Raw genomic sequence first — 54,017 nt, forward strand, 5'->3', positions numbered from 1 at the left:
GTCGTGAGTGGTAATGAGGGTTAGAACGCTCATTACCACTCACGACCCCCGGCAAGGTGCCAGGCTCCTTGGCGACCTACTCCACCACCGACTCGGTCACGCCACCTTTGACTTACACCTCGACCGGCCGAGCCACGCGCGGCTAATCCGCCACGGCGTCCGAGATCCAGGGCGCCACCGGCAGATCCCGGTCCAGGCATTCGGCCGACAGCCGGATCGTCCAGCGCAGCGCCTGCAGCACGAGGCTGTCGACCTCGTCCGGCGCGGCGTTGGCGAGCGCGATCTCGACCTGTTCCTGCGCGGCCTCGCTGTTGCCGTGCACCTCGGCCAGCAGCGTGCGCACGGCCGTCCGCACGGGCGGGTCCGCCTGGTCGATCGAGACCTCTTCGCCGTCTTCGTCGAACACCTGGACCTTGACCGGCGCGCTGCCGCCGTCACCCAGGGTCGACACCATGGCGCTGCATTCACCGAAGAGCATCATCACGAGCTCTTTGGTCTCTTCGGAGCGGGCTTGGGGTTCGACGGCGGTCGGCATGAGCTCGTCGAGCGCCTCGGCGTCCTCCCCGAGGCTGATCGCCACGAGCGCGCGCTGCGCCTTTTCGACGAGCCTCCGCTCGTACTCGCTCCTGTCCGGCTCCACGTTCCTATCAAACACCAGAGGACGGAAAAGTGGGGATAGGCCGAAACCCGGACGTGGTCACTTGGCGGCGTAAAGTGCACCCAGCGCGAGGCGGCAGAGCATTTCGGCCAGTTCGCTGTCACCGAGATGGCGGTTGTACGGCGTCGAGTTGATCAACCCGAAGACCGCGTGCGCCGCCGACCGCGCCTGACGCTCGCCGATCCCGGGGACGGCGTCACTGATCGCGCGCACCCAGACCTCGACGTACTGGCGCTGCAGGGCCCGGACCTGTTTGCGGTCACTGTCGGTGAGATTGGCGAGGTTGCGTTCCTGGACGGTGATCAACGCGGGATGCGCGAGCGCGAAGTCGACGTGGAAGTCCACCAGTGCTTCGAGGACCTCGCCCGGCTCGTCCCGCTGGCTCGCCCTCGCCGTCCCGCCGTCGAGCAGATAGCGGCTGATCGAGTTCAGCATCTCGCCGAGGATGGCGTCCTTGCTGCGGAAATGCCGGTACAGCGCCGGACCCGAGATGCCGACGGCCGCGCCGATGTCGTCGATGCCGACGCCGTGGAAACCGTGGTGGGCGAAGAGCTCGGCGGCGGCGGCCATGATCTGTTCGCGCCTGTTCGCCTTCTCGCCGTTCACGAGTGGGGTGGGGTTCGCCGGCATCTGGCCATATTAAGGCCGCACAGCTCGAGGCACGCTTTTCCGCCGAGAGCTCATCATCACAGTAAGCGAGCGCTAACACGCCACCCTTACTTCCAGCCTGAGCCAAGCGGGTTACCTGGGGAAATGACCCTGTTGCGTGGGGCTACCACCTGGTAATGCTGTCTCTCGTTAACTTGTCACGAAGGAGTGACCATGGCCGTCCCTGCTCGGATCAAAGCTCTTTCCTTCACTCGTTTAGGTGCGGCCCTGGGGGTCGCTGTCCTTGCCACCCTCGGTCTCGCGGGCACCGCCCAAGCGGCGACCAACTACGTGGCGCTCGGTGACTCGTACTCGTCCGGCGTCGGTGCCGGCAGCTACGGGAACTCGGGCGACTGCATGCGCAGTGCCAACGCCTATCCCCAGCTGTGGGCCAACGCCCACGCCGGGACCACCTTCAAGTTCGTCGCGTGCTCGGGGGCGCGCACCGGCGACGTCCTCAACCAGATCGCGAACGTCACCTCCAGCGCCACGCTGGTGACGGTCTCGGTCGGCGGCAACGACGCCGGGTTCGCCGACGTCATGACCACCTGCACCACCGGCAGCGACCAGACCTGCATCAACCGGGTCAACACCGCGAAGACGTACGTGAACAACACGCTTCCGGGGCTGCTGAACAACGTCTACAGCAAGATCAAGGCGAAGGCGCCCGGCGCGAAGCTGGTCGTCCTCGGGTACCCGCGCTTCTACACCGTGCCGGGTTCGTGCTCGGTCGGGCTGAGCGACACGAAGCGCACCGCGATCAACTCGGGTTCCGACGCGCTGGCGTCGGTGCTCTCGGCCCGTGCCGCGGCGAACGGTGCGAAGTTCGTCGACGTGCGGGGCGCGTTCACCGGGCACAACATCTGCTCGTCGGCCGATGACTACCTGCACAGCCTCACCTGGCCGATCGTGAACTCGTATCACCCGACGGCCGCCGGTCAGCGGGGCGGCTACTACAACCCGCTGGTCTCCGCGATCGGCTGATCGTTTCGCGCGTGAAGGCCCCCTTCGCTCGGCTCAGCCGAGGGAAGGAAGGCGGCGAAGGCGTCGGACTGGCCGTCCGCGGTGGGAATGCTCAGCGTGGTTTCCCTACTCTGAAGGTAGGGAAGGAGGCCTTCACTACGCCGCCGACGGTGCTTGGCGAGACTCACGATCGCAGACTGCCCTGAGCAGACCGCCCACCGCACGCGAAACCTTTACCCGCCCCTCGATATCCGTCCTTGAGCGGGCGCGCACTTCTTGGCCTCCGCGGCGGCGTCCACAAGGGACTTCTTCGCCGCGCCGGAGGGGTGGAGGGTTGCCCTCAGCCGCAGCCGCCCATGATGCGGGCCAGTTCCCCGGGCAGCAGCGGGGGCTCCGGCAACGGATTCGCGGCGGGCGCCCGCATCCCGTCGAACAGCAGCGCGAGATGGCGGCGCCAGACCTCCGGCCGGACAGCCGCGGTCGCCTCCACGGTGCGCGCGATCCCCCAGGTCACGAAGGCCATGTCCGCAAGGGTGAAGTCCGCGCGCAGGGCGCCGCTCTCCTTGGCGCGTTCGACGATCCGGGTCATGAGTTCGTAGCCGCGTTCGAGGTCTCCGGTCTGCGGCGGACGCGTCGAAGCGAGTTCGTTGTAGCCGCGATCGGCGGCCTGCAACTCGCAGACCCGTTCGACGAAGGAGGTCAATCCGATCCAGGCGTCGTCGAGGGAAAGCGCGTGCTCGGCCAGCTTCGCGACGGTCTCGGTCCGGTCGGCGAACACGGCGTTCACCAGATCCGCGCGCTGGGGGAAGTGGTTGTACAGCGTGCCGATGCTGACGCCCGCGGTCTTGGCGATCTCTTCGAGCGCGACGTCGAGGCCACGCTCCGCGTAGAGCCCCCTGGCGGCCTCGACCAGCAGGTCGCGGTTGCGCTGGGCGTCCTTCCGCAGGGGTTTGGTCATGACGGCATCGTAGCCAAGTTGAAGGTGGCCTCAAGTTACGGGTATAAGTTGAGGAGACCCTCAACTTAAGTCTCCGGGAGGACATATGACCAAGACGCTCGCGATCTTCGGCGCCGGACCGGTGCTGGGACTTTCGCTCGCGCGTCGCTTCGGCCGCGAGGGCTTCCGCATCGCCCTCGTCGCGCGCACCACCGAGAACCTCGACGCGCTCGTCGCCGAACTCGACGGCGACGGCATCGAAGCGAGCGGGTTCGTCGCCGACGTCTACGAGCCGGCGCGGATCGCGGCCGCCGTCACCGCCATCGGCCGGATCGACGCGGTGGCGTTCAATCCCGGCGGCGGGACCATGGGCGAGGGCATCGTGCCGGTGCTCGACGTGGACCCGGAGAACCTCCGGCTCATCCTGGACCGTTTCCTGGTGTCCGCGGTGGCGCTGGTGCGGGCCGTGCTGCCGGACATGATCGAGCGCGGCGACGGCGCGATCCTGTTCACCGCCGGGCAGTCCGGCCTGCACCCGGCGCCCTTCCTCGGCAATGTCGGCATGGCGCAGGCCGCGCTGCGGAACTATTTCCACAACTTGAACGCCGTGCTCGCGGAGAAGGGGGTCTACGCCGGGGCCGTCAACGTCGGCGCGCTGATCGAGGGCAGCGTGCCGCATCGGGCGCTCACCGCGAGCCCCATGGACTTCGAGCCCGAGGTGATCCACCCGGACGTCCTCGCCGACGCGTTCTGGAAGCTCTACGCGACCCGTGAGGCGCCGGAAGCACTGGTCGGATCCTTCGGGAGGTGACCCTCATCCCCACGGGGTACGGGCGGATGTACCACTGTGGACGCACCGTTCGGGACCGCGGGACCGCGGCTCACCGCGTGGAGCATGGAGGATCCGGACGCCGTCGACAAGGCGGCGGCCAAGGTGATGTTCGAAAACACGGGTGCGTTCGTCATCGGCAGGACGTTGTTCGACGTGGGATCGGGCTGTGGGGCGAGGACGGGACGTGGGGGATGCCGGTGTACGTCGTCCCCCGTCGCCCCGGGCCCGATGTGGTGAAGGGGCCGACCCGGTTCTCGTTCGTCACGGGCGTCGAAGCGGCGCTCCGGCAGGCGAAAGAAACGGCGGCCGGGCGTGACGTCGTGATCGCGGGCGGGGCTTCGGTCGTCCGGCAGGCGCTCGCCGGTGGCTGGGGCGACGAACTGCGGCTGCACGTCGTGCCGGAGATGGTCGGCGGCGGTACCCGCTTGTTCGAGGGTATGAGGCCCGCGTCGCTCACCCAGGTGAGCGCGGCCGCGAGCAGGCACGCGGTCCATGTGACCTACCGCGTCGAGGGGCGCGGCTACTTCTCGACGGCGTAGGCCTCGATCTCTACCTTCATCTTCGGGTCGAGCAACGCCGACACCTCGACCATGGTGGCCGCGGGCAGCACGTCGGCGAAGGCTTCGCGGTGCGCCCGCGCCACTAGATCGGCGTCCTTGATGTCGGTCACGTAGGTGACCGTGCGCACCACGGCGGACAGGCTGGAGCCGGCCTCGCGCAGCGCGGTCTCGATGAGCGACAGCACGGCCGAGGCCTGCTCGTAGGCGTCGCCCGAGCGGGCGGGTTCACGCGCCGTGGTCCCGGAAACGTGGATGTGCTCGCCGACGCGCACCGCCCGGCTGTAGCCGAAGACCGGCTCGTAGTCGCCGCCGGAGGAGATGTTCACCCGTTCAGTCATGACCCGAACGAAAGCACAGGGGGTCCTGTACCGGAACACCGGTACAGATGTCGCCGAGCGCCTGCAGCGCGCTGGCCTCCATGCCGGCACCGACGTTGCTCTCCCGGATGAGCCGCAACGCGCGCGTCCCGTATTCCCACCCGGTCTCCGGGTCTTGGCTGGCCAGCGTGAGGTNGGCCGTGTACGCCGCGACCCGGCACCTCCTCACGGCGCTGGAGGTCTCCCATGTACATAGCCACCAGTAGGGGAGCGGACGCCGCGGCCGATGTCCCGAAGAGCGGCGTGAAACGGGCCGTCACCGGGAACGTCGTCGCGCTCGGCCTGGTCAGCCTGGTCACCGACATCTCGTCGGAGATGGTGACCGCGGTACTCCCGCTCTACCTCGTCCTCGGTCTCGGCCTCAGCCCGCTGCAGTTCGGCGTGCTCGACGGCCTCTACTCCGGTGTCACCGCCGTCGTCCGGCTCATCGGCGGGCATCTCGCGGACCGGTGGCAGCGGCTCAAGGCGGTCGCCTGCTTCGGTTACGGTCTCTCGGCGCTGGGCAAGATCGGCCTGATGCTGGCGGGTTCGTCCACCGTCGCGATCGGTGCCGTGCTCGCGGCCGACCGCACCGGCAAAGGCGTCCGGACCGCGCCGCGGGACGCGCTGATCACCTTGAGCAGCGAGCCGGAACACCTCGGCCGCGCGTTCGGTGTGCACCGCGCGATGGACACGTTCGGCGCGTTCCTCGGCCCGCTGGTCGCGATGGCCGTGCTGTGGCTCAGCCTCGGCAGCTACGACTCGGTGTTCTTCACCAGCTTCTGTATCGCCGCGATCGGCGTGATCATCCTGGTGGTGCTGGTCAAGGACCACCAGCCCAAGCCGCGAGCCGAACGGCCCAAGGTCGCCCTGCGCGAGACCGCGGGCCTGATCCGGCAGGCGTCGTTCCGCCGGATCTGCGTCTGGGCGGCACTGCTGGGCCTGGTCACCCTCAGCGACTCCTTCCTCTACCTCGTGCTGCAGCGCCGCTGGGAACTCGGCGCGGTCTTCTTTCCCTTGCTGCCGCTGGGAACCGCCGGTGTGTACCTGCTGCTCGCCGTCCCGTTCGGCAGGCTTTCGGACCGGATCGGCCGGTGGAAGGTGTTCCTCGGCGGGCACGTCGCGCTGGTCGTCGCGCTGCTGGCGCTGCTCGGGCCGGTGGACGGCGGCATCCTCGCGGTGCTGGCGCTCGTGCTGCACGGTGTCTTCTACGCGGCCACCGACGGTGTCCTGATGGCCGCCGCCGGGCCGCTGCTGCCCGAGCACCAGCGGGCGAGCGGGCTGGCGCTGGTGCAGACCGGGCAGGCGACCACGCGGATGCTCGCGTCCGTCCTTTTCGGACTCGCCTGGACCACGTGGGACCTGCACGCCGCGGTCCTGGTCGCCGCGGGCGCGCTGGCCGTGGTGGTCGTCGCCGCTGCCGTGCTCCGTCCTTTGCGGACACACGCATGAGGACGCGCGATCTCCCTCGGCTCAGCCGAGGGAAGGGGGCCTTCACGCGCTATTCGGTGAAGTCGCCGGTGGCCTTGCGGACCTTCGTGAGCAGGTCGGTCAGCTGCTCGGTCTGCTTGCCGGTGAGCCCGGTCAGCCCGAAGTCGATTTCGGTGACCGCCTTCGTGGCCTCTTCGCGGCGTGCGCGGCCTTCGTCGGTGATCTCGACCAGCGTGGTCCGGCGGTCGGTCGGATGCGGCACGCGCTTGACCAGGCCGTCCTTCTCCAGCCTGTCGACGATGTTGGTCACGCTCGTCGGATGCAGTTGCAGCCGCTCGCCCATCACGCGCATCGGCAGGCGGGACGCGCGGGCGAAGGTCAGCAGGACCAGCGCCTCGTACCGGGCGAAGGTCAGCCCGTGCGGTTTGAGCGCACCGTCCACCGCGGACTGGATGATCTGTTGCACGCGCATGATCCCGGTCACCGCGGCCATGGTCTCGGACGGCCCGATACGGGCCTCCCACAGCTGCGCCGCGCGGGCGATCGGGTCGAACGGCAACGGACGGCTCATGGCGCTCGAAGTTACCAGCGGGTACCCGTGCCACGCCGCACCACCGGGTGTTATGCGTGGGAAAAGCGTCTGAACGAGGAGCAGAACATGATCGTGGCCTTCAGTGTCAGCCCGTCCGCGGCCGAGGAAGACGGCGGGGTCAGCGAAGCGGTCGCCCGTGCGGTGAAAGTGGTCCGCGAGTCCGGCCTGCCCAATTCGACCAACGCCATGTTCACGAACATCGAGGGTTCGTGGGACGAAGTGATGGACGTCGTCAAGCGGGCCGTCGAGGCGGCGGGCGAGGGTTCGTCGCGGGTCGGGCTGGTGCTCAAGGCCGACATCCGGCCGGGTTACGAGGGGCAGCTGACCGCGAAGGTGGAGCGCGTCGAGAAGCACCTGAGCGAATGAGTCAGGGGAGTGGCGGGGTGAACGAGACCAGCCACAGCTTGTCCTTGACCGCGATGGCCACCGGATAGCCGAAGGAACTGCCGTCGCCCAGTTTCCCGCTGACGGTCGCCGAAGTCGGCGCGAGATCGTCCGGGGCGAACTTCACCTTGACGTCGTGGGCGCCACGGTCGGCCAGCGCGTCGATATAGGACTTCGCGAAGTCGCCCGCCGAAGCGGGCGGATAGTCGATGAGTTCGGAGAGGGCCTCGACGTCGTGTTCGTTGAGCGCGGCGGTGAGGCCCTCCCGGAGTTGCCCGGGACTGGCGACACCGGGGTCGGGTTGATGGGCGATCAGGACCGTGATGACGCTCACCCACGTGATGGCGATCGCGATCGCGACTGCCACCGTGGCCGTCCTGCGTGTCGGAATGTCGATCACCCCCTCGTGGCGAGCCTGCCGGAACGTGACCGTCCTGCCAAGCGGGCAGCCGGGGGCATGCGGTGAAACGCTCGGGGATGCGTGCCAGGATGGAACCGTGACACACCCACGCGGATCAGCATCGAAGACGGCGGCCCTCTCCGCCGCGCTTTCCGGCGCGGTCGACCTTTCCGCGCTCAAGGCGCGTGCCGAGGCGCCCCAGAAACAGCCTCCTGCCCCACCTCGTCCGACAGACGGTGCCACCCCCGCCGTGGGTGGCGCCGTGATCGACGTCACCGAGGCGACGTTCCAGGCCGAGGTCGTCGAGCGCTCCCTGCAGCAGCTGGTGGTCGTCGACCTGTGGGCCGAATGGTGCGGCCCGTGCAAACAGCTCAGCCCGGTGCTGGAGCGCCTCGCCGCCGAGTCCGGTGGTGCCTGGGTGCTCGCGAAGGTGGACGTCGACGCCAACCCGCGCATCGCGCAGCTCTTCGGCGCGCAGTCCATCCCGACGGTCATCGCCATCGGCGGCGGCCAGCCGGTCGACGCGTTCTCGGGCGCGCTGCCCGAACCCGAGATCCGCAAGTGGCTCGGCTCGCTGCTCGACGCGCTGCGCGACCGGCTGCCGGGCATCAAGGCCGCCGAGCAGAACGGCGGCGGTGTCGAGGTGCCGGAGGATCCGCGGTTCACCGAGGCCGAAGAGGCCTTCGAACGCGGTGACTTCGCCGCGGCGCAGGCGGCCTACGAGCGCATCCTCGACGTCGAGCCCGCGAACGAGGAAGCCAAGACCGCGCTCGCGCAGGTCAAGTTCACCGCTCGCGCCGAGGCCGCGGGCCCGGACGCGATCGCGAAGGCCGACGCCGACCCGGCCGACCTCGACGCCCAGCTCGCCGCCGCCGACCTCGAAGTCGCGGGGCAACAGCCCGAGGCGGGCTTCGCGCGGCTGATCGCCGTCGTGCGGCGTACCGCGGGCGACGAGCGCAACAAGGTTCGGGAGCACCTGGTGGCGCTGTTCGACCTGTTCGACTCGGCGGACGAGCGCGTCATGAAGGCGCGGCGGGATCTGGCGAGCGCGCTCTACTGAGGTTCTTTCGGTACATGAAGGCCCCCTTCCCGTCGGCGATGTCGTCCAGCGCCTGGTCCAGGTGCGTGGGTTGCGGATCACGGACGTGTTCGAGACCCATATCCACAACGACNCCGGCGGCCAGCAGATCCGCGTACCGGCGCTGGACGCGACGGCCTTCCGCGCCGAGCCGGGTGCCCGCGGCACCGACCACCAGCCGCCGCACCAGGCCGGGATGGTCGGCGGCGAACTGCAACCCGAGGCAACCCTGGCGGCATGCTTTCCGCCAGGGCGTCCCTCCTTGTTTTCACTCTTTCGGCTGTCTCGCTCTGTGGGAGATTCCGGCATAAGGGTGGTGCGGCTACGGCTACCGGGCTACGGCCGGTAACCTTCCGCTGCTGGCGTTTTCTTGCGGATGGGCCATCCGGACTGCCGGTGGCCTGGTCTACGGAGGTGTGTGGATGCGGCTCGCGGTGATCCCAGGAGACGGGATCGGGCCCGAAGTGGTCTCCGAGGCGCTCAAGGTGCTCGGTGAGGTCGTACCGACTGCGGAGATCACGAACTACGACCTCGGCGCCGCCCGGTGGCACTCCACCGGCGAGCTGCTCCCGGAGTCGGTACTCGGTGAACTCCGTCAGCACGACGCGATCCTGCTGGGCGCGGTGGGCGACCCGACGGTGCCGAGCGGCATTCTGGAGCGCGGGCTGTTGCTGCGCCTCCGGTTCGAGCTCGACCACCACGTGAACCTGCGCCCCGCCCGGTTGTACCCGGGGGTGCGCGGACCGCTCGCGGAGGCGGGCGAGATCGACATGGTCGTCGTGCGTGAAGGCACCGAAGGCCCGTACGCGGGCAACGGTGGCTTGCTGCGCAAGGACACCGAGAACGAGATCGCGACGGAGGTCAGCGTCAACACGGCGTTCGGCGTCCGGCGTGTGGTGACCGACGCGTTCAACCGGGCCGAGGCGCGGCCCCGCAAGCACCTGACGCTCCTGCACAAGACGAACGTGCTGGAGTACGCGGGTTCGCTGTGGTCGCGGATCGTCGAAGAGGTCTCGCTGGAGCACCCGGAGGTGACCGTCGCGTACTCCCATGTGGACGCCGCGACCATCCACCTGGTGACCGACCCGTCCCGCTTCGACGTCGTGGTGACGGACAACCTGTTCGGCGACATCATCACCGACCTGGCGGCGGCCGTGACCGGCGGCATCGGGCTGGCGGCGAGCGGGAACCTCGACATCACCCGGCGGAACCCGAGCATGTTCGAGCCGGTGCACGGCAGCGCGCCGGACATCGCGGGCCAGGGTCTCGCCGACCCGACCGCCGCGGTGCTGTCGGTGTCGCTGCTGCTGGACCACTTGGGACAGAAGGAAGCGGCGCGGCGGATCGAGGCCTCGGTGGCCTTCGACCTCGCGACCCGCGACCAGGCGTCGCCCGGTGCGACGCACGCGATCGGTGACCGGCTGGCGGCACTGGTGTCGTCGAACGTGCGCCCGGTCACTCAGTAGTTCTTTTGCTGAAGGGCCCTTCGCCGCATCTCACGCGGTGAAGGGCCCCTTCGTCGCATCCAAGGGCTTTGGTTGCGCGGGTCGTGAGTGGCGATTCGGGTTCTAACCCGAATCGCCTCCCTACCTTGAGAGTAGGGAAGGAGGCCTTCACGGAGCGTCCATGGAGGAGAGAGCTGTGTCAGGAAGCTTCGGCGGCCGTGGTGGGGTCGTCGGCGGTGCCGAGCGCGTTGCGGAGCCACTGCTCCACCCCCGCCACGTGCACGGTCGCCCAGGAACGCGCGAGTTCGGGCTCACGGGCCGCGATGGCCTCGTAGATCGCCGTGTGCTGCTCGCGGGTTTTCGCGACGGCGCCCTCCTGGGTGAGCCCGCGCCAGATGCGGGCCCGCGCGGTGGGGCCGGACAGGCTGTCCAGCAGGGAGCACAGCACCGGATTGCCGGAGCCGTCGGCGATCTTGCGATGGAACTGCAGGTCGTTCGCGACCAGCGCCTCCACCGTCGGCGAGTCGGCCAGTTCGTCGAGCAGGCGGCCTAGTTCCTCGATGTCCTCGTCGCTCATGTGCATCGCGGCCAGCGCCGTCGCCGCCGGTTCGAGGATCCGGCGCACGGCGAGGAAGTCCAGCACGGTGTCGTCGCGGTGGAAGTCCACCACGAACGTCATCGCGTCGAGGAGGAGATTCGGTTCGAGGCTGGTGACGTACGTTCCGTCGCCCTGGCGGACGTCGAGCACGCGGATCAGGCACAACGCCTTCACCGCTTCGCGCAGCGAACTGCGGGACAGACCGAGCCGCTGGGCCAGTTCGGCCTCTTTCGGCAGCCTGTCGCCCGGAGCAAGCTCGCCGGAGATGATCATGTCCTTGATCTTGTCGATCGCGACATCGGTGACCGGCATGTTCCACCGCCCTCCCCGAAGACCTCGGATGTTTGAGTGTTAGTTGACAGAGTGCCATGTTTCGAGTCGAGGAGGCGCGGTGACCCACGGTGTCGCACTACAAAGAGTGGCGCTCCACACCCGGTTGAAGCCGGGCAAGGAGGCCGAATACGAGTCGGTCCACGCCGTGATCCCGCCTGAGCTGGACGAAGCCCTGCGCGGTGCGGGCGTGCGTTCGTGGCGGATCTGGCGGGACGGGCTCGACCTGTTCCACGTCGTGGAGGTCGAGGACTACGCGAAGATGCGCGCGATCCTGCGCGACCACCCGGCCAACATCCCGTGGCAGGCACGGATGTCGGAACTGCTCGACGTCGAGGACGACTACTCGGGCGACGATTCGGGGCTCGGCCTCGTTTGGGAGCTTCCGTGAAGATCCCCCTGTCCCCGCTGGGGCTCGGCTGCGCGCAGCTGGGCAACCTGTACCACGCCATCACCGACGAGACGGCCCAAGCGACCGTCCGGCAGGCGTGGGACGAAGGCATCCGTTACTTCGACACCGCCCCGCACTACGGTCTCGGGCTGTCGGAACGGCGGCTGGGCGCGGCGCTTTCGGCGTATCCCCGCGCGGATTTCGTGGTCTCGACGAAGGTCGGCCGCGTGCTGGAACCCGATCCCGGCGGCGCTTCGCGCACCGACTCGCAGGGTTTCGTCGTTCCCGCCGCGTACAAACGCAGATGGGACTTCAGCCGCGACGGGATCCTCCGGTCGCTTGAGGACAGTCTGGAACGGCTGGGGCTCGACCGCGTCGACGTCGTCTACGTGCACGACCCGGACGAACACTTCGAGGACACCGTCAACGGTGCGTTCCCCGCGCTGCTCGAACTACGGGAGCAGGGTGTCGTCGACGCCATCGGGGCAGGGATGAACCAGGCGCCGATGCTCACGGAGTTCGTCCGCCGGTTCGATCTCGACGTGATCCTGCTGGCCGGCCGGTACACCCTGCTCAACCAGCCCGCGCTCGACGACCTTCTTCCGCTGTGCGCGGAACGCGGCGTGGACGTGGTGGCGGGCGGGGCGTTCAACGCCGGGATCCTCGCCACCGCGTCGCCGGGCACGATGTACGACTACGCCGAGGCCCCCGCCGAACTGGTGGAGCGCGCCCAGCGGATCGCCGACGTCTGCGCGCGGCACGGTGTCGAACTCCCGCAGGCCGCGCTGGCGTTGCCCGCCGCGCATCCATCGGTGGTGTCCGTCGTCGTCGGCGCGCACGATCCCGGCCAGGTCCGGCTCAACGCCGAACGGTTCCGGCGTCCGGTGCCACGCGAGGTGTGGACGGACCTGATCCGTGCGGGACTGTTGCGTGAGGACACCGTGCTGCGACAGGAGGGACGGCCGTGATCGACGCGCACCATCATCTTTGGGATCCCGCGCGGCGGGACTACCCGTGGATGACCGGTACGGCACTGGAACCGATCCGCCGTCCGTACACAGTGGACGGTCTGCGCACGGTGACGAAGGCGGCGGGGGTGAAGGGGACCGTGCTGGTGCAGACGGTCTCGTTGGAAGAGGAGACGCGCGAGTTCCTCGCGGCGGCTCAGGCCGAGCCGCTCATCGTGGGCGTCGTCGGCTGGACCGACCTCACCGCGCCCGGCGTCGCCGAGCGCGTGGCGTCGTTTTCCGGGCCGTTGGTGGGAATCCGGCATCAGGTGGAGGACGAGCCGGACCCGTCGTGGCTGACGCGGCCCGAGGTCATGCGTGGTCTCGCCGCCCTCGGCGAGGCCGGGCTGGCGTACGACCTGCTGGTGAAGCCACCGCAGCTCCCCGCCGCGCTCGCCGCCGCGAAAGCGTTGCCGGACCAGGTTTTCGTGCTCGACCACGCCGCGAAGCCACCGATCGCCACGGGCGAATGGCAGCCGTGGGCCGATGGTCTCGCGGCCTTGGGGGAGCTGGACAACGTGTACTGCAAGCTTTCGGGGCTGGTGACCGAGGCCGACTGGGCGCGGTGGGAGGTCGGGCATCTGACGCGCTGGGCCGAACACGTACTGGAGTCCTTCGGGGCTTCGCGGCTGATGTTCGGCTCGGACTGGCCGGTCTGCGAGCTCGCGGCGGCGTACGAAGTCGTCGTGGACACCGCTTTTTCGCTGACGGGCTCGCTGAGCGACGGTGAGCGGCTGGAGTTCTTCGACGGCACCGCGAAGCGCGCTTACCGGCTTCCCGCCGCGGGTACCCGGCCCTCATGACGACAGCACCGTTCGAACCGAACCCCCACACCGGGGAAGTCCGTATCGCGGCCGCGGACGCCGGACCGGGCGCACCGGAGCCCGCCGAAGGCTTCGGCCCCGTCGACAACGAGGACGACACGTCCGTTCCCCCGGATGACGAGGACCAGTGAGCCGGCTGGATGTGCCGAAACCCACGTGCCGCACCGGTTTGGCCGATGGCGGGGCGGGTATCGAGTGCTCGTGACTTCCTCTATGGAGAAAGAACCCGGCGCGGGTTCGCTGCCGATCGCCGGTGACCACGGATGATCGTCGTGGCTCTGGTGATCAGCGCGGTCGCGCTCGTGGTGGCCCTGGTGGCGGTGCGCGTCGCCTTCGTCGCCCATCGCAGGGCGACGGAGTCGCGCACTCAGGCAAGGCGGGCCACCGCCCGCGCCGACTCGCTCAGCGAGCGAATACGTGACGAGGCATTCCGGGCGGAACCGGATCCATCGGTGATCGCGAAGTTGCTCCGGGCGGTCGGCGTCGCCGAACTGCGGCGGTGAATCGCTCCGAGCGGAAGAAGTGGGCGGCGCGGGGTCCGGGCGCCTGAGAGCCGCCGATCGACGATCTGCGGCAGGGGGACGAAAGATCAGAACTCGTCCTGCTTGACCATCGTCCGCAGGCGGGCCAGTGCGCGGTGCTGCGTCACGCGCACGTTGCCGGCGGAGATCCCGAGCGCCTCGGCCGTTTCGGCGGCGGAAAGGCCGACGGCGATGCGGAGGGCGAGGATCTCCTGCTGCACCCGCGGCAGGGTGGAGAGCAGGCGGCTGAGCCGGGCACCGAGGTCCAGGTGCAGGGCGTGCGTTTCGGGTTCGTTGTCGCCGATGGGCCGTTCCGGCAGTTCCGGGACCGGCTCCGACCGGTCGCGGGAGACCGCGCGGTAGGCGTCCGCGACTTTGTTGGCGGCGATGGCGTGCACGAGGTAGAGGAACGAGCCGCCGCGATCCTGATAGCCGGGCAGCGCCTTCAACACCGCCATGCACACTTCCTGCGCGACGTCGTCCGCCGACAGGTAGGACAGGTCGCGGCCGCCCATTCTGGCGCGGCAGTAGCGGACCACGACGGGGCCGATCATCCGCAGGAGGGACTGGATCGCGGCGGGATTCCCGTCGCCCGCGTCCTTGACGAGGGGGTCGAGGTCCTCCTTCGTCAGCCGTCCGCCCGGTCGAGGCAGGTTCTCCGGAGTCGTGTATCCGGGGACCGCATCGGGGGTGACGGTTCTGGACGCGCTGGAAGTTGCTTGCATGGTCGTCCTCCCCGGCCGACCCTGCGACCGTCGCTGTCGAGGGGTCAACACTCCGTAACGATTGAGGGCGGCAGATGCTCCGTAAGATCAGATTCATCTGCCGCCGTTGCGACGCAGCGTAATCGTAGGCGTCGATCGGACGGCAGTAAAGATTTCAACTAGAGATAGCCCATTCGCCGGAGTCGGCTTAATACAACCGAGACTCTGCGCCGGGAAAACGGGCTCCGAGGTTGCTGGACGTGCGCGCCACTTAGCGCACCGCGATCAGCGCGACCGCTGTCGCTACGACGAGTGCCGATGCCGTGACAGCAACGACTCTGTTAAGAGGTTTCGGGGTTCCCGGGCGGCGCAGTGCTCGTTCACGGATCGCGCCGGTGGCGACCAAGGTGATCACCATGGCGCCCGCGAACGCGACCGGGACGACCGCCGTCCCCCAGCCCCGCCGGGCCGCTGTGTGCAAGAGCAGGAGTGTGCAGGCAGTAGCCGCGAGCGCGGTCCGGCGCCACGCCAGCCCGGTCCGCTCCGCTTGCGCTCCGTGATCGCGCGGGCTCACGAAAAGACCACGAGCGCCGCCGCCGTCAGGGTGATCGCGAGGATCCCGGCGGTCAGCAGGATCAGCATCCCGCTCTTCGGCAGCGGCCGTCCCGCGCGCATCGCGCTCTGCACCTGCCGCCAGCGTGGATACGCGCTCGCCGCGACGACGGCGGCCAGCAGGACGCACAATCCCGCCAGGACGGTGCTCAACGCGCTCGGGTCGGGAACCAGCTGATGGACGGCGACGCCGCCGGCCAGTAGGCCGAGGGCCGTCCGGAGCCAGGCGAGGAAGGTCCGTTCGTTGGCGAGCGTGAATCGGTAATCGGGTTCGGAGCCGCCGTCGTGCGGGCCGTTGATCTCTGCCACTTGAAGGAGACTAGGCGTTCCGGCGCGCGAAGACCCACCAGCGAAGGACCGCGAAGCGCGCGACGCCGCCCACGACGCTGGCCGCGAGCAGGGCGCCTGTCTGTTCCAGTGCGGTCGGCTCGGTGATCACCGCGTCGAGCGACGCGAGCACGATCGAGCCGTACGCGGCGTAGAAGGCGAAGGTCACCAGATCCTGGAAATGCCGTTTGCCCGCGTTGCTCTTCCGGGTGGCGAAGGTGACCCTGCGATGGAATTCGGTGTTCCCGACGGTCGTGACCGCGAGCGCGACCAGATTGGCGAACTGGGGGCCGAGGATCGGCTGCAGGACAAGGAACAACACCGCCTGCAGGCCGGTGGCGGCGACGCCGGCGACGACGTACCAAGCGGCATGGTTGCCGAGTTCGTGATGCCGCTCCGGCGCGCGCCGGATGATCCGGTGCCCTGGCGCCCACCTGGTGGTGGTCATACCGACGACGCTACTCCTAGTTTTACAAACTTGTGAAGGTAATGAACCGCCTGAGAAACTGTGATCCCCGCGACAGCGCCGCCGTTTGGCCTGCGGAGACGCCGGGTAAGCCACAGGGACCGGGTCGAGTACAGCACGCCCCGGCCAACGTCCGACCAGGAGGGAGCGGCCGATGAGCGACCGGGAGACCGCGGAGCCGGAAACGTTGGATCCCAGCGAGGCACTCGACGAGGACGAACTCCGCGTCGACCCGCTCGAAGAAGGCGTAGAACCGCCCGAGCGCTGGAGCGGGGCAGACCGCTTCGGGACAACGCCCGCGGAGATCCGCGAAGGGGAGTCGCACGCCATGCGGCTGGCCGAGGAGGAGCCGGACGTCGGCGAGAAGTGATCTTCACTCAGACGGCGGGCTGTGCCGACAGCCCCTAGCGTGGTCGGTCAAGTGCAAGACCGCGACGAAGGAAGGGCAGAGATGCTGACAGTCACCGAAGCCGCCGCCGAGGCGATCACCGCACTGACCGGCCAGGAGAACGGCCAGGATGGGGGCGGACTGCGGTTCGCGATGCATTCCCAGCAGGGGGACAGTCCCCAGCTCGCGGTTTCCGTCGCCCCCGAACCTGAAAGCGGCGACAAGGTACTCGGCGCCGACGGCGGCCCGAAGGTGTTCTTGGAGCCGGAAGCCGCCGCGTTGCTCGACGACAAGGTGCTCGACGTCCAGCAGGACGAAACCGGCGAAGTCGCCTTCGCCGTACTCCCGCAGGCTCAGCCCCAGCCTGGCAGCTGAGCCAGGCGGGTCTTAAGTCCGGGCCCAGGCGCGGACCAGCTCGCCGGCCCGCTCGCGCAGGAGTTCCGCCGCGTGCGCACGCGCGTGGTCGAGCGAAGGCGCGTGGTCGATCAGGGCGGCGCTGCCCACGACCCCGAGGCCGGCGAGCTGGCTCTGGTCCAGCTGGATCCGTCCGGCCAGCACCATCAGCGGCACCGCGTGCTCCTGCGCGCGGGCCGCGATGCCCGCCGGAGCCTTGCCGTCGAGGCTCTGCTCGTCCAGCGAACCCTCGCCGGTGATGACGAGGTCGGCGCGTTCGATGGCGTCGGCGACCCCGGTGAGCCCGGCGATGAGCCGGAAGCCGGATTCGACGCTCGCGCCGAGTCCCGCGATCGCGCCGGCGGCGACCCCGCCGCCCGCGCCCGCCCCGGGAAGATCGGAGACATCGGGGGCCCCGGCGTTCCGCAACGCCTGCGCCCAGCGGGACAGGGACTCGTCCAGTCGCTCGACCTCGCGCGGGCCCGCGCCTTTCTGCGGGCCGAAGATCGCGGCCGCGCCACGGGGCCCGAGCAACGGGTTCGTCACGTCGGTGGCGACGGCGACGTCGACGGAGCCGAGCCGTTCGCGCACCGGGCCGAGTTCGGCCAGTGCGACACGGCCCAGCGTGCCGCCGCCGAGCCCGACCGGCGCGCCGAACGCGTCGAAGACCCCGGCACCCAGCGCCGCCAGCATCCCGGCGCCGCCGTCGGTGCTCGCCGTTCCGCCGACGGTCAGCACCAGGCGTCGCGCGCCGTTGTCGAGCGCGTGCGCGAGGAGTTCGCCGACACCCCAGGTGTGCGCGGCCAGCGCCACTTCCGGGCTCGGCTCCACGAATTCGATGCCGCACGCGCGGGCCGATTCGATGTAGGCGGTTCCGTCGAGCATCACGTAGCGCGCGTCGACGGTGTCGTCGAGCGGACCGCGGACCGGGAGTTCCACGAGATGGCCACCTGCCGCGACGAGGACGTCGAGCGTTCCTTCGCCGCCGTCGGCGACCGGACAGGAGGAGACCTCGGCTCCGGGCAGCGCGTCGCGGACGCCGTGGGCGATCGCCTCCGCGGCCTCGACCGCGGTCAAGCTTCCCTTGAACTTGTCGGGCGCGATGACCACGCGAGTCATGGACGAACCTCCGTCAGCGGGTTTCCGCCGGTGAGCACCGACGCGACGTTCTCGGCCGCGAGCACGGCCATGGCGGTACGGGTCTCGACCGTCGCCGATCCCAGATGCGGCGTCAAGACGACGTTTTCACGGTTCAGCAGGCGTGGTTCGATCTCGGGTTCGGCCTCGAACACGTCGAGGCCCGCTCCGGCGATCTCGCCCGCTTCGAGCGCGTCCGCCAGCGCGGCCTCGTGGACGACGGGGCCACGTGTGGTGTTGATCAGGTACGCGCCCGGTTTCATCGACTTCAGCGCGTCCGCGTCGATGAGGTGCCGGGTCTCGGGCGTCAGCGGGCAGTGCAGCGACACGACGTCGGAGCTTCTCACCAGTTCGCCGAAGGACACGTACTCCGCGCCCAGGGTCTTCTCGACGTCTCCGGCGGCCCGCGATCGTCCTGAGTAGACGATCCGCATGCCGAAACCCAGTGCCCGCCGCGCGACCGCCTGCCCGATCTGGCCGAGCCCGACGATCCCGAGTGTCTTGCCCCGCAGCGAGGAACCGAGCAGGAAGCCCAGATGGAACGACCAGGGGGTGCGCGAGCGGAGCAGCCGTTCGCCCTCGCCGAGCCGCCGCGTGACCGTGAGGATCAGCCCGAACGCCAGATCCGCGGTGGCGTCGGTGAGCACACCGGGGGTGTTGGTGACGGTGATCCCGCGCTCCGACAGCGCCGCGACGTCGACGTTGTCGTAGCCGACGGCCACGTTCGCCACGACCTTCAGCTCCGGGCCCGCCGCGTCGGCGACCTCGCCGTCGAGCCGGTCGTGCAGCATGCCGACGATCGCGGACGCACCCCGGACGAACTCGAGCAGTTCGTCCCGCGTCAGCGGGCGGTCGGCGCGCGACAGTTTCACCTCCCCGGCTTCGGCGAGCACTTTCAGCGCTTCGTCGGGGATCCACCGGGTCACCGCGATCTTCGAGGTCACCTCCTCAGCCTAGTGTGCGCCGGTTGGTATCCCAAACATGGAAATCCCCGCTATGAGGGAGACGCTTCCCCTGCGCGGGGGAGTCGTCACCCTCGGACGCCCCGGGATGGTGATGAGCGCGGAAAAGTTCCGCGAGCAGGGGATTCCGGGGGTGGAACATGAAACGATCACGAGAACTCGCCGCCGTCGGCGTCGCGGCCAGGACGTCCGGTTCGCCTTCGACGCGCACGGTCTCTTCCCGAAAAGCCGGGGGACGTTCCGGGTGAGTCACGTCGGCGGCGGGTTCTCCGCCTGCTTCCGGGGCAGGATCGACTGCCTTGTCGTCGGCGGCCCGGTCGCCGTGGTCACCGGCATCGTCGAGGGCACGGACGTCCCCGGCCTCAAGGACCGCCGGGTCGGGATGACGGTGTTCGACAACGGCAGGCGCGACAGGCTCGGTTACAGCTGGGGTCCTGATCCCGAGCACAAGTCCGTCGTGCCGCCCTGTATGAGCAGTGCTCCGTTCGAGACGGTCGAGACAGGGGACTACAAGGCCGTCGAATGGTTCCCGCCCGGCAGTGGGATCAGCTGAGCCGGAGTCCTTTCCCGGCGGTGCCGGACTGGATCCCACCGCTGTCGTCGCGGTGCGTGTGTCATGAAAGGGGTGTTCGGGACGAAAAGTGTCCTGAACGCCCCTTTCATGACGTCCGGCGGTGATCGTCGCCCAAAGAAGGAGTGCGCGGGCCTGCCGAACCATGCTATGTTCATATGCAGAACATGTGTGCGCGATACGAACAAGCCGGGAGTGGGGATGGCTGAGCTGCTGTCGTTGAAGGAGGCCGTGGCACGGCTGGTGCACGACGGGGACACCGTCGCGCTGGAGGGCTTCACGCACCTCATCCCCGTGGCCGCCGGTCACGAGATCATCCGCCAGCGCCGCACCGGCCTGACTTTGATCCGCATGACCCCGGACATCGTCTACGACCAGCTCATCGGCGCGGGCTGTGCGAGCAAGCTGATCTTCTCGTGGGGTGGCAACCCCGGAGTCGGCTCGCTGCACCGGTTCCGTGACGCGGTCCAGCATTCCTGGCCGGTACCACTGGAGATAGAGGAACACAGTCACGCGGGCATGGCGAATCGGTACGTCGCCGGTGCCTCAGGCCTGCCGTTCGCCGTCCTGCGCGGGTACACCGGCACGGATCTCGCCGCGCACACCGACACGATCAAACCCATCACCTGCCCGTTCACCGGTGAGCGGCTGGCCGCCGTGCCCGCCCTCAACCCGGACGTCACGATCGTCCACGCCCAGCGCGCGGACAGGTCCGGCAACGTCCAGATCTGGGGGATCACCGGCGTGCAGAAGGAGGCGGTGCTCGCGGCGAAGCGGTCACTGGTCACCGTCGAGGAGGTCGTGGACGAGCTGGAGCCGCGGCCGGGCGCGATCGTGCTGCCGTCGTGGGCCGTCACCGCCGTGGCCGAGGTGCCCGGCGGCGCGAGGCCGTCGTACGCGGCGGGTTACTACGAACGGGACAACGACGCCTACCAGTCATGGGACGCGATCGGCCGGGACAGGGAGAGCTTCACCCGCTGGCTCGACGAGCTGACGGGAGTGAAGGCATGACCGAGTACACCTCCGACGAGATGATGAGCGTCGCCGCCGCTCGCGCGCTCGGCGACGGGATGTCCTGTTTCGTGGGGATCGGCCTGCCGAGCACGGCCGCCAACCTGGCCCGCCGCGGGCACGCGCCGAACCTGACGCTCATCTACGAATCCGGTTGCCTCGGAGCCAAGCCGAGCAGGCTCCCGTTGTCCATCGGCGACGGCGAACTCGCCGACACCGCGGACGCCGTGGTCAGCGTTCCCGAGGTCTTCAACTACTGGCTCCAGCCGGGCCGGATCGACGTCGGTTTCCTCGGTGCCGCCCAGCTCGACAAATTCGGCAACATCAACACCACCGTCATCGGCCCGGACTACGCCAATCCCAAGGTGCGCCTGCCGGGGGCGGGCGGCGCACCGGAGATCGCCGCCTCCTGTCGCGAGGTGTTCGTGGTGCTCCGGCAGAGCACCCGCACGTTCGTCGAGAAGGTCGACTTCGTGACCTCGTTCGGCCACGGCACCGGCAAGGGCGATCGCGAGCGCCTCGGTCTCCCCGGCGCCGGGCCGACGCTGGTGGTCACCGACCTCGGCCTGATGCGGCCGGACCCGGAGACCTCCGAGCTCACGCTGACCGAGCTGCACCCCGGGGTCGAGGTCGATCAGGTCGTCGCGGCGACCGGGTGGAAACTGAAGGTGGCAGGCGACCTGGGAACCACCCCGGCGCCGACCGAGGCAGAACTCCGCATCCTCCGAGACCTCACAAGGGCGAGCGCATGACCGACGTCTTCCTGTTCGACGCCATCCGTACCCCGTTCGGCAAGTACGGCGGCGCCCTGTCCGGGGTTCGCCCGGACGACCTCGCGGCCACCGTCCTGCGGGCGCTGGCCGAGCGCAACGACCTCGACCCGGCCACCGTCGACGAGGTGGTGCTCGGTGACGCCAACGGCGCGGGCGAGGACAACCGGAACGTCGCGCGGATGGCGGCTCTGCTCGCGGGCTGGCCGACGTCCGTGCCCGGTGCCACGGTCAACCGCCTGTGCGGATCCGGCCTCGACGCCGTCATGCAGGCCAGCCGGTCGGTCCAGGTCGGCGACGCCTCGCTCGCCGTCGCGGGCGGGGTGGAGTCGATGAGCCGCTCGCCGCTGGTCATGCAGAAACCGGAGAAGGCCTTCCCTGCGGGCAACCAGACCCTGTACTCCACCGCGCTGGGCTGGCGCATGGTCAACCCGAAGATGCCCGAGCAGTGGACGGTCTCGCTCGGTGAGTCCACCGAGCAGCTCGCCGAGCGCTACGGCATCGGCCGCGACGAACAGGACGCGTTCGCCGTCCGCAGCCACGTCAACGCCGCCCGCGCCTGGGACGAGGGGTTCTACGACGACCACGTCGTCCCCGTCGAGGGAGTCGGACTCACTCGCGACGAAGGCATCCGGCCCGATTCCAGCCCGGAAAAGCTCGCGAAGCTGAAACCGGTCTTCCGTCCACAAGGGACGGTCACGGCCGCGAACGCGTCGCCGTTGAACGACGGCGCCTCCGCGCTGCTGCTCGGTGACGAGGCAGCGGGGAAGCGGCTCGGCAAGGCCCCGCTGGCCCGGATCGCCGGCCGGGGTGCGGCGGGCGTCGACCCGGACGTCTTCGGCATCGGCCCGGTGCGCGCGGCGGAGGTCGCCCTGGAGCGGGCCGGGATCGGCTGGGAAGACCTGGCCGCCGTCGAACTGAACGAGGCCTTCGCCGCGCAGTCGCTGGCCTGCCTGCGGGACTGGTCGAAGCTCGACCCGGAGATCGTCAACGTGAACGGCGGCGCGATCGCGATCGGGCATCCGCTGGGCGCCTCCGGCGGCCGGATCCTCGGCACGCTGGCCCACCACCTGCGCCGCACCGGCGGCAGGTGGGGCCTGGCCGCCATCTGCATCGGCGTCGGCCAGGGGCTGGCCGTCGTCCTCGAAGCCCAGTGACCCACTGACCCGCGCTGGAGGGAACAGCATGTCCGCACCCGCAGAACTGAGGCTCCCGCGCTATCGGCGCGATCCGGAGGGCACACATCCGCCGCTCGACTACGCCGGCTATCGGTCGACGGTGCTGCGGCACCCGAAAGAGCCGTTGATCGTGCTCCCGCATCTGCTGACCGAGGTCACCGGCCCCGCGCTGGGGCCGGGCCGGATCGGCGAGTTCGACAACGACCTCACCAAGGGGCATGCGGGGGAACCACAGGGCCAGCGGATCATCGTCACCGGACGCCTGCTCGACGGCGACGGGCGGCCGATCCGCGATTCGCTGGTGGAGATCTGGCAGGCGAACGCGGGGGGCCGGTACCGGCACACCGGTGATCGCTGGCCGTCGCCGCTGGACCCCAACTTCGACGGCGCGGGCCGGACGCTCACCGACTCCGAAGGGCGTTACACCTTCACCACCATCAAACCGGGCGCGTACCCGTGGAAGAACCACGACAACGCCTGGCGGCCGGCGCATATCCACTTCTCCGTGTTCGGCAGCGCGTTCACCCAGCGGCTGGTCACCCAGATGTACTTCCCGGAAGACCCGCTGTTCTCGCAGGACCCGATCTTCAACTCGATCCCGGACGAGAAGGCGCGGCAGCGGATGATCGCGCGCTTCGACCTCGACCGCACGGAAGCCGAGTGGGCGCTGGCCTTCCAGTTCGACATCGTCGTGCGCGGCCGCGAGGCTTCGGTCTTCGAAGACGAGGAGGACGAGCACTGATGCCGGAGACGACGCCTTCCCAGACCGTCGGCCCGTACCTGTCCATCGGCCTGCCCTGGCCGGACGGGCCGGACGTCGTCCCCGCGGACGAGCCTGCCGCGGTCCGGATCCACGGCCGCGTCCTCGACGGCGCGGGAGAACCCGTCCCGGACGCGATGATCGAGACCTGGCAGGCCGACGCCGGCGGCCGGTTCGATCACCCCGACGACCCGCGCGGGCCGGTCGCGAGCGGGTTCCGGGGCTTCGGACGCTGCCCCACCGATCCGGGCGGCAACTACGAGATCCGGACGATCATGCCCGGTTCGCTGCCCGGTCCGGCGGACAGCACGCAGGCGCCGCATATCGACGTCTCGGTGTTCGCGCGCGGACTCCTGCACCGGGTGGTCACCCGGATCTACTTCGAGGACAACGACAACTCCGGGGATCCGGTGCTGGCGTCGGTCCCGGAGGCCCGCCGGGGCACCTTGGTCGCCACCAAGGCCGGAGACGGCTACCGGTTCGACATCCGGTTGCAGGGCGAGGGAGAGACGGTGTTCTTCGATGTCTGAGCCGGTGAAAGTGCACAGTTCGGTGAAAGTGCACAGTTCGGTGAAAGTGCACAGCGTCGCGGAAGGGCCCGCGGACGGCCCTGCCGTGGTGTTCAGCGGATCGCTCGGCAGCGATCACCGCATGTGGGAGCCGCAGGTGAAACCCTTGGTGGAACAGGGTTTCCGGGTGATCCGATACGACAACCGCGGGCATGGCGCGTCACCTGTCCCGCCCGGTCCGTACACCCTCGCGGAGCTCGGCGGTGACCTGCTCGCACTGCTCGACGAGCACGGTGCCGAGCGGGCTCATTTGGTCGGGCTCTCGCTCGGCGGGATGACCGGGATGTGGCTGGGCGTGAACGCGCCGGACCGGATCGCGAGCCTCGTCCTGTGTTGCACGTCCGCGAAGCTCGGGCCGCCGAGCATGTGGGCGGACAGGGCGAAGACGGTCCGCGAGAAGGGCACCGCCGCGGTCGCCGAGGCCGGGGTCGGCCGCTGGCTGACCGCCGGTTACGCCGCCGCCCACCCCGAGCGGGCCGGGTATCTGCGCGAGATGATCGCGAGCGTCCCCGCCGAGGGCTACGCGTCGTCCTGCCAGGCCATCGAAACGATGGAACTCGTCGGCGACCTGCCCAAGATCGCGGCTCGGACCCTGGTGATCGCCGGGGCCGAGGATCCGGCCACCCCGGTCGAGCACGCCGAGGTGATCGCGGGCGGCATCCCGGACGCGCGGCTCGAAGTCGTCGAAGGCGCCGCGCATCTCGGGAGCTTCGAACAGCCCGAGCGGTTCACCGCGTTGATCCTCGAACACCTGGAGGCCGCCCGATGACCGACGACACGTACGAGACCGGCATGAAGGTGCGCCGCGAGGTCCTCGGGGACGCGCACGTCGATCGGGCGGTCGCCCGCACCACCGAGTTCAGCCGCCCGTTCCAGGACTACATCACCCGGGGCGCCTGGGGGTCGGTCTGGTCGAGGGACGGGCTCGACCGCAAGACCCGCAGCTGCGTCACCCTGGCCGCGCTCACCGCGCTGCACGCCCACGACGAGCTCGCGATGCACGTCCGTGCCGCCGTCCATAATGGACTCACCGCGCGGGAGATCTCCGAGGTCCTGCTGCACACCGCCGTTTACACGGGTGCCCCGGCCGCCAACACCGCGTTCGCCGTCGCCCAGCGGGTCCTGGCCGAACTCGGTGAGCCTGCCGCCCAGGAAAAGGGAGGCCGCTAGGACGTGTCCGGTGACTCTGTCCGCGGTCTTCGCGCCCAAGCGGTCCCTGACGGCACGGGCGGTTCAGCCGAGTACAACCCGGTACGAGGCCGAACCGCCCGCACCGTCAGGAACCACTTGGATCACGAAGCCCATCGAACAGAGTTACCGGACACGTCCTAGGGTTCTCATATGGACGAAGGCGAGGTGACCGAGCGCGGGGCGCATCATGTCCAGTCGCTGGAGCGCGGGCTGGCCGTGATCAAGGCGTTCAACGCGGACGCGGCGGAACTCACCCTGAGCGACGTCGCCCGCGCGACCGGGCTGACCAGGGCGGCCGCCCGCCGGTTCCTGCTCACCCTCGTCGACCTGGGGTACGTGCGTACGGACGGCAAGTACTTCTCGCTCACCGCGCGGGTCCTCGAACTCGGCTACTCGTATCTGTCGAGCCTGTCGCTCCCGGAGGTCGCCCAGCCGCATCTGGAGCGGCTTTCCGCCGAGGTGCACGAGTCGAGTTCGGTCTCGGTGCTCGAAGGCCGGGACATCGTCTACGTCGCGCGCGTGGCCGTATCGCGGATCATGACCGTCAGCATCAACGTCGGCACCCGCTTCCCGGCCCACGCGACGTCGATGGGACATGTCCTACTGGCCGGCCTCGATGACGCCGACCTGCGGGACTATCTCGCCGGGGCGAAGCTCGACAAGCTCACCGCGCGGACCAAGAGCCGGCCGGAGGAACTACTCGCCGAACTGGTCAGGGTCTACGAGCAGGGTTACGCGATGGTCGACCAGGAACTCGAAGAGGGCCTCCGCTCGATCGCCGCGCCGATCCGTGACCGGCAGGGCAAGGTCGTGGCCGCGGTCAACCTCTCCACCCATGCCAGCCGCACCACACGTGAGTCGGTCGAACAGGAATTGCTGCCACCCCTGCTCGCGACGGCACGCGCCATCGAGACCGATCTGGCCTCGGCGCCGCCCACCAAAGCGCGGCATGGCTGAGGTCGCCGGGCTGCTGCTCGCGGCCGGAGCGGGGCGCCGGTTCGGCGGGCCGAAGGCACTGGCCGTCCTCGATGGGGAGCCGTTCGTCGTCCGGACTCTGCGGGTACTCGCCGACGCGGGCTGCGCGCCGGTCCGGGTGGTGCTGGGTGCCTCGGCCGCGGAAGTCCGCGCGCTCCTGCCCGCCCCCGAGGCCGCCGTCGTGGCCGAAGACTGGGAGTCCGGCATGGGCGCGTCCTTGCGCGCGGGCCTGAGGGCGCTCGCCGGAACCGATGCCGAAGCCACCGTCGTGCATCTCGTGGATCTGCCCGGCGTCGGTGCCGAAGTGGTCCGCCGGGTCGCCGCCGGGGCCGACGAAGTCACCGTCGCGCGCGCCGCGTACGAAGGTGTTCCCGGCCATCCCGTCGTACTCGGCCGCCGATGGTGGCCGGAGATCTTGGCGGGCGCGTCCGGGGACAAGGGCGCCCGCGACTGGCTCAAGGGACGCCAGGACCTGCGGCTCGTCGAATGCGGCGATCTCGGCACCGGGCACGACGTGGACCGCCGCGAGGATCTTCCGGGCTGATCTCACGCTCGCCGAGGCTTACGATCGGCACGTGACCGTCGAATCGCCCGAGAAACTGGCCGAAGCCCTCGAAACGGTCGGCTATCTCGCCGACGACGGCATCGCCACGGCAGGGTTCCTCGCCGTGGCGCTCGGCCGCCCGCTGTTCTGCGAGGGCGAACCGGGCACCGGCAAGACTTCGCTCGCGCTGGGACTGGCCGAAGCGCTCGGCATACCGCTCATCCGGCTCCAGTGTCACGAAGGGATCGACGCGGCGCAGGCACTGTACGAATGGGACTTCCCCCGCCAGTTGCTGCATTTGCGCGCGCTGGAAGCCGCGGGTGACGGCGGCCTCGACGTCGAGGCCGCCGAACAGTCCCTCTACACCGAACGCTTCCTGCTCTCCCGGCCGCTGCTGAAGGCGTTGCAGACCGCTCCGTGTGTCCTGCTGGTCGACGAGATCGACCGGGCCGACGACGAGTTCGAGGCCTTCCTGCTGCAACTCCTCGACGAGAACGCGGTGACGATCCCCGAGTTCGGCGAGGTGCGCGCCGAGCATCCGCCGCTCGTGGTGCTCACCTCCAACCGGACGCGGGAGGTGCACGACGCGCTGAAGCGCCGCTGTCTCTATCACTGGCTCGAACATCCGGACCTCGGCCGCGAGATCGAGATCCTGCGCCGCAAGATCCCGAACCTGGGCGAGGCGCTCGCGGCACAGGTCGCGACGGCGGTGCACCGGCTTCGCGCGATGGAGTTGCTGAAACCGCCCGGGGTGGCGGAATCCCTCGATTGGGCTCAGGCGCTCCTCGCGCTCGGGATGTCCGAATTGGACGCCGCGACCGCCGCCCGGACCCTCGGCTCGGTCCTCAAGTACAGCGAAGACCTGGACAGGGTCCGGGCCAAGCTGGACAAACTGCTCGCCTGAGTGTCAGCGGCGCCGCAGTGACGCGTCGAGCAGGGCGGGCGGGGTGTCGTGCTTCTCCTCCGGGGCGAGGTCGGTGCCCGGGGCGACGATCTCGTCGATCGCGTCGAGGACGTCGGCGGAAAGCACGGTGTCCGCGGCGGCGAGTTGCGACTCGAGGTGGTCCAGCGTGCGGGGGCCGATGATCGCGCTCGTCACCCCCGGATGCGCGACGACGAAGCCGAGCGCGAGCTGGATCAGGCTCAGCCCGGCCTGGTCGGCGACCTTGACCAGCCGTTCGACGGCTTCCAGCCGAGCCTGGTTGGCGGGCCGGGCCAGGTCGAAACGCTGGGGCAGGACGGCCGATCGGTTCGTGCTGATCTCCCGGCCTTCCCGGACCGCGCCGGACAGCCAGCCGGACGCCAGGGGGCTCCACGCGAGCACGCCCATCCCGTATTCCTCGGTCACGGGCAGGACCTGCGTTTCGATCCCGCGCTGGAGGATCGAGTAGCTGGGCTGCTCGGTGACGTAGCGGCCAAGGCGGAGTTCGCTGGCGGCCCACTGGGCCTGCACGATGCGATACGCGGGGAACGTCGACGAACCGAAGTACCGGATCTTCCCCGCCTGTCGCAGATCCGTCAGCGCGGAAAGGGTTTCTTCGTCGCTGGTCTTCGGGTCCCAGCGGTGGACCTGGTAGAGGTCGACGTGGTCGACCCCGAGGCGGCGCAGGCTGTTGTCCAGTTCGGTGACCAGCCAGCGACGTGAAGCGCCCTGGTGGTTGCGCTCGTCGCCCATCGGCATGCTCGCCTTCGTGGCCAGCACGATGTCCTCGCGGCGGCCCGCGATGGCCTTCCCGACCATTTCCTCCGACTGGCCGGCGCTGTACATGTCCGCGGTGTCGATGAGGTTGATCCCGCCGGCCAGCGCGGCGTCGACGATGGCGGTGGCCTCGTCCTGGGTGGTGCGCCCGATCGCGCCGAAGTTCATCGCGCCGAGCGCGAGGGTGCTGACCTGCACGCCGGTCCTGCCCAAGGTGCGGTACCGCATGACGATGTCCTCCATGGCAAAATGAGCAAGCGGAACGTTGCTCCGCTAACGATACGGAGCAGTGTTCCGCTTGGCAAGCCCGGTGGCAGAGGAGTGGCGTGATGAGTGAAGAGGGCACCAAGTCCAAACGCGCGGACGCCCGCCGCAACGAGAAGACCTTGCTCGACGCCGCCGCCGCGGTCTTCGTCACCTCGGGCGTCGAGGCACCGGTCCGCGACATCGCGGCCAAGGCGGGCGTCGGGATGGGCACGATCTACCGGCACTTCCCGACCAGGGCCGACCTCATCGTCGCCGTCTACCGGCATCAGGTCGACGCGTGCGCCGAAGCCGGTCCGGAGCTGCTGGCGTCGAGCGATTCCCCCTATGAGGCCTTGCGGCGCTGGATCGACCTCTTCGTCGATTTCCTGGTCACCAAACACGGTCTGGCGGCGGTGCTGCAGTCCGACAACGCCGGATTCGAGACGCTGCACGCCTACTTCCTCGACACCCTCCTGCCGGTGTGCGCCCGGTTGCTCGACGCGGCGGCGGAGGCGGGGGAGATCCGCTCGGATCTGGAGGCGCTCGAAGTCATGCGCGGCGTCGGGAACCTCTGTATCGGCGCCGAAAGCGATCCGCGCTACAACGCGCGCAAGATGGTCGGCGTCCTCATCGCGGGCCTCAGGACCTAGGTCCCCTTCGCGGCCGAATACGTGGCGACGGCCCATTCCACGCGCTACAACTCGACTATGGAACGTACACAGTGCTGTGTGGTGGGGGGCGGTCCGGCGGGGATGGTGCTCGGGCTCCTGTTGGCGCGAGCCGGGGTCGAGGTCACCGTTCTCGAAAAGCACAAGGATTTCTTCCGCGATTTCCGCGGTGACACGGTGCATCCGCCGACGCTGATGCTGCTCGACGAACTCGGGCTCGGCGAGCGCTTCGCGGAATTGCCGTCGCGGCGGCTGGAGAAGATGCGGATGCTGATCGGCGACGCGACCATCGTCGCCGCCGACTTCAGCCGCGTTCCGGGGCCGCACAAATACATCGCGATGGTCCCGCAATGGGATTTCCTGAACCTGCTCGCCGAAGCCGCGGCCGAGGAACCCACGTTCACCCTGCGCATGGGGGCCGAGGTGCTCGGCCTGCGCGACGGTGGCGGCGTGCGTTATCGCGATTCCGACGGCGAGGAGCGGGAACTGGCCGTGCCGCTCGTGGTCGGCTGTGACGGCCGGGACTCGCTGATCCGCGCCGAGGCGGGACTCGTGCCGAAGGAGTACGAGGTGCCGATGGACGTCTGGTGGGTCCGGGTGCCGAAACTCGAAGACACCGGCAAGGATGCGCAGGTGTTCGGCCGGTTCGAGGGCGGGCTCGCCGGCGTGACGATGGACCGCGGCGACTACTTCCAGACCTCGTACCTGATCAGGAAGGGGCAGGACGCCGCGCACCGAGCCGAAGGGATCGAGAAGTTCCGGGAGCGGATCGGCGGCCTGTTCGGCTGGAACGACGAGCAGTTGAGCGAGATCCGCGGCTGGGACGACGTCAAACTGCTGAAGGTGCGGATGTCCAAGCTCCCGCACTGGTACTCCGGCCGGGTGCTCTGCATCGGCGACGCCGCGCACGCGATGTCGCCGGTCGGCGGCATGGGCGTCAACATCGCGGTGCAGGACGCGGTCGCGGCCGCGCGGATCCTCGCCGCCCCGCTGCTGCGCGGAACGCTGACCGCACGGGATCTCGCCCGCGTGCAGCGCAGGCGATCGGTGGCCGTTTCGCTCGCCCAGAAGCAGCAGCTGGAGGAGCACAAAATGCTCATCGAGCCCGCTCTCGACGGGACCCTGAACGAGCGGACCGTGCCGCTCCCGCTCCGGATTTCGGACCGGTTTCCGCAGCTGACCGCTCTCGCCGCCTTCATGGGTGGCATCGGCCCCCTGCGCGAGAAAACCCCGGTCTTCGCGCGCCGCTGACCCCGCGCACAATGGGGGAGTGAGCGATCCACTGGCGGGCTTCGTCGGCTTCGCGGAGGCATTGCGCGAAGCAGGTTTGCCGTGCGACGCGCACCGAGTGCGGGCGTACCTCGAAGCCGTCGGCGAGATCGATCTGGCCGATCCGGACCAGCTGTACTGGGCCGGACGGCTGACGCTGTGCGCGGATCCCGACGACCTTCCACGCTACGACGCCGCGTTCGACGGCTGGTTCGCCGAAAAGGAAACCGGGTCACGGCGGCGCGGCCGGGAAGCGGCCCCGAAGCGCGCCAGGATCGCCACACTCGCGCAGGCGGGCCAAGGCGAATCCGCCGCGGATCCCGACGAGCTCCGCGTGGCGGCGAGCGAAGAAGAGGTCCTGCGGCACCGCGATCTCGCCGGCCTGAGTGTCGCCGAACGCGCTCACCTGCGGGAACTGCTCGCGAAACTCCGCCCGGCGCTCCCGTTGCGGTCGTCCCCACGCCGCCGCGCGGCCCGGCGGGGCACGCTCGATCCGTCGCGCACGCTCCGCGCCATGCTGGCCGGGGGCGGCGAGCCCGTGCGCCTGGCGTACCGGCGGAAGGGGGTCAAACCGCGCCGCGTGGTCCTCCTGATCGACGTCTCCGGCTCGATGGGGCCGTACGCCGACTCCCTGTTGCGGTTCGCGCACGTCGTGGCGCGGCGCGCTCCGGGCAGGGTCGAGGTGTTCACCCTGGGCACCCGGCTCACCAGGGTCTCCCGCCAGCTCCGCCTGCGCGATCCGGAGCACGCGATGCTCGCCGCGGCCGCCGCGGTCCCCGATTTCGCGGGCGGGACGAGGCTCGGCGAGACCCTGCGGGCGTTCCTCGACCGGTGGGGACAACGCGGTGTGGCCAGGCGATCCGTGGTCACCGTGTTCTCCGACGGCTGGGAACGGGGCGACCCCGGCCTGCTCGGCGAGCAGCTAGCCAGGCTGCGGCGGCTCGCGCACGTCGTATTCTGGGTGAATCCGCACGCGGGGCGGGCGGGTTACGCTCCCGTGCAGTCCGGCATCGTGGCCGCGCTCCCGTACCTCGATCGGCTGCTCGCCGGGCACAGCTTGGCCACATTGGAACGACTGCTGGTGGAGATCGCCGATGCGTGACGTACTGGACGAACTGCACCGCCGCTGGGCGGCAGGCGAGACGGTGGGGGTCGGCACCGTGGTGGCGACGTTCTCGTCGGCGCCGCGGAGCCCGGGCGCGGCGATGCTCGTCGCCCCGGACGGCACGGTCACCGGCAGCGTTTCCGGCGGCTGCGTCGAAGGTGCCGTCTACGAGCTCGCACAGCAGGTGGTCGCCGAACGCGCGCCCGTGCTGCAGCGCTACGGCGTGTCCGACGACGACGCGTTCGCCGTCGGGCTGACCTGCGGCGGGATCATCGACATCTACGTCCAGCACATCGACCGCGACTCGATGCCGGAGCTCGGAGAGGTCGTCGAATCGGTCCACAGTGGACAGCCGGTCGCCGTGGTCACGGTGATCGAGCACGAACGGGACGGTCTGGTCGGCGAGCATCTGGTCGTCTGGCCTGATCGTGTCGCGGGGTCACTCGGTTCGTCGCGGATGGACGACGCCGTCGTCGACGACGCGCGCGGCATGCTCGCCGGCGGCCGCACGGGCACCCTGCACTACGGGCCGGACGGGCAGCGCCGCGGCGAGGGGATGACGGTCTTCGTCAATTCCTTCGAACCGCCCGCGCGCCTGCTGGTCTTCGGCGCGATCGACTTCGCCGCCGCGATGGCGAAGATGGGCGCGTACCTCGGCTACCAGGTCACGGTCTGCGACGCGCGGCCCGTGTTCGCGACGAAGAGCCGGTTCCCCGACGCGGACGAGGTCGTCGTCGATTGGCCGCATCGCTACCTCAAGGCCGAGGCCGAAGCCGGCCGGGTCGACGGCCGCACCGCGATCGCCGTGCTCACCCACGACCCGAAGTTCGACGTGCCGCTGCTGGAGGTCGCGTTGCGGCTCGACGTCGGCTACGTCGGCGCGATGGGCTCGCGCAAGACCCACGACGACCGGTTCGCGCGGCTGCGTGAAGCCGGGGTCACCGAGGCGGAACTCGAACGGCTGTCCTCGCCGATCGGCCTCGATCTCGGCGCGCGGACCCCCGAGGAGACCGCGGTGTCGATCGCGGCGGAGATCATCGCGCTGCGGTGGAGCGGTTCTGGCTCGCGGCTCGCCGAGCTCAGCGGCCGGATCCACGGCTGACGCCGGGCACCGGGATCGCCTGACTCGACTTGACCACTTCGAAGGCGGGCAGGGTTTCGAACCGTTTGACGTGCTTGTCGAACAGCTTCCTGGACAGGTACCGGCTCGCCTTGAGATCCGGGGTGAGCAGGACGACGACGTAGTCCCACTGCCCGACGATGCTGTAGCAGTGCTGGACGCGGGGCTCGGCCAGCATGCGCTCGCGGAAGGCCGTGTGGCTTTTCTCGTCGTCGTCGGTCAGCGCGACCAGGATGACCGACGTCATCCCCGCGCCGAGCGTCTCCGGATCGAGCACGGCGACCTCGGCGCGGATCACGCCCGCGGCGCGCAGCCGGGTCAGCCGCCGCTGGACCGCGCTGGGGGAGAGGCCGATGGCGTCGCCCAGATCGTGCAGGGGGCGGGCGGCGTCGGCCTGGACGAGGTCGAGCAGCCGATGGTCGATCTCGTCGAGAGGCACGCAAGATTTTTGCACGCGGACGGGAAAATTTACAATCGCCATGATCGGCTCCCCGCCTAGCTTGAACGTCATGACCGACATCGACCTGAAGCTGGACAACGTCGCCGAGGCGGCGAAGGTGATCGATCCCGTTTTCCTGGACTCCCCGCAGTACGGCGACGAACAGCTGAACGAGCGGCTCGGCCGGAACGTGCTGGTGAAGATCGAGACACTGAATCCCTTGCGCAGCTTCAAAGGCCGGGGCGCGGACTACTTCGCGGCCGGGCTGGAGCCGGGCACCACGATGGTGTGCGGGACCAGCGGCAACTTCGGGCAGGCCGTCGCTTTCGCCGCCAGGAAGCGCGGTTTGCGGGCCGAGGTGTTCGTCCCGGCCGACATCTCCCCGGTCAAACTGCGGCGGATGAAGACCTTGGGGGCGAGGGTGCGCCGGGTGGAGGGCGAGGCGAAGGACGCCGCGGCCGCCTTCGCCGCCGAAGCGCCGGACCGTGTCTTCGTGGTCGATGGCCGTGAGCCCGCGATCTCCGAAGGGGCGGGCACGATCGGCCTGGAACTGGCGGAGGCGGGCCGGATCGACACGGTCGTGCTTCCGGTCGGCGACGGCGCGCTGATCGCCGGCGTCGCGCTCTGGCTCAAGGCGCACACACCGGACGTCCGGGTCGTCGGCGTCGGGACCACGTCGGCGCGGGCGATGGCGACGAGCTGGCGGGCCGGTGAGCCGGTCACCGTCGACCGGGTGAATTCGTTCGCCGGTGGCATCTCGATCCGCACCCCGGAACCCGAATCCATCCGGCGGATGCGGTCGCTGGTCGACGACTTCGTACTGGTCGAGGACAACGATCTGCGCGCGGCCATGCGACTGGGCGCGGAGACCCTCGGTGTGCTCCCGGAACCCGCGGGCGCTGCCGGCCTGGCCGCGCTGACCGTGCACGACATCCCGGGGGACTTGGTCGCCACCGTGATCACCGGCGCGAACGCGACTTGGCCTCGTGAGTGGCTAGGACGGTTCTAACCGTCCTAACCAGTCACGAGTCGGTAAGACCCCCCGGCGGGGGTTGATCTGGAGGGGGCCAGCGTAGCACCCTCGGCTGTGAGTCCGATCACGGTCGCTCCGGGGTCGGTCCGTGACAACCGAATGACCGGCCGTTCCCGAACGACCCCCGGACCAGCGCGGGGTTTCTCTTGCTTTTGGAGGCCTGATGCGCATCACCGTCACCGTCGACGGCACCAGCTACACAGACGACGTCGAGCCCCGCACCCTCCTCGTGCACCATCTGCGCGAACGGCTCGGGAAGGTAGGCACCGTGGTCGGTTGCGACACCAGCAACTGCGGCGCCTGCACCGTCCACCTCGACGGGCACAGCGTGAAATCCTGTTCGGTACTCGCGGTCCAGGCCGACGGCTGCGAGGTCACCACGATCGAGGGACTCGCCCGCGACGGCGAACTGCATCCCGTTCAGAAGGCCTTCCACGAGAACCACGCGCTCCAGTGCGGTTTCTGCACCCCCGGCATGATCATGCAGTCGATCGACCTGCTCGCCGACAATCCCGATCCGGACGAGCAGGCGGTCCGTGAAGGCCTCGAAGGCAACCTGTGCCGCTGCACGGGCTACCAGAACATCGTCCGCGCGGTGCGCGACGCCGCCCACGAGATGCGGCCCGGCGCCGGTCCCGAGGCCGAGCGGCTCGCTTCGGACACCGCTTCCCATGTCGGCGCGGGTGGTGAGTGATGACCTCCACGATCGAACCGGAGGTCGGCAAGTCCCGTCGCCGCAAGGAGGACGAGCGCCTCATCACCGGCAGGACCCGCTGGACCGACAACCTGACCCTGCCCGGCATGCTGCACCTCGCGGTGCTCCGCAGCCCGTTCGCGCACGCCAAGATCGTCTCGATCGACGTCACCGAGGCGAAGTCCGCGCCCGGTGTGGTCGCGGTGTTCACCGGGAAGGACCTCGACCCCGAGGGCGCCATCGGGATGCCTTGCGCGTGGCCGATCACGCCGGACATGAAGTCGCCGAGGCGGCCCATCCTCGCCTCGGACACGGTGAATTTCGCCGGTGAGGGGGTCGCGGTGGTCGTCGCCCGCACCTCGGCCGAGGCACACGACGCCCTCGAAATGATCGACGTCGACTACGACGAACTGCCGGTCGTCCTCGGCCTCGAGAACGCGCTCGCCGAGGGCGCGCCGCTGGTGCACGAGGATCTCGCCACGAACCGGAACGCGTTCTGGGTCTTCGATTCCGCCGACGCGGGAACGGGTTCCAGTGTCGAAGACGCGATCTCGAACTCCGAAGTCGTGCTCAAGCGGCGGTTCCGTCAGCAGCGGCTGGTGCCGGCGTTCATGGAACCGCGGGCGTGCGTGGTCGACCCGACGGGCAACCAGCTGGTCATGTGGTCGGCCACCCAGGTCCCGCACATCCTCAAGACGATGACCGCGGCCACGCTCGGTCTTCCCGAGCACAAGGTGCGGGTGATCGCGCCCGACGTCGGCGGCGGGTTCGGCGGCAAGATCGCCGTGCTGCCCGAAGAGATGATGTCGACGCTCATCGCGCAGCGGCTGGGCAAACCGGTCAAGTGGACCGAGTCCCGTTCGGAGACGATGGTCGCCGCGCACCACGGCCGCGACCAGATCCAGGACATCACCATCACCGCGAACCGCGACGGCACGGTGACCGGCCTGAAGGTCGAACTGCTCGCCGACATGGGCGCGTACCTCGGCCTCGTCGGCCCCGGCGTGCCGATCCTCGGCGCGTTCATGTTCAACGCGATCTACAAGTTCCCGGCGTACCACTTCGCCTGCACCAACGTGTTCACCAACACCACGCTCACCGACGCGTATCGCGGCGCCGGGCGGCCGGAGGCCACGTTCGGGATCGAGCGGATGATGGACGAACTCGCCGTCGAACTGGGCATGGACCCGATGGAGATCCGCGAGAAGAACTGGATCAAGCACGAGGAGTTCCCGTTCACCACGGTGGCCGGGCTGACCTACGACTCGGGCAACTACGAGGCCGCGACAGCCAAGGCCAAGGAGCTCTTCGACTACGACGGGCTCCGCCGCGAGCAGAAGGAACGGCGGGAATCGGGCGACCCGGTCCAGCTCGGCATCGGCATCTCGACGTTCACCGAGATGTGCGGTCTCGCGCCGTCGCGGGTGCTCGGCTCGCTGGACTACGCGGCGGGCGGCTGGGAGCACGCGGAGATCCGCGTGCTGCCCACCGGCAAGATCGAGGTCATCACCGGCGCCTCCGCGCACGGCCAGGGCCATGAGACGGCGTGGAGCCAGATCGTCGCCGACAAACTCGGCGTCCCGTTCGAGGACATCGAGGTCATCCACGGCGACACCCAGTCCTCGCACAAGGGCCTGGACACCTACGGCTCCCGGTCGCTGGTGGTCGGCGGGATCGCGGTGGTCAAGGCGGCGGACAAGGTGCTCGCCAAGGCCAAGCCGATCGCGGCGCATCTGATGGAGTGCGCCGAGGACGACCTCGAATTCTCGGCGGGCAAGTTCTCGGTCAAGGGCACGGATTCCTCGACGTCCATCCAGGACATCGCGTGGGCCGTGTTCTCGGCGCACAACCTGCCGGACGGGGTCGAACCGTCGCTGGATTCGTCGGACACGTTCGATCCGGAGAACTTCTCGTTCCCGCACGGCACGCATCTGTGCGCGGCCGAGGTCGACACCGAGACCGGGCGCGTGCGGTTGCGCTCCTATGTCTGCGTCGACGACGTCGGCGTGGCCGTCAACCCGCTGATCGTCGAGGGCCAGGTGCACGGCGGGCTCGCGCAGGGCATCGCGCAGGCGTTGTTCGAGGAGGCCGTCCACGACGAAGGCGGCACGCTGACCACGGGGACCTTCGCCGACTACCTGCTCCCGTCGGCGGCGGATCTGCCCAGCTTCACCACCGACCGCACCGAGACACCGTCGACGACGAACCCGTTGGGCGCCAAGGGAGTCGGGGAGGCGGGCACGATCGCCTCGACCCCGGCGGTGGTCAACGCCGTCATCGACGCCGTCCGGCACTTCGGGGTGAACGACATCGAAATGCCGTTGACCCCGATGCGGGTCTGGCACGCCATCCAGCACGGGTCGGCCGCCGCGGGCGGGCTGGGCTCCGAAGCCGGTGGCGGTCTCGGTTCGATCGACGCCACCGGAGGTGCGCAGTGATCCCGGCCCCGTTCGAGTACGTCGCCCCGTCCACAGTGGACGAAGCGATCAGCGCGCTCGCCGAGGCGGGCGAAGACGCCAAGGTACTGGCGGGTGGGCAAAGCCTGCTGCCGGTGCTGAGGATGCGGCTCGCCACGCCGACCACGCTGGTGGACCTCGGGAAGGTCGCCGAGCTGCGCGGCGTCCGTGAAGACGGCGACGTGCTGGTGATCGGCTCGATGACCACGCATTACGACGTCCAGCGGGACGCGCTGGTCGCCGAGCACGCCGCGTTGCTCAAGGCCGCCACCGACACGGTGGCCGATCCGCAGATCCGCCACCGCGGCACGTTCGGCGGCGCCCTCGCGCACGCCGATCCCGCCGGTGACCTGCTGGCTCCCGTGCTCGCGCTCGGCTGCGAACTCGTCGTCGCCGGGCCGGGCGGACGGCGGACGGTCGCCGCTGCGGACTTCTTCCAGGACATGTTCACCACCGCGCTCGCCGCGGACGAACTCCTGGTCGAGGTCCGGGTGCCGAAGCACACCGGCTGGCACGCCCACTACGAGAAGTTCAACCGGGTCGCGCAGGCGTGGTCGATGGTCGCGGTCGCGGCCTGTGTCCGCACCGAGGCGGGCACCATCGAGGAGGCGCGGGTCGCGCTGACCAACATGGGCTCGACCCCGGTACGGGCGGCCGGGGTCGAGGAGGCCTTGGTCGGCTGCGCGGCCACCGCCGAGGCGATCCGCGGCGCGGCCGAACGCGCGGCCGAGGGCACGAACCCCACGGCCGACGGCAACTCCGACGTCGAATACCGGCAGCACCTCGCGCGGGTGCTGACCGGCCGGGCGGTCCTCGCCGCGGCGGGTTCTTAGATACAGAGAGAGGAGGTCGGCCCGTGCGGCTCGACCACGAATTCACCGTTCCCGCCCCGGTCGGCGAGGTCTGGAAGGCCGTCGTCGACCCGGAACGAGTGGCGCCGTGCATGCCGGGCGCCACCGTCACCGAAGTCGACGGGGACGCCTTCAAAGGCACGGTGAAGGTCAAGCTCGGGCCGATCTCCCTGCTCTACAAGGGAACCGGCCACTTCGTCGAGAAGGACGCCGACGCCAGGAAGGTGGTGATCAAGGCAGCGGGCAAGGACGCGCGGGGAGCGGGCACGGCCTCGGCGACGGTGACGCTCACCCTGACCGAGAAGGACGGCGTCACCCATGGCGCCGTCGCCACGGAGCTGGCGGTCACCGGCAAGCCGGCGCAGTTCGGGCGCGGGATGATCTCCGAGGTCGGCGGCAAGATCCTCGACTCGTTCGCGGACTGCCTGTCCGGCAAGCTCGCCACCACGCCCGAGCCCGAAAAACCCCAGGAACGCCCGCCGTTGCAAGCGGTCAAGCCGATGACGGAGGGCGAAGCCATCGACCTGATGGAGTACGCGGGCGGATCCGTGGTCAAACGAGTGGCGCCGGTGCTGGTGGCGCTCGCCGGGGTGCTCCTGGTCGTCGCGATCGTGCGGGCTGTGACGCAGCGGACGAAATAGCCGCTTCGCCCAGCCGTTGAACCCGGTATGAAGGCGGATCACGAAGTCGACGTGGCGGTGATCGGGGCGGGCCAGGCGGGTCTGTCGGCGGCGTACCACCTGCGCCGCGCGGGATTCGGCAACGAGGCGGGTTTCGTCGTGCTCGACCACGGCAAACGGCCCGGTGGCGCGTGGCAGTACCGATGGCCTTCGTTGGTGATGGGGAAGGTCCACGGCGTCTACGACCTTCCCGGCATGTCCTTCGGCACCCCGGATCCGAAACAGCCCGCGGCCGAGGCCGTCGCCGAGTACTTCGGCCGGTTCGAGCGCACCTACGACCTTCCGGTCCATCGGCCCGTCGACGTCCTGTCGGTGAGCGCCGAGGACGATCGGCTGGTCGTGGCGAGCGCGGCGGAAACCTGGGCCGCGCGTGCGGTGATCAGCGCGACCGGTACCTGGGACCGCCCGTTCTGGCCGTACTACCCGGGGCAGGAAACCTTCCGCGGCCGCCAGCTGCACACCGCCGACTACACCGGAACCGGCGACTTCCGCGGCAAACGTGCCGTCGTGGTCGGCGGTGGCGCGTCGGCCGTCCAGCTGTTGCTGGAGATCGCGCCCTTCGCGCGCTCGACGCGCTGGGTGACGCGGCGCCCGCCGGTGTGGCGTGACGAGCCGTTCAGCGAGAACTGGGGCCGGGAGGCCGTCGCGAAGGTCGATCGGCGGGTCCGCGAGGGCCTGCCGCCGAAGAGTGTCGTCAGCGTGACCGACCTGGCGGTGACGCCGGAAGTGCGCGCCGGCCTCGACGCGGGGATCCTCGACCGCCGCCCGATGTTCCAGCGGATCACGCCGGACGGCGTGGAATGGGCGGACGGCACCTTCGAGCCCGCCGACGTCATCTTGTGGGCCACCGGGTTCCGTGCCGCGATCGACCATCTCGCGCCGCTGCGCCTGCGCGCGGCCGGCGGGGGCATCCGGATGGACGGCACCCGCGTCGTCGCCGAACCGCGGCTGCACCTGGTCGGCTACGGCCCGTCCGCCAGTACCGTCGGCGCGAACCGGGCGGGCCGCGCGGCCGTCACCGAGATCCGGCGTCTGCTCGGACGCTGAGGTCGTCGAGGATCCCGGCCGGCTCGGCGGGCCGCCGGAAGAACCCGGCGTGACTGCTCGCGAGGTCGCGGACGGGTTGTCCGGGGCCAGCGCGTCGCCCTCGGCGAGGTAGAGGTCCTGCGCGGCGAGCGGCATAGACCGGTCCTCGGTCAGCCTGACGTACGTGCGCGGGATCCGGCCCCAAGAGTCCTTGTCGGCGCGCTGGTCCCATTCCTGCCGGTCAGCCAGAACACCTCGTCCGGCTGGCTCGTCACGACGCTCGAGAAGAGCCGTCGCCCCAAAGGGCGGCGAAGAAGGGACGACCGGTCGGTATTTGACCGATCATTACAGAACGTGGAATGCTGGCGGCATGCCCCGCCCCAAGGGATTCGATCCCGCCGAGGTGCTCGATGCCGCCGTCAGCGCGTTCTGGCGCAAGGGATACGCCGCCACGTCGGCCCAAGACCTGGTCGACGGCACCGGACTGGGGCGGGGAAGCCTGTACAACGCGTTTTCGGGCAAGCAGCAGCTGTTCAGCGAGGCGCTGCGCCGCTACGAGGAGGCGACGGCCGTCCGGATCGAGGAGATGCTGGCCGCGCCGGGTTCCATCCGGGCGCGGGTCAGGCGTGTCCTGATGGATGTCGTCGACGACGAGCTGGACACCTCGGCCGGGCATCGCGGCTGCCTCGTCGTCAACGCGGCCCTCGAACTCGGCGGGATCGACGACGACGTCACCGCCCGCGTCCGGCACAACTTCGAACGGGTGGAGAACGCGTTCCACGCCGAATTCGCCGCCGCGAGGGAGTCGGGCGAGATCGGCCCGGAACGGGATCCGCGGGCGCTGGCGAGGTTCGCGCTCGCCGCGATGTACGGCCTGCGGGTGCTGGGAAAGACCGCGGACCGGCAGGCGCTCACGCAAGTCGTCGAAACCACCGTCCAGGCGTTGTGATGTTCCAGGTTTCGTGACCGGCCCCGCGCTGATCCGCTGCGCCCTGGTTCTTTAACGAACGTTCCACTACTGGCAAGGAGCAAACCAAGTCATGACGAAGACCGTCGCGGTGCTCGGCACCGGAATCATCGGCGCCCCGGTCGCGCGCAACCTGAGCAAGGCCGGGTTCGCGGTCCGTGCCTGGAACCGCACCGCGGCCAAGGCCGAAGCCCTGTCGGGAGAAGGCGTCCAGGTCGCGGGGAGCGCCGCGGAAGCCGTCGAGGGCGCGCCGGTCGTGATCACGGTCCTCACCGACGGCCCGGCGGTACTGGAGGCGATCCGCGCGGCCGCCCCAGCCGCCGGAACGATCTGGGTCCAGCTCAGCACCGTCGGCGACGCGGTCGACGAACTGGTCGCGTACGCCGACGAGCACGGCCTCGTCTTCGTCGACGCACCGGTGCAGGGCACCCGTCAGCCCGCCGAGCTGGGCCAGCTGATCGTGCTGGCGGCGGGCACCACCGAAGCGCGCGAGTCCGTCCAGCCGCTGTTCGACGCCATCGGCAAGCGCACGCTGTGGGTCGGCGAAGACGGCCGCACCGGCGCGGCGAGCAGGCTCAAACTGGTGCTGAACACCTGGGTGATCGCGCTGACCCACGGCGTCGGCGAGGCACTCGCGCTGGCCGAGGGGCTCGGTGTCGACCCGCGGCATTTCGTCGACGTCGTCACCGGCGGGCCGATGGACAACGGCTACTTCCAGGCGAAGTCCGCCGCGATCCTCAAGAACGACTACACCACCGCCTTCTCGGTCGACAACGCAGAGAAGGACGCCCGGCTGGTGCTGGAAGCCGCGGCCCGCGCGGGTGTCCGGATGGACGCCGTCGAGGCCGGGCGAGCCCGGTTCGCCCGCGCGTCCGAGGCCGGACACGGCGACGAGGACATGGCGGCCGGGTACTTCGCCAGTTTCACCGCTCGCGTCTAGTCCTCTAAAGGCGGCTGTTCACGTAGCGCACCTGGCTGGACTTGCCCCGCTCGAACCCCTCCCTTCCGGCGAGGTGTTCCGGAACGCCGACTTCCCACCAGGCACCGGCTTCGGTCCACGAGTCCGGCTGGGTGCGCACCACGACCACCGCCGGCCGTTGCTCGGCCACCGCGGCTTCCCTCGCCTTCGCGTACGCCGCCCGCACGTCGTCCATAGTGGACGCTGTGAACACCGCGCATCCCAGCGATTCCGCATGCCGCGCGAAGTCGACCCGAGGGGGAGTGGGGTGCGCGCTCCGGCAGTCACCGAGGAAGTTGTTGAACGGCTTGCCGCCCTGCCCCTCCTGTAGCCGGGCGATGACCGCGTAACCGTCGTTGTCACAGACCACCGCCACGAAGGGATGTCCGGCGAAGGCGGCCGAGAACAGCTCGGAATTGAGCATCAGGTACGAACCGTCGCCGAGCATCGTGGTGACCAGGCCCTCGGTATGCGCCATCGCCGCACCCCAGGCGCCCGCGAGTTCGTAGCCCATGCACGAGAACCCGTACTCGACGTCCATGCCGATCGAGCCCGATCCGCGCCAGCCGCCGATCAGTTCGCCCGGCATCCCGCCGGACGCGGTCATCACGTAGTCGTGCGGCTCGGAAAGATCGTTGACCGCGCCGACGACCTGGGCGTATGTCGGCACCTCGCCGGAAGCGGCGCGCAGGGTGTCGATATGCGCGTCCCAGCGGCCGCGTTCCGCCGAGGCGCGCTCTGTCCACTGTGGATCGGCATGCCAGTTCTCCAGCTGACCTGCCAGATCCACGAGACCCGCGTCGGCGTCGCCCACGACGGCCAGCGCACCGTGCTTGACCGCGTCGAACCGGGCGGCGTTCAGGGTGATCAGCCGGACTCCGGAGGAGAACACCGTCCAGGACGCCGTGGTGAAGTCCTGCAGGCGAGTGCCGACGGCCAGCACCACGTCGGCCTCCGCGGCCAGGACGTTCGCCGACGCCGAGCCGGTGACCCCGAGCGGGCCCGCGTGCAGCGGATCACCGTGCGGGACCAGGGTGCGCCCCGCCGTGGTTTCGGTGACCGGGATGCCGTGCCGTTCGGCGAAGGCCAGCGCGCGCCCGCCCGCGCCGGAATACCGGACGCCGCCGCCGAGCACCAGCAACGGTTTCCGCGCCGCCCGGAGCAGGCCTGCCGCTTCGGTGAGAGCCCGGCGATCGGGCCGCGGGCGCTGCGGACGATGGGTCACCGGCGCGAACAGGGCGTCCGGGAAGTCGTAGGTCTCCGCCTGGACGTCCTGGGGGAGCGCCAGCGTCACCGGCCCCGCGTCCGCCGGATCGGTCAGCACCCTGGCGACCTGCGGCAGTGTCGAAAGCAGCTGCTCCGGCCGGACGATACGGTCGAAATACCGGCTCACCGGGCGGAAGGCGTCGTTGACCGTGGCCGTCGGATCGCCGAAATGCTCCACCTGCTGCAACACGGGATCCGGGGCGCGGCTGGTGAAGGTGTCCCCGGGGAGCAGCAGTACCGGCAACCGGTTCGCGTGCGCGACCCCGGCCGCGGTGACCATGTTCAGCGCGCCGGGCCCGATCGACGACGTCACCACGCCGACCTGTCGCCGGTGCGTCGCCTTGGCGTAGCCGACCGCCGCGAGCGCCATGCCCTGCTCGGTCTGCCCACGCCACACGGGGAGTTCGTCACGGTGCTCTTCCAGCGCGGTGCCGAGGCCGAGGACGTTGCCGTGCCCGAAGATCGCGAACACCCCGGGGAACAACGGGACTTCCCGCCCGTCCAGGGTTTCCGACCGCTGCGCCAGCAGCCAGCGCACCAGGGCCTGTGCCGTGGTCAGCTTCATGAGACCTGCCCTTCGTGGCTCGTGACCGGACAGCGCGGATCGAGCTCCTGGTCTTTCCACGTCTCGCGGACCCAGCCGTGCGCCGGGTCGTCGCAGAAGGCCATCGACCGCTCGTCGGCGGGCCCGGCCAGGACGTTCAGGTAGTACATCGGATAGCCGGGCGCGGCGACACAAGGCCCGTGGTAGCCGCGCGGGATCAGGAAGACGTCGCCGTCCCGGACCGCGACGTCCTCGTCCAGTTCACCGTCGGAGGTGTACGTCCGGTGCAGGCCGAACCCTTCGCGCGAAGGTGTCACGCCGTCGCGGCCCGCGATGCGGAAGTAGTAGATCTCCTCGTTGACGACCTCGCAGTCGGACGCCTCGTCGTGTTTGTGCGGCGGGTACGACGACCAGTTGCCGCCGGGGGTGATCAGCTCGCAGGCGTTCAGCTTGTCCGCGTGCTCCCAGACACCGGGCACGCCGAAGTTGGTGACCTGCCTGGTCGCCTGTCCGGCCCCGCGCACCTCCACCGGCACGTTTTCGGCCGGCCCGTAGCGCGGTTCGAGACGGCGGGCGCAGCGCGCCATCGGCAGTGCGACCTCGATCCCCGCGACTGTCGACAACTCGACTTCGGCGTCCCGTGGCACATAGGCGAAATCCGTGACACGGGTGAACACGGAATCCCGTCCGGCGAGTGCGAAGACCTGTCCGTCGACCCGGACGGTGCAGGAACCCGCCAGGGGCAGGACGAACGCTTCGTATTCGCCTGTGCGCACCAGCCTGGATTCTCCGGCGGCCAACGAGAGAACCCGCAGGCCGCTGTAGTCCCAGCCCGCCGAATCCGGGGTGAGCCGGACCGGGTCCCGCTCGTCCGAAAGCGTCCCGAGTGGACGATGCAGTTTGCTCACAGCAACTCCTCGATCTCGTCGGCGGTGGGCATGGCGTCGGCGCAGGCGAGCCGGGAAGCGACGAGCGCGCCCGCCGCGTTGGCGTAGGTGGCGATCCGCACCGGATCCCAGCCGGACAGCAGACCGTGGATCAGCGCGCCGCCGAAACCGTCCCCGGCGCCGAGCCCGCAGACGACCTCGACCCGCTGGGGCGGCACGGTCCAGCGGCCCTCGGCGGTGGCCACCAGCACCCCGTCCGCGCCTTTCTTGATCACGGCCAGCTCGACCCCCCTGGCCAGCATCCGGGACGCGGCCTCGTCGGGGTCCGCCGTGCCGACGGCGACCTCCGCTTCGGTGCGGTTGCCGACGGCGACCGTGACGTGGTCGAGCATCCAGCCGATCTCTTCCCGCGCCGTCTCGATGCCGGGCCAGAACATCGGCCGGAAGTCGAGGTCCAGCACGGTATGCGACCGGCGCCCGCGCCGCTGGAGCATCTTGCGCTGGGTGGCGCGCGCCGGCTCGACGGAGACACCGGTGCCGGTGACCCACAACAGTGGAACGGATTCCACGATGTCCCAGGGAACGTCGTTCTCGGTGATGGTCAGGTCCGGGGCGATGGGGGACCGGTAGAACAGCAGCGGCGGATCCGCGGGCGGGTCCAGCGAGCAGAACACCACCGGCGTCTGCAAGCCGGCCGACGTCCCGACGTGCTCGGGGGACACGCCGAACTCCCGCAACGCCTGCCGCACGTACTCGCCGAAGCCATCCGGGCCGACCTTCGTCAGCACCGACGTCGAGCGGCCGAGCCGTGCGGCGGCGACCGCGACGTTGGTCGCGGTGCCGCCGAGCGACTTGGCGAAGGTGCTGACCCCGGCCAGCGGCACGCCGCTCTGTTCGGGGTAGAGGTCCACCCCTACCCGGCCGACGGTCAATGCTTCGAGAGCGGTCATGAAGGGGACTCCGCGGCTCGCAATTCGTGTTCGAGGGCTTCCAGTTCCGCGCCGCCCGCCATCTGCCGGGTCAGCTCGGCCAGATCGATCTCGGACTTCTCGTACGCGCCGAGCGACGCGCCCCGTTTGAGCAGCAGGAAGCGATCGGCCACCGGGTACGCGTGATGCGGGTTGTGCGTGATCAGCACGACGCCGAGCCCGCGGTCACGGGCCTGTGCGACGTACTTGAGCACGACACCCGCCTGTTTGACACCCAGCGCGGCCGTCGGCTCGTCGAGGATCAGCACCTTCGCCCCGAAGTACACCGCGCGTGCGATGGCGACGCACTGCCGTTCACCACCGGACAGCGTGCCGACCGGCTGTTCGACGTCACGCAGGTCGATGCCCATGTCGGACAACGCCTTCTTGGTCGTCTCGCGACCTTTCTTCCGGTCGAGCGCGCGGAACGGGCCGAAACCGACCGTCGGTTCGGAGCCGAGGAAGAAGTTCCGCCACACGCTCATCAGCGGGACGACGGCCAGATCCTGGTACACCGTCGCGATTCCGCGATCGAGCGCCTCACGCGGCGAAGCGAACTTGACCGGCTCTCCCTCGACCAGGAACTCGCCCCGGTCGTGCTGGTGGACCCCGGCGAGGATCTTGATCAGAGTGGATTTGCCCGCGCCGTTGTCGCCGAGCACGCAGGTGACCTCGCCCGCGTCGACCACGGTGGAGACGTCGCGCAGCGCGATCACGCTGCCGTAGGTCTTGCCGACGTCTTTGACCTCGAGAAGATGGCTCATCGCCGCACCCTTTCCGCGCGTCGCCGGAAGGCGTTGTTGACCAGGACCGCGGACAGCAGCATGACCCCGAGGAACAACATGAACCAGTCGCTGTCCCAGCGGGCGAACACGATGCCCTGCCGCGCCATCCCGAAGATCAGCGCGCCGATCGCGGCGCCGATCGCCGAACCGAATCCGCCGGTGAGCAGGCAGCCGCCGATCACGGCCGCGATGATGTACTGGAACTCCAGCCCGATGCCCTGGTTCGCCTGGACGCTCGCGAACCGCAGGATGTTGATCGAGCCGACCAGCCACGCGGCGAGCGCGGTGGTCATGAACAGCAGGATCTTGGTGCGCACCACCGGGACCCCGACCGCGCGAGAACTCTGCGCGGAGCCGCCGACGGCGAAGATCCAGTTGCCGAACCGGGTCCGGACGAGCAGCCAGGCCGCCAGTACGGCGAACCCGATCCACCAGACGATGGAGATCTGGAACGCGGTCCCGCCGATGTCCACTGTGGACGCGAAAACGAAACCGGCGGATTCGTAGCCGTCGGTCGACCGCATCCCGGACACCTGGACGGTGCCGGTGACCAGGCGGGTCACGCCGAGGTTGAGCCCCTGCAGTGCCAGGAACGTGCCCAGGGTGACGATGAAGCTGGGCAGCCCGGTGCGCATCACCAGCCAGCCGTTGAACGCGCCCACCGCGAGGGCGAAGACCAGCGACGCGAACAGCGCGAGCCAGACGTTCCAGCCGGCCTGTGTCGCCAGTGTCGCGGTGACGAGCGCGGTGGACGCCGTCATCACGCCCGCCGAGAGATCGAACTCGCCGCCGATCATCAGCAGGGACACCGCGACCGCCATGATGCCGAGCGTCGAGGCGTCGTCCAGCCAGGTCGCCACGCCGCTGCCGCTGAAGAACTGGTCGGTGACGACGGTGAAGAACAGGAAGACGACGACGGCGCCGAGCAGCGCGCCGATCTCGGGCCGGACGACCAGCCTGTCCAGGAGTCGCGGTTTCGCGATCCGTTCGTCGAGGGTGGTGGTTGTCATCGCGTGCCCCTTTGCACGTACCGGCCGACGGTGTCCACAGTGGATTTGTCGACCAGGTCGGGCCCGGTGAGCACCGGCTTCCCGCCGCCGACGACGTTCGCGTTGTCCCGGTAGAGCTTGAGGAACTGCACCGGGAGATAGCCCTGTTCGTACTGCTGCTGATCGACCGCGAAGACCACGTCGCCCGCCTTGATCGCGCCGACCACGTCGGTGTTGAGGTCGAAAGTGCCGACCTGCGCCTTCGAGCCGACCGCCTTGATCGCGCTCACCGCACGGGCGGCGACCTGCGAGTTCAGCGTCAGGACGGCGTCGAGGGAGGAGTCGGTCTGCACCGCGCCCTTGATCCGGGATTCGGCGTCGGTGGGGTTGCTGATGTCGACCTGCAGGGTATGTACGTCGCCCGCGAAGCCGGTCTTGGCGCCGTCACAGCGTTGCGCCTGCCCGACGTTGCCCGCTTCGTGGACCACGCAGAGCAGCTTCTTCTTGCCGAGCTCCCGGAACTTCTTCCCGGCCTCCTCGCCCGCGATGGTCTCGTTCTGCCCGACGTGGGTGAGCGCGCCGTAGGCCGCGCTCTTGTCCTCGCCGGAGTTGATGGTGATGACCGGGATCCCGGCGCGGACCGCGTTCTCGATCGAGGTCTTGAGCGCCTCCGGATTCGCCATCGACACCACGAGCCCGCCGACCCGCTGGGCGACCGCGTTGTCGATCAGCTTGGCCTGGTTGCCGGGGTCTCCGTCGGAGTTGTACTCGACCTGGACGTCGAGTTGCCTGCCCGCCTCTTCGGCGCCGTTCTTGACCACGTTCCAGAACGCGTCACCGGCCGTGCCGTGCGAGATGACCGCGACCCGCAGCGGCCCGCTGGGCTGGGTCGTCGCCGGGCCCGCGCCCGCGGCGGGTTTCTCCTCGGCCTTCGGCCCGGTGCACGCGGACAGGAGCAGCAGCCCCGCCGCGACCACCAAGACCTTTTTCAAGCGATGGGACATCGTCGTCTCTCCTCGCTTCTTCCGTTACCTGGCAGCCGGGAGCCGGCTGACGATTCCGTCGAGATGCGCCAGGCTCCTGGCCACATCCCGCTTCGGCAGATCCTCCGGGCTCCCCTCGCTCAGCGCGGTGTCCTGTTCGAGCACGTACCACCCGTCGTAGCCCGCCTCGTGGACGGACCTGACCATCGTTTCGATGTCGACGTCCCCGTCGCCCAAGGGGACATACAGACCTTTGCCCACGGCCTCGGCGTAGGGAAGCCTGCCGGCGCGGACGTCTTCGGCGAGCTCGCCGCACACGTCCTTGAGATGCAGATGCCCGACCCGTTCGGGGTACCGCTTCGCCAGCGCGACCGGATCGGTCCCGCCGATCAGGAGATGCCCGGTGTCCAGGCACAGCGGGAGAGCGGAATCCGCGAGGAAACGCTCGACCTCGTCCTCGGTCTCCGCTTGCGTCCCGACGTGCGGGTGCAGCACGGTGCGAAGGCCGTGGCGCGCGGCGATTTCCTTGATCTCGCCGGAGGTTTCGACGAGGGTCGTCCATTCGGGGTCGCTCAGCTTCGGCCGGTCGTCGTAGCCGTCGAGACCGGTGGCGGCGGCGAGCACGAGCACGTCACCGCCACAGGCCGCGAACAGCGCGGCGGACTCCTCGGCCTCGGCCAGCGCGGCTTCGGGATTCTCGTGCAGCACCACGGCGAGGAAGCCGCCGACCAGTTCGAGTTCGTATCCGCCGAGCAGTTCGCGCAGGGCGGCCGGGTCGCGCGGCAGGTATCCGGGTGGGCCCAGTTCGGTGGCGCGCACTCCCAGCTCCGCCATTTCGCCCAGCACGGTGCCCGCGTCGAGCACGCGGCCCCAGCCGGGTACTTCGCAGACACCCCAGGAGATCGGGGCGGCGGCGATGCGGATCCGGGGTGTCGTGGCTGTCATCGGCGGCCTCCGGGAGATCGGGTTAGAGCGCTCTATTGATTAGAGCGCTCTAATCATGTAGCGTCCGTCACAGTAAAGTCAAGGGCAGGGGGCAAGAGCAGAGGGGACGGTGAAGATGGCGCGACCGACGATGGAGGACGTCGCCGCGAAGGCGGGGGTGTCCCGTGCGCTTGTGTCGCTGGTGATGCGGAACGCGCCGAACGTCTCCGACGAGCGGCGCACGCGCGTGCTGTGCGCGGCGCACGAACTGGGTTACCAACCGCACGCGATGGCCAGGTCGCTGGCGAGCCGGACGTCGACCGTCCTCGGTGTGATGGTCTCCGATCTCCGCAACGCGTTCTTCGCCGACGTCGTCGAAGGGCTCGACGCGGCGGCCGAAGCGGCCGGGTTCCACTTGATCCTCAACACCGGCGGCCGGAGTCCCGCGCGGGAGCGTGCCGCGCTGAAGAGCCTGCTGTCCTTCCGGCCTGCCGGGGTGATCCTGCTGTCGCCGGTGGTCCCCGCGTCGGCGATCGAGGAAGCGGCCGCGCAAGGTCCCGTCGTCCTGGTGTCGCGCACTTCGCGCGCCGCGGGCGTGGACACGGTGAACGACGACGGCGAGGCCGGTTCCGCGCTCGCCGTCGACCACCTCGTTTCCTTGGGGCACCGGAGGATCGCGCATCTGGACGGTGGGCTCGCCGCCGGCGCGGCGGCCCGGCGCCGGGGTTACCAGCGGGCCATGCGGCGGCATCGGCTGCATCCGATCATCGTGCGCAGCGAGCACACGGACACCGCCGGGGAGAAGGCCGTGCACGAACTGCTCAGCGACCCTCCGCAGGGAGGGATGCCGACGGCGCTGGTGGCGGGCAACGACTTCAACGCCGTCGGCGCGATCTCCGCGCTCGAAGAGGTGGGCCTGCGCGTGCCGGAGGACGTCTCCGTGGTCGGCTACGACAACACCTCGCTTGCCGCGCTGCGCCATCTCTCACTGACCACTGTGGACCAGCCGCGTACGGAAATGGGCAGGCTGGCCGTCGAAGCACTGCTCGAACGGATCCGGGGCGAACGCGCCGAGCCGGTTCGGCATCTGCTGCACCCGTCGCTGGTGGTCCGTTCGACCACCGCCGCTCCAGAAAGGTAACCACATGAGGTTGGGACTCGCCGGCACCGGCCGGATCGGCACTTCGCACGCCGAGACCTTGAAGAGCTTCGACGAGGTTTCCTCCGTGGTCGTCGCCGACGCCGACACCGCCCGTGCCCAGGCCGCCGCCGCGAAGCTCGGCGTCGAAGCGGCGGCGGACATCCCCTCGCTGTTCGCGTCCTCTTTGGACGGTCTGGTGATCGCCGCGGCGACGGACGCGCATCCGGAACTGATCCTCAAGGCCGTGGACGCGGGCATCCCGGTGTTCTGCGAGAAGCCGGTCGCCGCCGACATCCCGGGGACACTCGCGGTGATCGACAAGATCTCCGGTGCGGACGTGCCGGTGCAGATCGGTTTCCAGCGCAGGTTCGACGCCGGCTACGCCGCCGCGCGGGCGGCGGTGGCCTCGGGCGAACTCGGCTGGCTGCACACCTTGCGCGCGACCACGCTCGATCCGGCGCCGCCGCCCGCCGAGTACGTCGCGCACTCCGGTGGCCTGTTCCGCGACTGCGGCGTGCACGACTTCGACGTCGTCCGGTTCGTGAGCGGCCGCGAGGTCGCCGAGGTCTACGCGGTCGGCGCCAACAAGGGCGAGCGGTTCTTCGTCGACGCAGGTGACGTCGACACCGCGGCCGCGACGCTGACGCTGGACGACGGAACGCTGGCGGTGGTTTCGCTGACGCGCTACAACGGCGCGGGCTACGACGTCCGGCTGGAAGTCCTCGGCTCGGCGGGCAACGCCGTGGTCGGCCTGGACGACCGCGCGCCGCTGACCTCGGTGGAACCCGGCGTCCAGCCGTTGCCCGGCCCGGCCTATCCCGGGTTCATGGAACGCTTCCGCCCCGCGTACATCAGCGAACTGAAGGCGTTCCTCGACGTCGCCGCCGGTCGCGCACCGAGCCCGTGCGGCGCGGCGGACGCACTGGAGGCGTTCTACATCGCCGAGGCGTGCGAGGTCTCGCGCCGCGAACGCCGCCCGGTCCGCGTGGACGAGGTCCGCGTCTGACCACGGGCACTGCAGGCGCACGGATGGCGCTTTCGCGTGATCGGGCGGACGACTCGTGGCGAACCCCTGCCGCGGTCGTGTCGTCCGTCCAGTCACGTGTGTCGTCCGCTGGATCACGCGTGTCGTCCGATCGGCCACGAGACCCGACCCGTATCGGTACCGAGGTTCCTGTACTGCTGGGTGCTGGGGGTAGGCCGGAGGTCGCGAAAGCCACTTTCGAGACGTCTGGTGTGATACCGGCGTTTCGCGCGTCGTCCATCCGGTCGCGCGAAACCGCCACCCGCACGGCGTCACCGTGTCGCGAAGGCAGCTTCCTGCCATGAACAGCCCGCCGCGTGCCACTTTTCGCTACGGTGGCCACGAACCACGACAGGCGGCCGGTTCGTGCCGCCGAACGCGCGAGGAGTGCGGATGCAGCCGAATCCACCGCAGCCCGGCTTTCCGCAGTACGGTCAGCCGACCGCGAGCGGACCCGCGTCGTGGAGCGAGCCGAGGCCGCCCAAGCCGAGGGCCAACGCCGCGGCGGCGGTGGTCGCAGGCAGCCTGGCGCTGCTCGCCGCCGCCATGCTCGTCTGGTTCGCGCTCTACAACGTCATCGTCGCCACGGAGGCGGACGGTCGCCCGTCGGGCATCATGGTGCAGAACATGGTCAGCGGCACCATCTCCGCCGTGGTCCTGGTGATCGCGGCGGTGTTCACGTTCGCCCGCCGGATTCCCGCCGCGTGGACTTTGTTCGGGCTTTGCGTGTTCTACGTGGTCGCGGTCTTCGTGGTCACGCCCCTGGTGTGGGGCACGCCGTTCGGCGCTCAGGCCAAGTGGCTCTTCAGCTTCGACGACGGTGACAGCACCGCCATGGCGCTGACGATCATCCTCGCCGTTCTGACGGCGATCGCGGCGGCGATCGCCGGTAGCGTGAAATCCAACGGCGGGAAGAACTAAAGCTCGTCCAGGATCAGCTTCGCGCGTTCTTCGACGAGCCGGTAGCCGGAGCGCGCGGCGAGCTCCTGTGCCAGTTCGCCGTGCGTCCGGGCCTCCGCGAGCTTGCCCAGTTTCAGCAGGGTTTCCGCGAGTCCGGTGCGTGCGGCGGCCTCGCACCAGAAGAAGCTGGTCGTCCGCGCGATGGACAACGCGAGCCGATAGTGCTCGGCGGCCTCTTCCGGCAGGCTGAGCCGCAGGCAGACCTCGCCGAGCCCGACGAGCGTCCAGGCTTCGGTGCCCCGATCGCCGATCTTGCGGGTGAGTTCGACGGCTTCGAGCGCGTCCGCACGGTTCTGCTCGCTTGGGTCGCGCCTGCTTTCGAGCACGGCCCTGCCGGAGAGCGCCGTCGCCTCGCCGTAGGTGTAGCCCAGCTCGCGGTTGGCCGCGAGCGCGCGGGTGTAGAAATCGTAAGCGTCGTCGAGGAGGCCGAGGTCGCGGTGCACGTTACCGAGGTCGACCAGCACGACCGCGACGCTGAACCGGGCGCCGTCCCGTTCGGAGACCGCGAGCGCGCGCGTGAAGTTGGCGAGCGCCTCGTCGAGCTGACCCGTCTGCCAGTACGGGAAACCGAGGTTCGCCAGCGCCATCGAGACGGCGGGCATGTTGAGTTCTTCGCACAGCCGCAGGGATTCCAGCCCGCAGCGGATAGCCTCCTGCGGGTCGCCGAGACGCTGGTGCACCGCGCTGAGATTGTTGAGCACGGCCGCGCGGCCGGCGTCCCAGCCGTCGAGGAGATCACCGCGCAAGGCGCTGGTGAGGTGTTCGCGCGCTTCGTCGTAGCGGCCGCTGTTGACGCAGGCCAGCGCGATGCTCAGATGCATCGCGGCCTGGGCCTGCCCGGCGCCGCTGCGGCGCGCGGCCTTGAGCGCGGTCGAGGCCGTGTCGATCCATTCCGCGTGATGTCCACGTTGATGGAAAAAGGCGCGGAGCGCGTCGGCGAGATGCCAGGAGAACTCGGGCGGGCCGTGTTCGGCACTGTGCTCGACGGCGGCGGCGAGGTTCGGCCATTCGGCGTCCAGCCAGGCCAGCGCCTCTTCGGTGTCGGCGAAGGGTTTGCCCGCCGGTTCTTCGCGCGGCAGGCGCAGGAAGTGCGGGATGAGGGCACGTCCCGCGGCGTCGGCGGTGCTCAGGTAGCTCTCGAAGAGCCGCCTCTCCGCGGCGTCACGTTCGGCCTTGGAGTCCTCCGACAGCGTGCGGCCCGCCGCGAAACTGCGGAGAAGATCGTGAAACCGGTAGCGCCCCGGGGTGTAGCGCTCGACCAGGTGCGCCGCCGCGAGCGCCTTGAGCTGCTGGTTCGCCTTCGAGTGCGGAACGCCGGTCAGTGCCTGCGCGGCGGGAGCGGTGAACGTCTGGCCCGGAACCAGCGCGAGACGGCGGAACAGCTCGCGGTGTTCCTCGGGAAGCGCCCGGTAGGAGACGCCGAACGCCGTGGTCACGGCGCTTTCCTCGGCGCCGTCGACGGTCAGCTCCGCCAGTGGGTCACCACCGGCGAGCTCGCGGGCGAGTTCGGCGATCTCGGGTTCGCCACTGGCACCGAGGTTGGCCGCCGCGATCCGGAGGGCGAGCGGAAGATGCCCGCACAGCCGCGCCAGTTCCGCGGCCGCGACGGCCTCGGCGGCGACGGTTTCGCTGCCGAGCACGGCTTCCAGCAGGTGCCGCGCGTCTTCGGCGGGCAGCACGGACAGCGGGAGCGCGCGGGCGCCGGTGCGCGCGATGAGGTCGCCGAGCCGCTGGCGGCTGGTGACCAGGACGGTGCCCGAAGGCGGCAGCAGCGGCAGCACCTGGCCGCTGTCGCGCACGTTGTCGAGCACCAGCAGCACCC

62 protein-coding genes and 1 pseudogene (1 of these 63 only partly in view) are annotated in these 54,017 nt (G+C 69.7%); 40 read left to right on the forward strand and 23 right to left on the reverse strand.

Annotated elements, in window-relative coordinates:
* Positions 1-142 precede the first annotated feature (142 nt).
* Positions 143-640, reverse strand: coding sequence for a hypothetical protein (locus tag LCL61_RS14050; RefSeq protein ID WP_340687231.1), 498 nt, complete (start codon positions 638-640; stop codon positions 143-145).
* A 57-nt stretch (positions 641-697) separates the two neighbouring features.
* Positions 698-1,288, reverse strand: a complete 591-nt coding sequence (locus LCL61_RS14055; protein ID WP_340687232.1) for a TetR/AcrR family transcriptional regulator — start codon at positions 1,286-1,288, stop codon at positions 698-700.
* A 192-nt stretch (positions 1,289-1,480) separates the two neighbouring features.
* On the opposite strand from LCL61_RS14055, the gene LCL61_RS14060 reads away from it, so the two are divergent.
* Positions 1,481-2,290: an SGNH/GDSL hydrolase family protein gene (locus LCL61_RS14060; RefSeq protein ID WP_340687233.1), complete on the forward strand. Its 810-nt coding sequence runs from the start codon at positions 1,481-1,483 to the stop codon at positions 2,288-2,290.
* Positions 2,291-2,609: 319 nt separating this feature from the next.
* On the opposite strand, the gene LCL61_RS14065 is transcribed toward LCL61_RS14060, so the two are convergent.
* The gene (locus LCL61_RS14065; RefSeq protein ID WP_340687234.1) at positions 2,610-3,227 is read right to left on the reverse strand and encodes a TetR/AcrR family transcriptional regulator; all 618 of its coding nucleotides are present in this window, start codon (positions 3,225-3,227) and stop codon (positions 2,610-2,612) included.
* Positions 3,228-3,312: 85 nt separating this feature from the next.
* On the opposite strand from LCL61_RS14065, the gene LCL61_RS14070 reads away from it, so the two are divergent.
* Entirely contained in the window at positions 3,313-4,017 is a 705-nt protein-coding gene (locus tag LCL61_RS14070; RefSeq protein WP_340687235.1) for an SDR family NAD(P)-dependent oxidoreductase, read from the forward strand.
* 212 nt (positions 4,018-4,229) lie between these two features.
* Positions 4,230-4,577, forward strand: coding sequence for a dihydrofolate reductase family protein (locus tag LCL61_RS14075; RefSeq protein ID WP_340687236.1), 348 nt, complete (start codon positions 4,230-4,232; stop codon positions 4,575-4,577).
* On the opposite strand, the gene LCL61_RS14080 is transcribed toward LCL61_RS14075, so the two are convergent.
* Positions 4,559-4,936: a RidA family protein gene (locus LCL61_RS14080; RefSeq protein ID WP_034309296.1), complete on the reverse strand. Its 378-nt coding sequence runs from the start codon at positions 4,934-4,936 to the stop codon at positions 4,559-4,561. The two genes, LCL61_RS14075 and LCL61_RS14080, sit on opposite strands and share 19 nt — an antisense overlap.
* 225 nt (positions 4,937-5,161) lie before the next feature.
* Between LCL61_RS14080 and LCL61_RS14085 the strand changes: the two genes are divergently transcribed.
* Positions 5,162-6,406 carry an MFS transporter gene (locus LCL61_RS14085; RefSeq protein ID WP_340687237.1) on the forward strand — a complete coding sequence of 415 codons (1,245 nt, stop codon included), beginning with the start codon at positions 5,162-5,164 and terminating at the stop codon, positions 6,404-6,406.
* Between the two features lie 49 nt (positions 6,407-6,455).
* On the opposite strand, the gene LCL61_RS14090 is transcribed toward LCL61_RS14085, so the two are convergent.
* Positions 6,456-6,956, reverse strand: a complete 501-nt coding sequence (locus LCL61_RS14090; RefSeq protein WP_340687238.1) for a MarR family transcriptional regulator — start codon at positions 6,954-6,956, stop codon at positions 6,456-6,458.
* An 87-nt stretch (positions 6,957-7,043) separates the two neighbouring features.
* Here LCL61_RS14090 and LCL61_RS14095 point away from each other — a divergent pair, with 87 nt between their 5' ends.
* On the forward strand, positions 7,044-7,343 hold the full coding sequence (locus tag LCL61_RS14095; RefSeq protein WP_005167823.1) for a thiamine-binding protein: 300 nt from the start codon (positions 7,044-7,046) through the stop codon (positions 7,341-7,343).
* Between the two features lies 1 nt (position 7,344).
* Here LCL61_RS14095 and LCL61_RS14100 read toward each other — a convergent pair whose 3' ends face one another.
* Positions 7,345-7,761, reverse strand: a complete 417-nt coding sequence (locus tag LCL61_RS14100; protein ID WP_340687239.1) for a hypothetical protein — start codon at positions 7,759-7,761, stop codon at positions 7,345-7,347.
* 97 nt (positions 7,762-7,858) lie between these two features.
* Between LCL61_RS14100 and LCL61_RS14105 the strand changes: the two genes are divergently transcribed.
* Both LCL61_RS14105 and LCL61_RS14110 read left to right on the forward strand, forming a co-directional pair.
* Positions 7,859-8,821 carry a tetratricopeptide repeat protein gene (locus tag LCL61_RS14105; protein WP_340687240.1) on the forward strand — a complete coding sequence of 321 codons (963 nt, stop codon included), beginning with the start codon at positions 7,859-7,861 and terminating at the stop codon, positions 8,819-8,821.
* Between the two features lie 440 nt (positions 8,822-9,261).
* The gene (locus tag LCL61_RS14110; protein WP_007031599.1) at positions 9,262-10,305 is read left to right on the forward strand and encodes a 3-isopropylmalate dehydrogenase; all 1,044 of its coding nucleotides are present in this window, start codon (positions 9,262-9,264) and stop codon (positions 10,303-10,305) included.
* Positions 10,306-10,483: 178 nt separating this feature from the next.
* On the opposite strand, the gene LCL61_RS14115 is transcribed toward LCL61_RS14110, so the two are convergent.
* On the reverse strand, positions 10,484-11,194 hold the full coding sequence (locus LCL61_RS14115; RefSeq protein ID WP_034321224.1) for a FadR/GntR family transcriptional regulator: 711 nt from the start codon (positions 11,192-11,194) through the stop codon (positions 10,484-10,486).
* A gap of 106 nt (positions 11,195-11,300) precedes the next feature.
* On the opposite strand from LCL61_RS14115, the gene LCL61_RS14120 reads away from it, so the two are divergent.
* The 5 genes from LCL61_RS14120 to LCL61_RS14140 all read left to right on the forward strand — a co-directional run bounded on the left by LCL61_RS14120 (position 11,301) and on the right by LCL61_RS14140 (position 13,937).
* A complete protein-coding gene (locus LCL61_RS14120; RefSeq protein WP_425342042.1) occupies positions 11,301-11,603 on the forward strand; it encodes an L-rhamnose mutarotase in 303 nt (100 codons plus the stop codon).
* On the forward strand, positions 11,600-12,571 hold the full coding sequence (locus LCL61_RS14125) for an aldo/keto reductase (RefSeq protein ID WP_340687242.1): 972 nt from the start codon (positions 11,600-11,602) through the stop codon (positions 12,569-12,571). Before LCL61_RS14120 ends, LCL61_RS14125 begins: the two co-directional genes overlap by 4 nt.
* Positions 12,568-13,413, forward strand: a complete 846-nt coding sequence (locus tag LCL61_RS14130; RefSeq protein WP_340687243.1) for an amidohydrolase family protein — start codon at positions 12,568-12,570, stop codon at positions 13,411-13,413. Before LCL61_RS14125 ends, LCL61_RS14130 begins: the two co-directional genes overlap by 4 nt.
* Positions 13,410-13,565, forward strand: a complete 156-nt coding sequence (locus LCL61_RS14135) for a hypothetical protein (protein WP_340687244.1) — start codon at positions 13,410-13,412, stop codon at positions 13,563-13,565. The genes LCL61_RS14130 and LCL61_RS14135 overlap by 4 nt, the downstream gene beginning before the upstream one ends.
* Before the next feature lie 132 nt (positions 13,566-13,697).
* The gene (locus tag LCL61_RS14140; protein WP_340687245.1) at positions 13,698-13,937 is read left to right on the forward strand and encodes a hypothetical protein; all 240 of its coding nucleotides are present in this window, start codon (positions 13,698-13,700) and stop codon (positions 13,935-13,937) included.
* Positions 13,938-14,023: 86 nt separating this feature from the next.
* Here the strand turns inward: LCL61_RS14140 and shbA are convergent, their stop codons facing one another.
* The 4 genes from shbA to LCL61_RS14160 form a co-directional block, all read right to left on the reverse strand.
* Positions 14,024-14,680: an RNA polymerase sigma factor ShbA gene (gene shbA, locus LCL61_RS14145; RefSeq protein ID WP_233621370.1), complete on the reverse strand. Its 657-nt coding sequence runs from the start codon at positions 14,678-14,680 to the stop codon at positions 14,024-14,026.
* A 250-nt stretch (positions 14,681-14,930) separates the two neighbouring features.
* Positions 14,931-15,233, reverse strand: coding sequence for a DUF202 domain-containing protein (locus LCL61_RS14150; protein WP_340687246.1), 303 nt, complete (start codon positions 15,231-15,233; stop codon positions 14,931-14,933).
* On the reverse strand, positions 15,230-15,580 hold the full coding sequence (locus tag LCL61_RS14155; RefSeq protein ID WP_340687247.1) for a YidH family protein: 351 nt from the start codon (positions 15,578-15,580) through the stop codon (positions 15,230-15,232). The genes LCL61_RS14150 and LCL61_RS14155 overlap by 4 nt, the downstream gene beginning before the upstream one ends.
* A 10-nt stretch (positions 15,581-15,590) precedes the next feature.
* Positions 15,591-16,046: a GtrA family protein gene (locus LCL61_RS14160; RefSeq protein WP_340687248.1), complete on the reverse strand. Its 456-nt coding sequence runs from the start codon at positions 16,044-16,046 to the stop codon at positions 15,591-15,593.
* Between the two features lie 172 nt (positions 16,047-16,218).
* Between LCL61_RS14160 and LCL61_RS14165 the strand changes: the two are divergent.
* A pseudogene (locus tag LCL61_RS14165) lies at positions 16,219-16,419 on the forward strand (hypothetical protein); the annotation flags it as partial.
* Positions 16,420-16,515: 96 nt separating this feature from the next.
* Positions 16,516-16,827: a hypothetical protein gene (locus LCL61_RS14170; RefSeq protein ID WP_005153325.1), complete on the forward strand. Its 312-nt coding sequence runs from the start codon at positions 16,516-16,518 to the stop codon at positions 16,825-16,827.
* A gap of 12 nt (positions 16,828-16,839) precedes the next feature.
* Here the strand turns inward: LCL61_RS14170 and LCL61_RS14175 are convergent, their stop codons facing one another.
* Both LCL61_RS14175 and LCL61_RS14180 read right to left on the reverse strand, forming a co-directional pair.
* Entirely contained in the window at positions 16,840-17,964 is a 1,125-nt protein-coding gene (locus LCL61_RS14175) for a glycerate kinase (protein WP_340687249.1), read from the reverse strand.
* Entirely contained in the window at positions 17,961-18,926 is a 966-nt protein-coding gene (locus tag LCL61_RS14180; protein WP_340687250.1) for a D-glycerate dehydrogenase, read from the reverse strand. The genes LCL61_RS14175 and LCL61_RS14180 overlap by 4 nt, the downstream gene beginning before the upstream one ends.
* 37 nt (positions 18,927-18,963) lie before the next feature.
* On the opposite strand from LCL61_RS14180, the gene LCL61_RS14185 reads away from it, so the two are divergent.
* The 11 genes from LCL61_RS14185 (at position 18,964) to LCL61_RS14235 (ending at position 27,417) form a co-directional block, all read left to right on the forward strand.
* On the forward strand, positions 18,964-19,497 hold the full coding sequence (locus LCL61_RS14185) for a hypothetical protein (protein ID WP_340687251.1): 534 nt from the start codon (positions 18,964-18,966) through the stop codon (positions 19,495-19,497).
* Positions 19,498-19,716: 219 nt separating this feature from the next.
* Positions 19,717-20,526 (forward strand): CoA transferase subunit A, encoded by an 810-nt coding sequence (locus LCL61_RS14190; protein ID WP_340687252.1) that lies wholly within the window; start codon positions 19,717-19,719, stop codon positions 20,524-20,526.
* Positions 20,523-21,278, forward strand: coding sequence for a CoA-transferase subunit beta (locus LCL61_RS14195; protein ID WP_340687253.1), 756 nt, complete (start codon positions 20,523-20,525; stop codon positions 21,276-21,278). Before LCL61_RS14190 ends, LCL61_RS14195 begins: the two co-directional genes overlap by 4 nt.
* Positions 21,275-22,453, forward strand: a complete 1,179-nt coding sequence (locus tag LCL61_RS14200; RefSeq protein WP_340687254.1) for a thiolase family protein — start codon at positions 21,275-21,277, stop codon at positions 22,451-22,453. The genes LCL61_RS14195 and LCL61_RS14200 overlap by 4 nt, the downstream gene beginning before the upstream one ends.
* Positions 22,454-22,481: 28 nt before the next feature.
* A complete protein-coding gene (pcaH, locus tag LCL61_RS14205; protein ID WP_340687255.1) occupies positions 22,482-23,216 on the forward strand; it encodes a protocatechuate 3,4-dioxygenase subunit beta in 735 nt (244 codons plus the stop codon).
* On the forward strand, positions 23,216-23,764 hold the full coding sequence (pcaG, locus tag LCL61_RS14210; protein WP_340687256.1) for a protocatechuate 3,4-dioxygenase subunit alpha: 549 nt from the start codon (positions 23,216-23,218) through the stop codon (positions 23,762-23,764). The genes pcaH and pcaG overlap by 1 nt, the downstream gene beginning before the upstream one ends.
* On the forward strand, positions 23,757-24,572 hold the full coding sequence (gene pcaD, locus LCL61_RS14215; protein WP_340687257.1) for a 3-oxoadipate enol-lactonase: 816 nt from the start codon (positions 23,757-23,759) through the stop codon (positions 24,570-24,572). The genes pcaG and pcaD overlap by 8 nt, the downstream gene beginning before the upstream one ends.
* The gene (pcaC, locus tag LCL61_RS14220) at positions 24,569-24,973 is read left to right on the forward strand and encodes a 4-carboxymuconolactone decarboxylase (protein ID WP_340687258.1); all 405 of its coding nucleotides are present in this window, start codon (positions 24,569-24,571) and stop codon (positions 24,971-24,973) included. The genes pcaD and pcaC overlap by 4 nt, the downstream gene beginning before the upstream one ends.
* Positions 24,974-25,144: 171 nt before the next feature.
* Complete coding sequence (locus tag LCL61_RS14225; RefSeq protein WP_340687259.1) at positions 25,145-25,951, forward strand: IclR family transcriptional regulator domain-containing protein; 807 nt, start codon at positions 25,145-25,147, stop codon at positions 25,949-25,951.
* Entirely contained in the window at positions 25,944-26,513 is a 570-nt protein-coding gene (locus tag LCL61_RS14230; RefSeq protein ID WP_340687260.1) for a nucleotidyltransferase family protein, read from the forward strand. Before LCL61_RS14225 ends, LCL61_RS14230 begins: the two co-directional genes overlap by 8 nt.
* Before the next feature lie 31 nt (positions 26,514-26,544).
* Positions 26,545-27,417 carry a MoxR family ATPase gene (locus tag LCL61_RS14235; protein ID WP_340687261.1) on the forward strand — a complete coding sequence of 291 codons (873 nt, stop codon included), beginning with the start codon at positions 26,545-26,547 and terminating at the stop codon, positions 27,415-27,417.
* Positions 27,418-27,420: 3 nt separating this feature from the next.
* Here LCL61_RS14235 and LCL61_RS14240 read toward each other — a convergent pair whose 3' ends face one another.
* Complete coding sequence (locus LCL61_RS14240) at positions 27,421-28,440, reverse strand: aldo/keto reductase (protein ID WP_340688582.1); 1,020 nt, start codon at positions 28,438-28,440, stop codon at positions 27,421-27,423.
* 101 nt (positions 28,441-28,541) lie between these two features.
* Here LCL61_RS14240 and LCL61_RS14245 point away from each other — a divergent pair, with 101 nt between their 5' ends.
* The 4 genes from LCL61_RS14245 to LCL61_RS14260 are packed head-to-tail and all read left to right on the forward strand — an operon-like array spanning position 28,542 to position 32,602.
* Entirely contained in the window at positions 28,542-29,108 is a 567-nt protein-coding gene (locus LCL61_RS14245) for a TetR/AcrR family transcriptional regulator (RefSeq protein ID WP_340687262.1), read from the forward strand.
* Positions 29,109-29,165: 57 nt separating this feature from the next.
* Positions 29,166-30,377 carry an FAD-dependent oxidoreductase gene (locus LCL61_RS14250; protein ID WP_340687263.1) on the forward strand — a complete coding sequence of 404 codons (1,212 nt, stop codon included), beginning with the start codon at positions 29,166-29,168 and terminating at the stop codon, positions 30,375-30,377.
* 19 nt (positions 30,378-30,396) lie between these two features.
* The gene (locus LCL61_RS14255) at positions 30,397-31,497 is read left to right on the forward strand and encodes a vWA domain-containing protein (protein ID WP_340687264.1); all 1,101 of its coding nucleotides are present in this window, start codon (positions 30,397-30,399) and stop codon (positions 31,495-31,497) included.
* A complete protein-coding gene (locus LCL61_RS14260) occupies positions 31,490-32,602 on the forward strand; it encodes an XdhC/CoxI family protein (RefSeq protein WP_340687265.1) in 1,113 nt (370 codons plus the stop codon). The genes LCL61_RS14255 and LCL61_RS14260 overlap by 8 nt, the downstream gene beginning before the upstream one ends.
* Here LCL61_RS14260 and LCL61_RS14265 read toward each other — a convergent pair.
* Positions 32,580-33,059 (reverse strand): Lrp/AsnC family transcriptional regulator, encoded by a 480-nt coding sequence (locus tag LCL61_RS14265; RefSeq protein ID WP_340687266.1) that lies wholly within the window; start codon positions 33,057-33,059, stop codon positions 32,580-32,582. The genes LCL61_RS14260 and LCL61_RS14265 overlap by 23 nt on opposite strands.
* Positions 33,060-33,129: 70 nt before the next feature.
* On the opposite strand from LCL61_RS14265, the gene LCL61_RS14270 reads away from it, so the two are divergent.
* The 8 genes from LCL61_RS14270 to LCL61_RS14310 all read left to right on the forward strand — a co-directional run bounded on the left by LCL61_RS14270 (position 33,130) and on the right by LCL61_RS14310 (position 41,706).
* Positions 33,130-34,068, forward strand: coding sequence for a threonine ammonia-lyase (locus LCL61_RS14270; protein ID WP_340687267.1), 939 nt, complete (start codon positions 33,130-33,132; stop codon positions 34,066-34,068).
* Positions 34,069-34,255: 187 nt separating this feature from the next.
* A complete protein-coding gene (locus tag LCL61_RS14275; protein ID WP_340687268.1) occupies positions 34,256-34,786 on the forward strand; it encodes a (2Fe-2S)-binding protein in 531 nt (176 codons plus the stop codon).
* Complete coding sequence (locus LCL61_RS14280) at positions 34,786-37,224, forward strand: xanthine dehydrogenase family protein molybdopterin-binding subunit (RefSeq protein WP_340687269.1); 2,439 nt, start codon at positions 34,786-34,788, stop codon at positions 37,222-37,224. Before LCL61_RS14275 ends, LCL61_RS14280 begins: the two co-directional genes overlap by 1 nt.
* The gene (locus LCL61_RS14285; protein WP_340687270.1) at positions 37,221-38,075 is read left to right on the forward strand and encodes a xanthine dehydrogenase family protein subunit M; all 855 of its coding nucleotides are present in this window, start codon (positions 37,221-37,223) and stop codon (positions 38,073-38,075) included. Before LCL61_RS14280 ends, LCL61_RS14285 begins: the two co-directional genes overlap by 4 nt.
* 23 nt (positions 38,076-38,098) lie before the next feature.
* Positions 38,099-38,734 (forward strand): SRPBCC domain-containing protein, encoded by a 636-nt coding sequence (locus LCL61_RS14290; RefSeq protein WP_340687271.1) that lies wholly within the window; start codon positions 38,099-38,101, stop codon positions 38,732-38,734.
* A 27-nt stretch (positions 38,735-38,761) separates the two neighbouring features.
* The gene (locus LCL61_RS14295; protein ID WP_340687272.1) at positions 38,762-39,820 is read left to right on the forward strand and encodes an FAD-dependent oxidoreductase; all 1,059 of its coding nucleotides are present in this window, start codon (positions 38,762-38,764) and stop codon (positions 39,818-39,820) included.
* Positions 39,821-40,169: 349 nt separating this feature from the next.
* Positions 40,170-40,748, forward strand: coding sequence for a TetR/AcrR family transcriptional regulator (locus LCL61_RS14305; protein WP_340687273.1), 579 nt, complete (start codon positions 40,170-40,172; stop codon positions 40,746-40,748).
* A gap of 91 nt (positions 40,749-40,839) precedes the next feature.
* Positions 40,840-41,706 (forward strand): NAD(P)-dependent oxidoreductase, encoded by an 867-nt coding sequence (locus LCL61_RS14310; RefSeq protein ID WP_340687274.1) that lies wholly within the window; start codon positions 40,840-40,842, stop codon positions 41,704-41,706.
* Between the two features lie 4 nt (positions 41,707-41,710).
* Here the strand turns inward: LCL61_RS14310 and iolD are convergent, their stop codons facing one another.
* The 7 genes from iolD to LCL61_RS14345 are packed head-to-tail and all read right to left on the reverse strand — an operon-like array spanning position 41,711 to position 49,091.
* Positions 41,711-43,555, reverse strand: a complete 1,845-nt coding sequence (gene iolD / locus LCL61_RS14315) for a 3D-(3,5/4)-trihydroxycyclohexane-1,2-dione acylhydrolase (decyclizing) (RefSeq protein ID WP_340687275.1) — start codon at positions 43,553-43,555, stop codon at positions 41,711-41,713.
* Positions 43,552-44,442: a 5-deoxy-glucuronate isomerase gene (gene iolB / locus LCL61_RS14320; RefSeq protein ID WP_340687276.1), complete on the reverse strand. Its 891-nt coding sequence runs from the start codon at positions 44,440-44,442 to the stop codon at positions 43,552-43,554. The genes iolD and iolB overlap by 4 nt, the downstream gene beginning before the upstream one ends.
* Positions 44,439-45,371 (reverse strand): 5-dehydro-2-deoxygluconokinase, encoded by a 933-nt coding sequence (gene iolC, locus LCL61_RS14325; protein ID WP_340687277.1) that lies wholly within the window; start codon positions 45,369-45,371, stop codon positions 44,439-44,441. Before iolC ends, iolB begins: the two co-directional genes overlap by 4 nt.
* A complete protein-coding gene (locus LCL61_RS14330) occupies positions 45,368-46,153 on the reverse strand; it encodes an ATP-binding cassette domain-containing protein (RefSeq protein ID WP_340687278.1) in 786 nt (261 codons plus the stop codon). The genes iolC and LCL61_RS14330 overlap by 4 nt, the downstream gene beginning before the upstream one ends.
* Positions 46,150-47,184: an ABC transporter permease gene (locus LCL61_RS14335; protein WP_340687279.1), complete on the reverse strand. Its 1,035-nt coding sequence runs from the start codon at positions 47,182-47,184 to the stop codon at positions 46,150-46,152. Before LCL61_RS14335 ends, LCL61_RS14330 begins: the two co-directional genes overlap by 4 nt.
* Entirely contained in the window at positions 47,181-48,167 is a 987-nt protein-coding gene (locus tag LCL61_RS14340) for a sugar ABC transporter substrate-binding protein (RefSeq protein WP_340687280.1), read from the reverse strand. Before LCL61_RS14340 ends, LCL61_RS14335 begins: the two co-directional genes overlap by 4 nt.
* A 24-nt stretch (positions 48,168-48,191) precedes the next feature.
* Positions 48,192-49,091 carry a sugar phosphate isomerase/epimerase gene (locus tag LCL61_RS14345; protein ID WP_340687281.1) on the reverse strand — a complete coding sequence of 300 codons (900 nt, stop codon included), beginning with the start codon at positions 49,089-49,091 and terminating at the stop codon, positions 48,192-48,194.
* 115 nt (positions 49,092-49,206) lie between these two features.
* Between LCL61_RS14345 and LCL61_RS14350 the strand changes: the two genes are divergently transcribed.
* From LCL61_RS14350 to LCL61_RS14360, 3 genes are all read left to right on the forward strand, one after another.
* Positions 49,207-50,211: a LacI family DNA-binding transcriptional regulator gene (locus tag LCL61_RS14350; protein ID WP_340687282.1), complete on the forward strand. Its 1,005-nt coding sequence runs from the start codon at positions 49,207-49,209 to the stop codon at positions 50,209-50,211.
* A gap of 4 nt (positions 50,212-50,215) precedes the next feature.
* Positions 50,216-51,217: a Gfo/Idh/MocA family protein gene (locus tag LCL61_RS14355; RefSeq protein ID WP_340687283.1), complete on the forward strand. Its 1,002-nt coding sequence runs from the start codon at positions 50,216-50,218 to the stop codon at positions 51,215-51,217.
* 411 nt (positions 51,218-51,628) lie between these two features.
* Positions 51,629-52,156, forward strand: coding sequence for a hypothetical protein (locus LCL61_RS14360; RefSeq protein ID WP_340687284.1), 528 nt, complete (start codon positions 51,629-51,631; stop codon positions 52,154-52,156).
* On the opposite strand, the gene LCL61_RS14365 is transcribed toward LCL61_RS14360, so the two are convergent.
* Positions 52,153-54,017, reverse strand: the 3' portion of a protein-coding gene (locus tag LCL61_RS14365; protein ID WP_340687285.1) for an AfsR/SARP family transcriptional regulator. Its footprint extends 1,114 nt past the window's final position; 1,865 of the gene's 2,979 nt are visible here — the last part of the coding sequence; the start codon falls outside the window, past its right edge; the stop codon is at positions 52,153-52,155. The genes LCL61_RS14360 and LCL61_RS14365 overlap by 4 nt on opposite strands.

This window comes from Amycolatopsis coloradensis (assembly GCF_037997115.1).
Classification (GTDB): Bacteria; Actinomycetota; Actinomycetes; order Mycobacteriales; family Pseudonocardiaceae; genus Amycolatopsis; species Amycolatopsis coloradensis_A.

Bases quoted from the DNA above. Each gene is read 5' to 3' on its own strand.
- LCL61_RS14055 (WP_340687232.1), bottom strand. From the start codon at position 1,288: ATGCCGGCGAACCCCACCCCACTCGTGAACGGCGAGAAGGCGAACAGG.
- LCL61_RS14060 (WP_340687233.1), top strand. From the start codon at position 1,481: ATGGCCGTCCCTGCTCGGATCAAAGCTCTTTCCTTCACTCGTTTAGGT.
- LCL61_RS14065 (WP_340687234.1), bottom strand. From the start codon at position 3,227: ATGACCAAACCCCTGCGGAAGGACGCCCAGCGCAACCGCGACCTGCTG.
- LCL61_RS14070 (WP_340687235.1), top strand. From the start codon at position 3,313: ATGACCAAGACGCTCGCGATCTTCGGCGCCGGACCGGTGCTGGGACTT.
- LCL61_RS14075 (WP_340687236.1), top strand. From the start codon at position 4,230: ATGCCGGTGTACGTCGTCCCCCGTCGCCCCGGGCCCGATGTGGTGAAG.
- LCL61_RS14080 (WP_034309296.1), bottom strand. From the start codon at position 4,936: ATGACTGAACGGGTGAACATCTCCTCCGGCGGCGACTACGAGCCGGTC.
- LCL61_RS14085 (WP_340687237.1), top strand. From the start codon at position 5,162: ATGTACATAGCCACCAGTAGGGGAGCGGACGCCGCGGCCGATGTCCCG.
- LCL61_RS14090 (WP_340687238.1), bottom strand. From the start codon at position 6,956: ATGAGCCGTCCGTTGCCGTTCGACCCGATCGCCCGCGCGGCGCAGCTG.
- LCL61_RS14095 (WP_005167823.1), top strand. From the start codon at position 7,044: ATGATCGTGGCCTTCAGTGTCAGCCCGTCCGCGGCCGAGGAAGACGGC.
- LCL61_RS14110 (WP_007031599.1), top strand. From the start codon at position 9,262: ATGCGGCTCGCGGTGATCCCAGGAGACGGGATCGGGCCCGAAGTGGTC.
- LCL61_RS14115 (WP_034321224.1), bottom strand. From the start codon at position 11,194: ATGCCGGTCACCGATGTCGCGATCGACAAGATCAAGGACATGATCATC.
- LCL61_RS14135 (WP_340687244.1), top strand. From the start codon at position 13,410: ATGACGACAGCACCGTTCGAACCGAACCCCCACACCGGGGAAGTCCGT.
- LCL61_RS14140 (WP_340687245.1), top strand. From the start codon at position 13,698: ATGATCGTCGTGGCTCTGGTGATCAGCGCGGTCGCGCTCGTGGTGGCC.
- shbA (WP_233621370.1), bottom strand. From the start codon at position 14,680: ATGCAAGCAACTTCCAGCGCGTCCAGAACCGTCACCCCCGATGCGGTC.
- LCL61_RS14160 (WP_340687248.1), bottom strand. From the start codon at position 16,046: ATGACCACCACCAGGTGGGCGCCAGGGCACCGGATCATCCGGCGCGCG.
- LCL61_RS14170 (WP_005153325.1), top strand. From the start codon at position 16,516: ATGCTGACAGTCACCGAAGCCGCCGCCGAGGCGATCACCGCACTGACC.
- LCL61_RS14175 (WP_340687249.1), bottom strand. From the start codon at position 17,964: ATGACTCGCGTGGTCATCGCGCCCGACAAGTTCAAGGGAAGCTTGACC.
- LCL61_RS14185 (WP_340687251.1), top strand. From the start codon at position 18,964: ATGGAAATCCCCGCTATGAGGGAGACGCTTCCCCTGCGCGGGGGAGTC.
- LCL61_RS14190 (WP_340687252.1), top strand. From the start codon at position 19,717: ATGGCTGAGCTGCTGTCGTTGAAGGAGGCCGTGGCACGGCTGGTGCAC.
- LCL61_RS14195 (WP_340687253.1), top strand. From the start codon at position 20,523: ATGACCGAGTACACCTCCGACGAGATGATGAGCGTCGCCGCCGCTCGC.
- LCL61_RS14200 (WP_340687254.1), top strand. From the start codon at position 21,275: ATGACCGACGTCTTCCTGTTCGACGCCATCCGTACCCCGTTCGGCAAG.
- pcaH (WP_340687255.1), top strand. From the start codon at position 22,482: ATGTCCGCACCCGCAGAACTGAGGCTCCCGCGCTATCGGCGCGATCCG.
- pcaG (WP_340687256.1), top strand. From the start codon at position 23,216: ATGCCGGAGACGACGCCTTCCCAGACCGTCGGCCCGTACCTGTCCATC.
- pcaD (WP_340687257.1), top strand. From the start codon at position 23,757: ATGTCTGAGCCGGTGAAAGTGCACAGTTCGGTGAAAGTGCACAGTTCG.
- pcaC (WP_340687258.1), top strand. From the start codon at position 24,569: ATGACCGACGACACGTACGAGACCGGCATGAAGGTGCGCCGCGAGGTC.
- LCL61_RS14225 (WP_340687259.1), top strand. From the start codon at position 25,145: ATGGACGAAGGCGAGGTGACCGAGCGCGGGGCGCATCATGTCCAGTCG.
- LCL61_RS14230 (WP_340687260.1), top strand. From the start codon at position 25,944: ATGGCTGAGGTCGCCGGGCTGCTGCTCGCGGCCGGAGCGGGGCGCCGG.
- LCL61_RS14240 (WP_340688582.1), bottom strand. From the start codon at position 28,440: ATGCGGTACCGCACCTTGGGCAGGACCGGCGTGCAGGTCAGCACCCTC.
- LCL61_RS14245 (WP_340687262.1), top strand. From the start codon at position 28,542: ATGAGTGAAGAGGGCACCAAGTCCAAACGCGCGGACGCCCGCCGCAAC.
- LCL61_RS14250 (WP_340687263.1), top strand. From the start codon at position 29,166: ATGGAACGTACACAGTGCTGTGTGGTGGGGGGCGGTCCGGCGGGGATG.
- LCL61_RS14260 (WP_340687265.1), top strand. From the start codon at position 31,490: ATGCGTGACGTACTGGACGAACTGCACCGCCGCTGGGCGGCAGGCGAG.
- LCL61_RS14270 (WP_340687267.1), top strand. From the start codon at position 33,130: ATGACCGACATCGACCTGAAGCTGGACAACGTCGCCGAGGCGGCGAAG.
- LCL61_RS14275 (WP_340687268.1), top strand. From the start codon at position 34,256: ATGCGCATCACCGTCACCGTCGACGGCACCAGCTACACAGACGACGTC.
- LCL61_RS14280 (WP_340687269.1), top strand. From the start codon at position 34,786: ATGACCTCCACGATCGAACCGGAGGTCGGCAAGTCCCGTCGCCGCAAG.
- LCL61_RS14295 (WP_340687272.1), top strand. From the start codon at position 38,762: ATGAAGGCGGATCACGAAGTCGACGTGGCGGTGATCGGGGCGGGCCAG.
- LCL61_RS14305 (WP_340687273.1), top strand. From the start codon at position 40,170: ATGCCCCGCCCCAAGGGATTCGATCCCGCCGAGGTGCTCGATGCCGCC.
- LCL61_RS14310 (WP_340687274.1), top strand. From the start codon at position 40,840: ATGACGAAGACCGTCGCGGTGCTCGGCACCGGAATCATCGGCGCCCCG.
- iolD (WP_340687275.1), bottom strand. From the start codon at position 43,555: ATGAAGCTGACCACGGCACAGGCCCTGGTGCGCTGGCTGCTGGCGCAG.
- iolC (WP_340687277.1), bottom strand. From the start codon at position 45,371: ATGACCGCTCTCGAAGCATTGACCGTCGGCCGGGTAGGGGTGGACCTC.
- LCL61_RS14330 (WP_340687278.1), bottom strand. From the start codon at position 46,153: ATGAGCCATCTTCTCGAGGTCAAAGACGTCGGCAAGACCTACGGCAGC.
- LCL61_RS14335 (WP_340687279.1), bottom strand. From the start codon at position 47,184: ATGACAACCACCACCCTCGACGAACGGATCGCGAAACCGCGACTCCTG.
- LCL61_RS14340 (WP_340687280.1), bottom strand. From the start codon at position 48,167: ATGTCCCATCGCTTGAAAAAGGTCTTGGTGGTCGCGGCGGGGCTGCTG.
- LCL61_RS14345 (WP_340687281.1), bottom strand. From the start codon at position 49,091: ATGACAGCCACGACACCCCGGATCCGCATCGCCGCCGCCCCGATCTCC.
- LCL61_RS14350 (WP_340687282.1), top strand. From the start codon at position 49,207: ATGGCGCGACCGACGATGGAGGACGTCGCCGCGAAGGCGGGGGTGTCC.
- LCL61_RS14355 (WP_340687283.1), top strand. From the start codon at position 50,216: ATGAGGTTGGGACTCGCCGGCACCGGCCGGATCGGCACTTCGCACGCC.
- LCL61_RS14360 (WP_340687284.1), top strand. From the start codon at position 51,629: ATGCAGCCGAATCCACCGCAGCCCGGCTTTCCGCAGTACGGTCAGCCG.